This window comes from Microcystis sp. CS-574, from assembly GCF_028329095.1.
In the GTDB taxonomy this organism is placed as follows: domain Bacteria; phylum Cyanobacteriota; class Cyanobacteriia; order Cyanobacteriales; family Microcystaceae; genus Microcystis; species Microcystis ichthyoblabe_A.
This window is the reverse complement of record NZ_JAQMSY010000257.1, coordinates 1-54,613: the sequence shown is the minus strand read 5'-3', so window position 1 is coordinate 54,613 and position 54,613 is coordinate 1. Positions and strand designations below refer to the sequence as shown.

Below are 54,613 nucleotides of genomic sequence, written 5' to 3'. Positions count from 1 at the left end.
GTGCTTGGCCGGTAATCGGTATCTGGTTTACGGCAATGGGTGTTAGCACCATGGCGTTTAACCTCAACGGTTTCAACTTCAACCAGTCGATTCTCGATTCTCAAGGTCGTGTAATCGGTACTTGGGCCGATGTGCTGAACCGCGCTGGTATCGGTATGGAAGTAATGCACGAGCGCAATGCTCACAACTTCCCCTTAGACTTAGCTAGTGGTGAACAGGCTCCTGTAGCTCTGACTGCTCCTGCTATCAATGGTTAAGTTCTAGTCTGAACGAAAAGGCACTCCCGCGAGGGGGTGCTTTTTTGTTGTTAGAATTATGATATAGCTCAATGTTAAATGGAGTTAATTTTATGATATCCCCTCAAATTATTGAACTGGAACAAAAGTTACGAGACTGTTCTCTTGAAGATAAAAAATGGTTATTAGAACAGTTACATCAACAATTAGGATTGAATGATCAAAAAACAACTAAACAACGATTAATAGATAGTTGGAATGAAGCTTATAGTGATGGGTTGGACGAATCAGAAACTTTGATGTTAGAGGGAATACGCCATCATCAACGCCAATTATCTGAGTAAATATGACGATTTTTCAAGGTGATATTTATTGGATTGATTTAGGAGAACCACAAGGAAAAAAATCAAATTAATTATTCAGGGAATTAAGTTGGTTATTGAACCTCAAGAACTCGAATAATAGGGATTATAAAAGGATTTAAAGAATCCATTAACATAAAAAAAGCATACAGCATCGCCGCTCACGTTTACTTCGGATGTTTAATACTAAATCCGTTGAGTATAGGCTACATATCAGGATAGCCGAACAGCAAAATGGGAATAGATAATCAGTCTTTAATAACCGAATTTAGTACCAGACGCTTAACTAATTAGAAGTAAAAAAATTGTAGGGTTAATTCATGAATTAACCCTACACATCGTTTCCATTCAGACGCTTCACGAATTTGCTAGAGTCATAAACTCTAGTTAACAAAAGTCCAGCGTCCTTCCACTTGACCGTCAAGAAGTTGATGAGTACTTAAATATTCTTCAAGAACACCTTGGCTTGAAGTAGTAACAACTTTAGCGTTAGCTATTTCTTCAGGCGTGAGATTCAAACTCTTCAGTGAATTTTGATAATGATAATCTTGCACGCAGATTACATATAAACGATCAGCCTCTACAGGTTGTTCATTAATACTGAAAGATTCAATTGCTTTCTTAGTATTGTTATAAACTACTCGAACACCTTTGCTGATTTGATAACATTGACTTTCCCCAGGCTTTCTGTTTTCTGGGCGCAGAAAATGGGTAAATACCTTTGTCAGTTGCGCTCCGGTAACTTTAATTTTATAAAGAGAACCATCATAGGGATAAACCTTCTTAAGATCTTCAAGAGTGACCACAGGCCCTAATTCTTTACCTCGTATGGAACCACTACCGACAAGCACGACATCAATCGTATCTATTTCTAAGAAGATATCAGCGATTAAATTACCTAACTCAGTTTCTTGTTCGCGCACGGGATGAGTCAATTTACGATTTAAACGGCTAACAATACGATTGTACTTGCGATCTACTTGTTCTTTGTAGGTATTGATAAAATTTTGCAAATCTACGTCAGGACTAGCTACCTGATCATTAATAGGAATAAGTTCCCATTTCCATTCGACAATGCTGTTCGTATCGTCGTCTACTGTAATATCGAAACGTCCGATCTGATCAGTCCCAACGGCGGCCTGGGTGATTAAAATGTTGTTTACTTGGGCAGGCTGTTCTAAAAGTGTATGAGAATGTCCACCAATGATCATGTCCACCCCCCACTCAGGGTCTAACATAGCCGCTAACTTTTGATCCTCTTCAAAACCAATGTGAGTTAGGAGTATTGTCAAATCAATATCTTCATTTTTGTAGGTATTACAGATCTTACCAACTTCAGCCGCCGCATCTTCTAGTCCAACAAATGTACCAATGCTTTTGTCCAGCTTTAAGGCACTAAGAACCTCTTCGGTGACAATACCAATGAACATAACATCAAATCCATCTACATTGAGGATGATATAGGGGTTCATCAACCTTTTACCGTACTTTTTAATGTACAAGTTGGCATTAACAATAGGAAAGTTTGCCATTTTTTCTAAGAAGAGCAAATGAGGAAAGCCATAGTCTAATTCGTGGTTTCCTAAAGTCACTACATTAGGTGCTAGGTAATTCATAATTTCCATGGTTGATAAGCCTTTAAATTCGGTATCAATCATCGAACCTTGAAGCATATCACCTGAAATAACATAAAGTGTATTTTTTTCCGTTTGACGCACTTGATTGATATAACCAGAAAGCAATGATAACCCGCCGATCAAACCACCTTGTCCAGTTTTAGCCTCCGCTAAAAAGTCGCCGTGCATATCATTGGAATGTAAAATCGTAAACTTTTTGAGTTTTGTTGTAGTTTCAACCATGAGCCTCTCCAGTAGTTTGAGTTGATTAAATGAAAGAGATAGTTTGATTTGGGTACTGCGAACGGTTTAAAGCTTGGCTTTCTGAATACCGTCAGAAGCTTGGTCTGTGATTTCTTCTAGCCGATCCAGAAAAAGTTCAGCTTTTAGCAGTTTAGGCTCTTCGGTTTGTGTTATGCAATGGAGGGGGGTTATAAAGGATAAAACCCTTACACAGAAAGACATTGCTTCGATTTATGCCCCCTGATCGAATCATGCCAAGTAACGAAAAGCCTAAGCTTATAGTATAGCATAACTCGCGCCAATCAGGATGAGAGCATCTCAAAAGCTATTGACAATTGGCCAATTTTGTGATCCTCATGGGCATTTCAGGTGATACAAGTCAATCAAAATAGTTACGAAATCTTAACATTTGGTCGATTTTTGCTTAACAATTGAGATGGCCAATTCTCCTCAAATATGCCTAAATCGCCGACTGGGTAAGCAACTCAGACAAAGTTGATTTTGTCAAAAATTGTTAAGATGCGCCACCTTGTCCTGTACTTAGATTGTGTCTAGCTACTTACAATCGGAAACAATACTTAAACAAAATGGCAATGCTTCAACAGAGCGCTTTTCAATAGGAGATGATATTCTTTTTCGGGGATAGTATAGGACCCAAATCTAGCCAGATGGGGATTTTGCATTTGGGCATCAAATAGACAGAAATCCCGTTCTCTGAGGTGTTCAACTAACTTGACCATGGCTACCTTAGAACCATCGGGAATTTTATAAAACATCGATTCTCCGATAAAAACCCCGCGAATTGCTAAACCTAAAATCCCCCCCGCTAATTGATCCCCTTGCCAAGTCTCGAAACTGTAGGCCCAACCGGCTTGGTGTAATTGCTGATAGATTTGGATTAACTCCGGGGAAATCCAAGTCAGCGAGCGATCGGCACAACCGGCACAAACCCCAGCAAAATCGCGGTTAATAGCCACGGTAAAGCGATTTTGATTCAAAACTCGTTTTAGGGACTTGGGATAGCTAAAACGCTGATCTAGAGGAATAAGAGCGCGATTTTTACTAGAATACCAATCCAATCGCCCCCCCTCATCGGCCATGAGAAAGTAACCGCGTGCGTATCCTTGTATAATAGAGGCGGTATCCACAACTCCCCCCAAGAATTCAGTCTCGTAGCCTGATCATTCTCTAATTATGCCCGATCATCCCGCACCAATTCCGCCTATTACTTTACCACCGATCGAAAATCCCCAACAGGAACAAACTTGGCTGCGCACCGCTTTGCATCGTTGGTTAGATGCGGAATTTATTCCCGAAGCTATTAACGATACTATCGCTGAACGTGCTAGTCAAATTTTTCTGCGTCAGCGTTTGGAAGGGGAAAACGATCTCGGTAACTTGGTGATTGCGATCGTTACCGAGATGCAAGCTTTTGATTTCCGCGAAAGTTTTTATAGTGAATTTGCCATCGCTAACGCCGTTAGTGATTTAATTTTAGATAGTTTAGGGATCGATCGCTGTTGTGGGCAAAGTTAGACAGTTTTTCTCTGCTATTGGAGTTTAATTTCTATTAGCTGCTCTGCTAATTTTTTTGTACGAATGGGGTAAGCTGCACTGCCTATTAGAAATTTTAGGACAAATGATCAAACCCTCTCTTCTCGATCATAGACGGTCTTAACCAGTAATTTAGATAGTCAACAGCTTATTGCTTATTTAAGAAGTTAACAAAATCTTTAATCGACAAGAATTAATTGATAGTTGTTGGGAAGGTTTAATTAATTTCCAACCCAGCGATCTCAGCGATTGTATAGGCTGGTCTGCCTTTAACTTCTTCGTAAATTCGCCCGACGTATTCCCCTAATATGCCAATACTGATCAATTGTACCGAACCCAAGAAAAACACAGCGATCAAGATAGTAGCTAAACCAGTAACAGGAGAGTCGGGTTGCTGTAAGCGCCAGTAGAGAACCAGTAAAGCCATCAACAGGGCAATTAAAGCAGAAAATAAGCCTAAATAAGTGGAAATACGCAGGGGAATCTTAGAAAAAGACACCAAGCTATTAACCGCTAAAGCTAGGGATTTTTTAAAAGTGTATTTGACTTCGCCAGCAAACCGGGGATCCCGCTCAAATTTAACAGCAGTTTGTCGGAAACCAATCCAAGCGCGCAAACCGCGAATATAACGATTCCGTTCTGGCATAGAATTTAATACGTCCACTACCTGACGATCCATCAGACAAAAATCCCCCGTGTCCGCAGGGATATCCACGTCGGCTAATTGTCGCAGCAATCTATAGAAAACGTAGGCAGTTAGGCGTTTAAACCAACTTTCTTTTTTCCGTTTTGTTCTCTGGGCGTAAACCACATGATAACCTGCTTGCCAAGACTCAATCATTTTGGGAATCAATTCCGGTGGATCTTGCAAGTCGGCATCGAGGACAACAATAACTTGACCCCTAGCAAAATTAAGTCCTGCTGTTACTGCTGCCTGATGACCAAAGTTACGAGCAAAGCTAATGTAACAGACCCTAGCATCTCTTTCCTGTAGTTCCCGCATTAATTTTAAGGAACGGTCGCGACTGCCATCATTAATCAGAATCAGTTCCACAGAATCATCTAAACTATCCATGACATCACTGACACGGCGATAGAGTTCTGGAATGGTTTCTTCCTCGTTATAAATCGGGATAATTAGCGAATATTTCGGCATTTTCGAGAGGTTGAACGGACAAAAGCCGTGTTTTTATGGCGGCCGCTACGCTCTAAATATTCTGCTAAAGTATCCCTTTTGTCAACTTAATAGATTACTACTAGACAGTGCCTTTAAATTGCCAAGGAATGATCGAGCGTTGCTTGCCGACGTAAACAATTCCAGTAGGCTGCATAGAGATCCGTCTGTTGACCGCGCAGGGAAGCGATCGCAGGTGCGGCAGGAAAAGGCCAGAGACGATCAAAAACCACTTCCCGATGAGCCAAACGAAACTGTAGCAAATAAACAGAAGCAGGAGCCTGTAAATTATCCAGTAATTGCGCTGCCAGCCGATATAAAGACTTAAGACTCTCTCTTTCTAGACTAATCGGCTGACTGTAGGCGTTAGGGATCATACCCTCCCCGATTACCTCACCGTATTCTAAACCCTTAGATGTCACCGTGATCGGCAACCAAAGATCCCCAAAAGAAGAATCTCCCTGACTGGTTTTATAGTGCAGGGTATGGGCAACCCAAGCGCGTCTTTCCTCGATATCTCGACAAGCTTGATAAACTTTTTTACCCGGAAAATTCACCCAATTGGGTAATTGAATTGTTAAGGGACACCAGATTAAATTATTTTGGCCGGTTTTACCCGACTCCATTTTTGACCACAAGGAAGCCGTCCCCGTCACCTCCACCGCCAAGGATTTAGGAACCGCATTTTTTAAGGCAATCACCATTTTTTCGGTAACGGGCGATAGCCGAGACATCTGACCACTGGCTTGAGCTTCGGCATTAACGAGAATGATAACTTTGTCCATTTCTTCTTGTGGGTTGGGTAAACTTGAACGATCAGCGGTGAGGTTGGTTAAGAATGCGAACTGACTGGGGTTCAATGCTTCTGTAGTCGCCATGGCAAAAGCTATTTCTCTGGATTTTAGCGAATTATACAAGAGCGCAACTATTTTTTACGGATTTTTTCAACAGCAACCAGATTCAAGGCGTGATTTTGCTGCTCCCCCTCATAGAATACCTTAAGTAATCAGTGATCACTAATCAGTGATCAGTGAACTGAAAACTCAACTCTGAATAACTGGTAACTGATCACTGAAATTACTCGTCTTCGGCGAAAATAAAGCGAGTTAGTTCACTAGGATCGGGTTCGGGGCTAGATTCGGCAAATTTAACCGCTGCCTCGATTTCAGCTTGAATTTTCTCCTCGATTTCTTTTAATTCTTCTCTCGTGGCCAGATCTCGCTCGTAGAGGTAGGCGGCAAAGCGAGTGATCGGATCTCTTTCGCCCCAGAATTGTTTCTCGTCAGCACTGCGTAACTCGTCGGGATCTGCTAGAGAGTGACCCCGGAAACGATAGGTTAAGGCCTCAATCAAAGTCGGCCCCTCACCGGCGCGGGCGCGGGCCACGGCTTCTCTGGCGGCGGCATGAACGGCGACCACATCCATACCGTCCACTTCCACACCGACCATACTAAAAACACTGGCTTTTTTATAGATTTCTGGTTGAGAAGTGGCTCGATCGTGGGCCATTCCGATCGCCCACTTATTATTTTCCACCACATAGATAATCGGCAACTTCCAGAGGGCGGCCATATTCAGACACTCAAAAAACTGGCCATTATTACTCGCCCCATCCCCAAAGAAACAGACCGTTACCTGATCGGCACTGGCATCACCCATGGCTTCCCGACGGTATTTACTTTGAAAAGCCGCCCCGGTAGCGACGGGAATCCCCTCGGCCACAAAAGCATAACCCCCTAAAAGCTTATGTTCGGCGGAGAACATATGCATGGAGCCGCCCCGTCCTTTACTACAACCAGTAGCTTTGCCGAATAACTCCGCCATTACCTCTTGAGCGGGAACTCCGGCACTGAGGGCGTGGACGTGATCGCGATAGGTGCTAGAAACGTAATCTTCTCCCTGACGCAAGGCTTTAATAATACCGCTAGATATCGCTTCTTGACCGTTGTAGAGATGGACAAAACCGAACATTTTGCCCCGATAATACATTTCGGCGCATTTATCTTCAAACATCCGCCCCAAAACCATATCCTCGTATAGGCGAAGACCTTCAGCTTTGGTGATAATGATGGAAGCAGGATTAAAGGTTGGTAAAGTACGTTCGGAAATCATAGGGTCTGTAGTATCATTTAGACAACAAAAAGGCAAGGGGAGAGGAAGCGGTAGATTTTTCGAGAATTCTGGCAGTGAATTTTTTGGTCTTAAACCAAGGGGTTCTTGGTATTTTCTCTCTCAAATCTAATCTTAGTCAGTCAGAGATTGGCTAGGATAAGATGGTATCTTGTTATTTTACTCGCTCCGCTCTCACTTACATCATTTAATTCACTAAGGACTCTCCAGAGTTGAGGTACAGCTAACCGTGCGAATTCCTCTTGACTACTACAGGATATTGGGAATCCCTTTTCAGGTGAATGCCGAGCAGATTGATTTGGCCCACGCCGATCGGGGACGGCAATTGCCACGTCAAGAATACAGTCAAACAGCGATCGTTGCCCGTCAGCACTTGTTAGATGAAGCTTACCAAGTGTTAAGTGATCCGGATCGCCGTCGTGATTACGATGCCCAATTTTTCGCTCCCAATCCCCTGCTTCTCAACCCAGATAGCAGCGCCGAAAACCTCGATTCTCAGGGTGGGGAGGTGGCCGCCGCTTCCTCAGAATATCCCACTCCCCAGATTACCATTGCCCCCGCCGATCTGGTGGGAGCTTTGCTCATCCTGCAAGAGTTGGGAGAATACGAGTTAGTGATTCGTTTGGCTGAAACTTATCTAGATTTGGAGCCAACTACTCGCCCAGATATGATCTTAACCTTGGCTTTGGCCTACGGGGAATTAAGTCGGGAATATTGGCAGGATAAAAATTATGAACAGGCGGCCAGCACCGCAGCCAAAGCCTTGATCTGCTTGGAACAAGAACAAATGTTCCCGCAAGTGGCTGGCGAGATTCGTCATGATTGCGATCGCTTGCGTCCCTACCAGGTTCTGGAATTGTTATCCCAAGAAAAAAACCCCGGTCTTGCCCGTCAGCGGGGCTTAAATCTCTTGGAGGATATGTTGGCCGCTCGCGGTGGCATCGATGGCCAGGGCGACGATCGCTCTGGGTTGGGGGTGGATAATTTTTTACGCTTTATTCAACAGTTACGGGTTTATTTGACTCAGGCCGAACAGGAGAAAATCTGGGCAAAAGAGGCAGAACGCCCCTCGGCGGTGGGTAATTATCTGCTGGTTTATGCCTTGATTGCCCGCGGTTTCGCCCAAAAACAACCCGCCGCTATTGTGGCAGCCAGCGATCGCCTGCAGCAATTACAAAAACATCAGGATGTCTCCATCGAGCGCTCGATCTGCGCCCTGCTGCTCGGTCAAACCGAACAAGCAAGCACAATTTTAGAAACAAGTCAAGAGCAAGAAATATTAAATTATATTAAGGAACAATCTGGGCAATCTCCCGATCTTCTACCTGGGTTATGTCGTTACGGTGAGCGTTGGTTACAAACAGAAGTTTTCTGCCATTTTAGGGATTTAGTCGAGCGGAAAGCCTCACTCAAAGAGTATTTTGCCGAGGAAGAGGTACAAAATTATTTGGAAGAATTGTCAGGTTTTCCTGACGAAAAAGTTCCCGTGTCAGTTCAAGAAAAGGTTGGGGAACCTTTAGAATCGGAAGTAAATGTTCTCAAAACCCACACCCCCCCCACCCATTTAAACCCAGTGCCAGGAGCGACACCGATGAGGGAATCTGCTTATTCTTCCCATTCTCGTCCCCAAAAACCGTCTTTAGCTAGAGCTAACGGTGAGCGGACAGGCACTGCTGTACCTGCCCTGAGAGCCACCCCTCAGCAGGAAACTTTCACCCCCTATACTCAGGGCAGTGTGGTGGTGACAGCAGCCGATCGTCAACCGGCACTTAATCCCCCCCGTCGTCGTCCTAGTCGCTCGCGCCACCCAGCAGCGGGCAACTCCGGGCCAGCAGCCGTAGAAACGGTAAAAACTGCCCTAGTCGCACCGAAACGGAGACGACCAGTCCGCAGAAAACTACGACTCGATCGAGTGGCGATATTGGGAGTAGGATTAGTGGGAACGCTCGTGGTTTTGTCCTTGGGGGTAAAGGCAATTGTCGATAGTCAATCTCCTTTGGCAGCCTTGCAAGGGGAACAGTTACCGATTTCTTTAAATACTCCCATACTAGAAATTCCCTCGGCTAACGCGGAGGTGATGGAAAGGACTCCCTTAGACAAGGAAAAGGCCAAGGAGACGATTCAAGCTTGGTTAGCAGCAAAATCGGCGGCTTTTGGCAGTGAACACCAAAAAGAGCCATTGAAAGAGGTTTTAACGGGTTCAGCTTTGGAAATTTGGCAAAAACGGGCGGCGGCTTTACAGGGAAATAACTATTGGCGCTACGATCATCAAGTGGATGTGCGATCGGTCACTAATAATGCCAAAAATCCTAATTTAGCGACGGTGGAAGCGACAGTCAACGAAAAGGCCATGTATTTCGATAATGGCAAGGAAATTGTCAATCGTTCCTATAATGAGTCCTTGAAGGTGCGCTATGATTTGGTACGGCAAGGAGATAAATGGTTGATCGAAAAAACCCAAGTCTTACCCTAATTTTTTCCGATTAAATCCCCAAAAAACCTCGGAATTATGAATTGGGAAGTGGGGAGATGGGAGATGGGAGCAGGGGGAAAAAAACTGATAACTGAGGACTGACTCCCCTAAACGAAAACTTTGTACCTCACTATTAAGATAACTTCTATATCTTTAGACTGATAAATGCTCGATTCTCTTAATATTTTTTAACATAAAATCTGCTCTTTGATTGCTGTAATTGGTTCCCTAGAAGTCAAGCTAATGAGTTATAATCGTAGGTAGGGATCCATAGTTCTTAGAGGAAAAAAGCGGGGCAATCTCAATGTTTTGCTCACCCACAAGACCATGATTTTGATCTTTTAAAAATCTCGCATAAGTCTTTAAGAACTTTTAAAATCAGCATTCACACAGGAGGGATATTATGACAGGTAAGAGTAAACGCGGTTTTGCCTCTATGGATCAAGCTAAACAAAGGGAAATCGCTAGTAAAGGTGGTAAAGCTGCTCATCAAAAAGGGACAGCCCACGAATTTACCTCCGAAGAAGCTCGCGAAGCGGGACGAAAAGGTGGTGAAGCGGTTAGCCGAGATCGGTCCCACATGGCAGCTATTGGACGGGAAGGGGGCAAAAATTCTCACAAAGGCAGTCGCAAAAACTTAAACTCCGGGGAAAATTCCCCAGTCAACGAGTCTATAGGTGAAAATTCCTCAGATTTTGGCAACTCGGAAGCAAATAGTTGACTTTGGTTGACTTTTTCTGGGACTGAGAGGGTTTTGGCAGCAATTCTCATTTTAAGGTTTCATGACATAAAAAGCCTTATAACAAGAGGGTTGTACAATTCTTAACAATTTTAGTGATCGCTGAAACGGCGCAAAATCGTTCTGAATTTATTTTTGCTAGGGTTTTGGGGTGTTGGGGTTTTTAGTTAAATTCCCCATTCCCCCATTTCCCCATCCCCAATAAATACTTTAAGGTTCGATACTGACAATCCAAGTACCGACGTAGAGACGGACGGGAATATTGCCAGAGGCAGTCACATCACAGGTAAAGTAATAAGTGCCTAATTCGGGATTTCTGACATTAGACATGACGATTTCAACTTTGCTGGTGGGATCGATCGCTTGTTCGGGGACAATTTGAATAACGCGACTATCCTTATCCCAAACCACTTCCTTTAAAGGTAAAGATTTGCCGTTGATGCGTACCTCGATTTTATTGGTGTCAAACTGGCCGTTAAAATAATCGGGATAGGAAATAAAAAAAGCTGAAGCCCCTTGGGAGAGTTTTTTCGCGGGAATATAGAGTTTATAACGATCCATTTGCTTGGGACGACCGCCAAATTGCAAAAAATAATCTAAGATATCCTTGCGATCGACTCCACTAAAAATTGTTAGGCCGGGGTTGCCATTGGCTAAAGTTATTTTTGGTAAAATAATTCCCGCACCCACCCCTAAGGATAGAGCGATCAAAGCGGGTGTCCTAGCATATTTAATTACTTTTGTCAAGAGTTTTAACATAAATTTCAATCCAAGGTGAGGGGGATGGTGATGGCTGCAAGGAGCCGAATACAGTTCAACTCTAACAAAACTCGCTCGTTTCTTACCTAGACCTTTGCCAGTCCGATAAGTGTCTTGGTTAACGCTTCATCGCTCGTGCCATATCCCGTTGATCCTGACGACGTTTTAAATCTTCGCGTTTATCGTGTAATTTCTTGCCTCTACCGAGGCCAATGCTGATTTTTACCCAACTACCTTTAAAATACATCTTCAAAGGCACAAGAGTTAAGCCTTTCTGTTCCACTTGACCGATGAGTTTGCTGATTTCCTTTTTGTGCATCAACAATTTTCTCGTCCGGCGCGGATCGTGATTAAAATATTCGCTACTCTGTTCGTAGGGGGAAATATGAACATTAATTAACACCGCTTCACCATTGCGGACTAAAACGTAACCATCCCGCAGGTTTACCTTACCAGCGCGCACAGATTTAACCTCGGTCCCCAGCAACTGCACCCCCGCTTCAAAAGTCTCTAAAATCTCGTAGAGATGGCGTGCTTGCCGGTTATCAGTGATAATTTTGATTTTGTCGTCTTGATTGGCCATATAGTCAAGTGAAAAGTGAAAAGTAAAAAAGCGATTGGTAGAGGCAGTATCGGCTAATTATCTCGATTTTTCCATGTCCTTATCTTTATATCTTACTCGTTCTTTTGCTCTCTGGGGACTGACTGCTGGTGGCTCTTTGGTGATCACCGGCCTTGTCAGGGGGAACGAGAAGGGGGAAAATGAGAGCAGTGTTAAATTTTTATGAAGTTTGGTTCTGTGGACAAAATTCGTACTGTTTCCGATAGTAAGCGTGATTTTTATACTCGCCACACCCGCCCCATCAATTCGGTGTATCGGCGCGTGGTTGAGGAATTATTAGTCGAGATGCACCTGCTCTCTGTTAATGTAGATTTCCATTATGATCCAATTTATGCCCTTGGTGTGGTTACTTCTTTCGAGAAGTTCATGGAAGGCTATCGTCCGGGGGAAGATAAACCGAATATTTTTAATGCTTTGTGCCAAGCGGTTAACGGTAATCCCGAAGTCTATCGTCATGATGCCGAAAATATGATCGCTATTGCCAAAGAAACTAATATTGATTCCTTGCTTTCCCAACTGCAAAACCCTGCCCTAGGTGGTAACAATCAGTTGTCTGATAGTTTAGTTTCGGTGATTAATGCGCCCAAGTTTAAGTATAGTCGCCTGTTTGCCATCGGTCTTTATACTATTTTAGCCGAAGCACAACCAGACATAATCAAGGAAAAAGAAAAACGCGAACCAATTTTGCAAAAATTCTCAGAAATTCTGCATCTCTCCAGCGAAAAACTGCAAAAAGACCTCGATGTTTATCGCGGTAATCTCGATAAAATGGATCAGCTGCTCAAGGTTATCGAAGATGCTCTAGAAGCGGAAAAGAAAAAACGTCAACAAAAAGAACAGGAAAAACAAACCACCCTGCAATAAAGGCTCTCAACCGGAAATTACCGCGTGCAGACAAGGGAATAGGGAACAGAAAAAGGATTAAATCGGCTCTCTTTCTTTACTGTTCCTTCTGACCTCGTTCTACAATTAGGATCGGCAACCCTCAATATTTATTTCCCGTGACTAACTCCTCCATCACCGCACCCGTAACCGATATTTTGGCAAAAGCGCGGTCAGGGGCAAATTTATCGGCAAAAGAAGCGATTATCTTGCTAGAAACTACCGATAACCGTTTAATTGCCCGGATTCGGGAAACGGCCGACTTTTTGCGTCGTCAACAGGTGGGAGATACCGTCACCTACGTGATCAATCGCAACATTAATTTTAGTAACATTTGTGAGCAGCATTGCAGTTTTTGTGCATTCAGACGCGATGAAAATGAAGAAGGGGCCTTCTGGCTTAATTTAGAGGAAATTATCGCTAAAGCGGCGGATGCTGTCCATCGTGGGGCGACGGAAATTTGTATGCAGGGAGGATTAAACCCAAAAGCCAAGATTAAGGGCAATTCCTTAGACTATTACCTCGAAATTGTTAAAAACCTGAAACAAGCCTTTCCCAACCTGCATTTACACGCTTTTTCGCCTCAAGAAGTCCAATTTATCGCTAGGGAAGACGGTTTAAGTTACGAAAAAGTTATCGCTTCCCTGCAAGAAGCAGGAGTGAATTCTCTACCGGGGACGGCTGCCGAGGTGTTAGTCGATGAGGTAAGACGGGTAATTTGTCCAGAAAAAATCGATGCCGCCACTTGGTTAGAAATAGTCGGTATTGCCCATCGCTTGGGGTTACATACCACCAGTACCATGCTCTGCGGTCATATTGAAACCCCTAGTCAACAGTTGCAGCACCTTGAAAAAATTAGAAAACAGCAAGAAATCGCCCTAGCAAATAATTATCCGGCTAAAATCACCGAATTTATTTTATTGCCTTTTGTGGGACAATCGGCCCCCAAACCCCTGAGAAATCGAGTCGGACGGGATCAACCAATTTTAGCCGATACATTAAAATTAACAGCAGTGGCGCGGATTTATCTGGGCAATAGCATTAAAAATCATCAACCCAGTTGGGTAAAATTGGGCTTACAGGGGGCGACAGAAGCCTTAAACTGGGGTTGCAACGATCTCGGTGGTACTCTCATGGAAGAACATATTACCACTATGGCCGGGGCCCTGGGCGGTACCTGTTTGACCGTCGAGGAGTTAGAAACGGCGATTAAATCCCTCGATCGCCCCGCCCGTCAACGGGATACAATCTATTAGAGTCTATTTAACCCGAATCCTGGATTAGCTGAAAGCTTGATCCTGTCCCGGGTTAAAACTTTCCTTCTCCCGTCCGAGTCCTGAGAAAATTCCCCTAACCCGAACTGACGTTATTGAGAGGAACTATTTCTTTTCAAGGCAATTGCCAATTGTCTCAGTCGTTCACTAACTTCTAAATTAAATTCTTGAGATTTCAAATTAGCGGGTAATTCTGCTACAAGCTGAGGATTCTCCTTATACCATTCGTTTTGGGCGACACCTGCCCATGTTCCTTCTTTTTCTCGAAAAATATCCACTAATCCTCTTAATTCTTGAATACAGTAGGACTCAAATCCTGCGGCTTCAAAAATACCATGGCGTAGATATTCTTCAAAAGCGTTAATATCATTAGTTACTTCAAAGGTAACAACCTCTCTGGGTGGGGTTAATTGGTCGGCTAAATCGATCCAATTAACCCCAACTGTATCTACCGTCATTCCGATAACGTTTTTGGCAATTTCTGTTACACCTAACACCTGTTGACGAAGATTAGGATCAAAGAGTAAATCAGAACCATACTTAACGTATTTTTTTAAGACTCTAAAAGCAGGTTCATCTCCTTGATAATAGTTATCAATCAGTTCCACATCAGCCCCTAAGGATTTGACAATTTGGCTGCGGGTATCACTGTTAACAGGACCGCGAATTAATGCTTCAGCAACGGGACGAGCAAATCTTAAAAATAACACTGATAAGCTATTTTCTAAGCGAGTTAAAAACTCCTGTTCTGAATAACAAATTAATCGTTCTTTTACTTGAGAACTTCCCCATAATAAGGAGGACATATAATCGACTAATTTTAAAGCTTCATCTTTTAATTCTGCCGCTAATTGTCGAGCAAGGGCATCCAAAAATTTTCTAACATCCCCATACAAGTTATCCCGCCAAGCATAATTAGCTTTTGCCTTGTCGAAGTCTGGAAAAGAATTTGCATCAAAAATAATTTCTTTTTTTCTTAAAGTTTCTTGTCTTAATTTTGCCATTTCACTGGCTAACAGTTGCCCATAGCGTTCTTTAAACTTTTCGATACTACTAGAAGATTCGTTATTAACTTTTTCTAAGGGTTTGTTAATGGCAGATGTTTCATAAAAGTTTTGTAAATCAGCTTTTATCTGTTCCCATTTTCTATGCCACCATAATGTCATGGGTTTTATGATCTACATTTTTTTTTAAATTATCAATCTGTTCTAATAGCCATTCAAACATTGAACATAACATTTCAGGTTCGCCCTGTTGCTGGAATTGATGAATCCAATTCTGTAAAAGAGTTTCAGTGCTTGGAATTTCTGCAATCATGCTTTCCTTTTTTTTCATCCATAGCCAGTGTTTAAAACTTCTGTAAGTACCAGAACTGATTTCAATATCAGACTCCAAATTAAAATCAAATTCCAGTTTTCTAGTAAATGTATTAAGTTCAGATTGTGGAAATTTTATAACAAAATTTGGTGCTTTTTCTTCAGCACCCTTTTCTATATGTTTAATATGAAATCTAAACAATTCAGATACAGATTCCTCTATTCTGTTAATCTCCTGAGCAGACACTCTCTTTAATATTTGCGATAATATGATAGTTAGATTAATTGATAAATTATTTAACTCTTTTTTAATTATTTGAAGACTTAATTTCTCTTTATCCCTTTTTTCTGTGATTAATAAACCATTTCTTGCATCTGAACCTGTATAGCCCAATTGAATCAGGATATCCAAGTTGTTTTTTAGCATATTAACCTGATTAACATTGGCCTTTTTAAAGTTGATATTGTCCAAATCAACTCTGCCATTATCTAAAGATTTAACTACTGCTTCTAAGACGTTTCTAATAACAGTCTTTAGTGCCTCTCTCCACTCAACTAAGGGAACTAATTTCTCTTGAATTTGGTCATAAGGGGGAGTAAATTGAAGTTCATTGATAGCCTCTCTTAAACTAGCTACTAAATTATCGGCTGTTTTGGTATCAATATCTAATTTTTCAAAAACGGCTAGGGGCTGTCTTAATTTGGCATTACTAGCTTGGAGAAAAGAATCAAGATTTTCTTTTGTTTGTGATAACAATTCAGATTCTTGCTGATAATTTTCTTCCGAACTGTTAAGAATTGCCGTAGTAGTTTGTACTGCCCATTGTGCAATACTATTTCCCGCCGCTACATTAAATTTTTCTATAGCTTGGGGAATAACTAATTTAGGAAAATGTTCTGCTATGTGCTTGCTTAGTTTCTTTTCAAATTCTTCTGCATAGGATTGTTTGAATAACTCTTTGGCAATTTGTTCTTGTTGAGAGATAGTCCATTGTTTAGCATCAAGACTTAAGTTTCCTCGCTTCATGATTTCCTTAATTAAAACTTGAAAGTTATCTATGGCTTGCTCATAGGGTTTTAATACTTTCTCAAGTCTAGTTTGATCATGCTCTGACCAATTTTCCTCTCTTGTAGGTAATTCCTCTAACAGATCCTGAAGCAATTTCTTATTATCCTGAATTTGTAAAGCCAATAAAGCTGGCCATGTACTCAGTTTTACAATTCTCAAATTTTCAATATCTTTTGTATATTCTCTTAAATTCTCGATCAGTTTTTCCTTAATGTTTTCAGTCGTTTCTTCAACAAACTCACTTTCACTTTCTTGCCAATCATCATCTGATCTGAATATATCAATCCGATTTAAAATAAATAGCATTCGTGCAGGAGAGCCGCCTAAATCTTTAACTTGATCAACAACTTCTGATAACAGATTATCAACTTTATAAGGGTCTGTTTCTGCGCTGTTATATGTTACTAAACATAAAGCTTCACGACATTGTTTGATAATCCCAATATTTCCCTCATCTCCTACATAAGATAACCCGGGTAAATCTAATAATTTAACTCTAACCCCTTTAGGCAATTCTAAGAAACTTTCATCTTTAACCAGTCTAAAAGGATAATAAATAATAGATCGAGGATAAGCTAAATCAGGTTGTTTTTTTCTGGCTTTAATATAAGCCTTCATTAACTGTTTTAAGCGACTATAAATATCTTCGTCGCTAATCTTTTCCCATTTCCCGCATTCCCACAACGCCCCCGGTGTTTTTTCAATAATTAAAGTCTTTTCTTCGCTATACTCAATGGTAACTGTTCCTGCACTCATTTCTCGCTGTGCCATCGGCACAATATCAGCACCACAGAGGAAATTAACTAGGGTACTCTTCCCACTGCTCGTCGTGCCAGTCGTCGCTAAAATCAGGGTAGGATGGCGCAATTCATTGATTAAAACTTCTAAAGCTTTCTCTAGATTACTAGAAAGTTCGTGGATTTCACCATGATAGGATTCAGGCAAATGCTGAATAATCTCCGTTTTGAAGTCACCCCAATAACCCGCTAGAAGGTTAGCTTTATTTTCCACTGCTTGGAAAACTTCGTAAGATTTTTGACCCATAATACTCTATCGTTGACAGAATAAGCCACAACTTCATTATAACGATAATTTTCTTTCTTGCCTTTAATTCTCCTATTCTAAACTGGTAAAAAATCAAAATCTATAATTTCTGCAAAGGTATAAGGACAAACTTGCGGAAACGTATCAACAGATAAACCAGTTTTTTTGATCACCGATCGCTTGGCTTTATCATAAATTATATCTAGCCTAGAATCCCCATAATTGTAGAGGGTTTTTGACTGGAATAAAATTTCTAGTTCTAGACGGAAATTATCGATTTCATCGGCCCATCCCCAGCCACAATTACCTTTTTCAGTCAGCCAATACTGATACATTAATAAATGTTTAACGGTTTGAATTAGATAGCTTTCCACTTTGTTTCTTTGTTCTCGCCCCAAATCTTCTATCTCCGTTAAAAGATGTTCCCAATCTAAATTTTTAATCTCCCCGCGTCGAATTTGTTCGGTGGTTCGCTCAATCCACAAAACAAAGTCCTGATCATAAAGTTGTTTTAATTCTTCCCACTGCATAGATTTTTGAGATTGAGCCGCGCTTTTATGATCAATCATAAACAAAACCCCCCACCAATGGGCGGGGGGTTTTTTAGTCACCTAATTCAAGGTTTAGCCGAACTTGCCAGCAGTGGAAGCGATCAAGAAGGCGGCGTAGGTGAAGATATAGCCAACGGTGAAGTGAGCTAAACCAACCAAACGAGCCTGAACGATCGAGAGAGCCACGGGTTTGTCTTTCCAACGAACGAGGTTCGCCAGAGGAGTGCGTTCGTGGGCCCAAACGATAGTTTCGATCAACTCTTGCCAGTAACCACGCCAAGAGATCAGGAACATGAAACCGGTTGCCCAAACGAGGTGTCCAAAGAGGAACATCCAGGCCCAGACAGAAAGGTTATTAACACCGTAGGGGTTGTAACCGTTGATTAACTGAGCCGAGTTAGCCCAGAGGTAATCGCGGAACCAGCCCATCAGGTAGGTGGAGTTTTCGTTAAACTGAGCCACGTTACCCGACCAGACACCGAGGTGTTTCCAGTGCCAGTAGAAGGTTAACCAACCCAAGGTGTTCAACATCCAGAACATGGCTAGGTAGAAGGAATCCCAAGCAGAGATGTCGCAAGTACCGCCACGGCCAGGACCGTCGCAAGGGAAGGAATACCCGAAGTCTTTTTTATCGGGCATTAATTTGGAACCACGAGCGTCTAAAGCACCTTTAACCAGGATTAGAACGGTGGTGTGTAAACCAAGAGCGATCGCATGGTGAACGAGGAAGTCGCCAGGACCGATGGTTAAGAATAAGGAGTTAGTGCCGCTATTGATTGCGTCTAACCAACCGGGTAACCAAACATCACCGTAGTTGGGATAGGCGGTGTAAGCGATACTATCGGGGTTAGACAACAGTACGTTCATGCCGTACAGGGTTTTACCCGAAGCTGCTTGCACGAATTGAGCAAACACAGGTTCGATCAGGATTTGTTTTTCGGGAGTACCGAAAGCGACGACCACATCGTTATGAACGTAGAGGCCGAGGGTGTGGAAACCTAAGAAAAGGGAAACCCAGCTTAGGTGAGAGATGATCGCTTCTTTATGCTCCAGCATCCGCGCCAGCACGTTATCTTTGTTCGCTTCGGGATCATAGTCACGCACGAAGAAGATAGCACCGTGAGCGAAAGCACCCACCGCTAGGAAACCAGCGATGTATTGGTGGTGCGTATAAAGAGCCGCTTGGGTGGTGTAGTCCTTAGCGATAAAGGCATAAGGGGGTAGCGCGTACATATGCTGCGCCACCAGAGAGGTGATCACGCCTAAAGAAGCGAGAGCCAAACCGAGTTGGAAGTGGAGAGAGTTGTTAACCGTGTCATAAAGATTTTTGTGACCGGCTCCTAACTTACCACTGGGGGGTCTGTGTGCATTGAGGATGTCCTTGATGCTGTGACCGATGCCCCAGTTGGTGCGGTACATATGACCAGCCACAATGAAGATCACAGCGATCGCCAAGTGGTGATGAGCCATATCGGTTAACCAGAGGGACTCGGTTTGGGGATGGAAACCACCTAAGAAGGTGAGGATCGCAGTTCCCGCGCCTTGGGCAGTACCGAAAATGTGGTTAGCAGTATCGGGGTTTTCCGCATACACACTCCAGTCACCGGTGAAGAAGGGTAGTAAACCCGCCGGGTGGGGGGGAGTGGAGAGGAAGTTGTCCCAACCAACGTGCTGACCGCGGGATTCGGGGATAGCAACGTGAACGAGGTGTCCGGTCCAAGCCAGAGAGCTAACACCGAACAGAGCGGCGAGGTGGTGGTTCAGGCGAGATTCAGCGTTTTTGAACCAAGCGAGGCTAGGACGGAACTTAGGTTGTAAGTGTAACCAGCCAGCAAAGAGGAAAATCGCCGAGAGAATCAGCAGGAACACCGCACCTTGGTATAGGTCTTGGTTGGAGGTCATACCGATGGTGTAGAACCAGTGGTAAACCCCGGAATAGGCGATGTTAACAGGGTTAGAAGCGCCAGCTTGGGTGAAGGCATCTACAGCGCCTTTACCGAACTGGGGATCCCAAATCGCGTGGGCGATGGGACGGATATTTAAGGGATCTTTGATCCACTGCTCGAAGTTACCTTGCCAAGCGACGTGGAATATAGTGCCGGAAGTCCACAGGAAAATGATTGCAATGTGGCCGAAGTGCGACGCGAAAATCTTTTGGTAGAGATTCTCTTCCGTCATGCCATCATGACTTTCAAAATCGTGGGCTGTGGCGATCCCGTACCAAATCCGACGGGTGGTCGGATCTTGGGCTAGATCTTGGCTAAATTTAGGGAATTTAGTTGCCATAGCTGTTTAGGAAATTCTCCTCTCTAAATAACTGAGGCTCTTACACGAGTGCTGGTTATTTCCTTTTTTCAATTCACCCACTGTAATAGGAAACGCTTACAGAGGTATCGGTCAATCGACGCTGGTTCAGCCTAGTCTTGCCAATCCCCGGGGGACTGGCAAGCCCTTATAGGCAAGTTTAGCCAATCGAGAGACTTCTGGCCAAGAAGAATGCCCAAGTGGTGACAATACCGCCTAAGAGGTAGTGAGCCACACCAACGGCACGACCTTGAATGATGCTCAGGGCGCGAGGTTGGATAGCGGGGGCAACTCTTAACTTGTTGTGCGCCCAGACGATCGACTCGATTAATTCTTGCCAGTAGCCGCGACCACTGAACAGGAACATCAAGCTAAACGCGAAGACGAAGTGACCGGCTAGGAACATGATTCCGTAGGCAGACAGGGCGGAGCCATAGGAATTAATGACTTGCGCCGCTTGCGCCCAGAGGAAATCCCGTAACCAACCGTTGATGGTGATGGCACTTTGGGCGAAGTTACCGAGGGTAACGTGGGTGACAGTGCCATCGGGGGCGACGGTTCCCCAGACATCGGACTGCATTTTCCAGCTAAAGTGGAAGATTACGACCGAGATGGAGTTGTACATCCAGAACAGGCCGAGGAAGACGTGATCCCAACCCGAAACTTGGCAGGTACCGCCGCGACCGGGACCATCGCAGGGGAAACGGAAACCGAGATTCGCTTTATCGGGAATCAGACGGGAACCACGAGCGTAGAGAACCCCTTTGAGGAGAATCAACACGGTGACATGGATGGTGAAGGCGTGGATGTGATGCACGAGGAAATCGGCAGTACCGAGAGTGATCGGCATCATGGCCACTTTGCCACCCACTGCTACCACGTCGCCACCGAAAGCATAACTAGCGGTAGTGAGAGCGTTAGGAGCGGTGTTGCCGGGGGCTAGGGTGTGGAGACTTTGTACCCATTGGGCAAAGATGGGTTGTAGTTGAATTCCCGTATCCGAGAACATATCTTGGGGACGACCAAAAGCCCGCATGGTGTCGTTGTGAATGTATAAACCGAAGCTATGGAAGCCGAGGAAAATACATACCCAGTTCAGGTGGGAGATAATTGCGTCGCGATGACGGATCACCCGATCGAGCAGGTTATCCACGTTTTTGGCTGGATCGTAGTCGCGCACCATGAAGATCGCTCCGTGCGCTCCCGCACCGACGATTAAGAAGCCACCGATCCAAGTGTGGTGAGTGAACAAGGATAGTTGGGTGGCGTAGTCAGTCGCCTGATAGGGATAGGGCGGCATGGCGTACATATGGTGGGCCACGATGATGGTTAGCGAACCTAAGAGAGCCAGGTTAATCGCTAACTGGGCGTGCCAAGAGGTGGTCAGGATTTCGTACAGTCCTTTGTGACCTTGACCGGTGAAGGGACCTTTGTGGTTTTCGAGGATTTCCTTCATGCTGTGACCGATACCCCAGTTGGTACGGTACATATGACCAGCAATGATGAACAATACAGCGATCGCCAAGTGATGGTGAGCGGTATCGGAAAGCCAGAGACCACCGGTCACGGGGTTCAAGCCACCTTTGAAGGTGAGGAAATCCGAGTAAGCACCCCAGTTAAGGGTAAAGAAGGGGGTCAAACCCTGGGCGAAACTGGGATATAAATCCGCCATCTTGCTCGGTTCGAGAATGAACTCGTGGGGCAAGGGGATGTCTTGGGGAGCGACTCCCGCATCGAGGAGTTTGTTCACCGGTAAAGAAACGTGAATCTGATGACCAGCCCAACCTAGGGAACCTAAGCCGAGTAAACCCGCCAAGTGGTGGTTCATCATCGATTCCACGTTTTGGAACCATTCCAGTTTCGGTGCGCTTTTGTGGTAATGGAACCAACCAGCAAACAGCATCAGGCCCGCCATCACTAAACCACCGATAGCGGTGCAGTATAGCTGATAGCTGTTGGTGAACCCGGAGGCGCGCCAGAGGTAGAACAGACCAGAGGTGATCTGAATACCGTGGAAACCGCCGCCCACATCGCCGTTGAGGATGCCTTGACCGACGATCGGCCAGACCACTTGGGCGCTGGGTTTGATGGCGAGCGGGTTGGTTAACCAAGCTTCATAGTTAGAAAATTTCGCGCCGTGGAAGTACATTCCACTTAGCCAAACGAAGACAACGGCGAGATGTCCGAAGTGGGCGCTGAAGATTTTCCGAGAAATATCTTCTAGATCGCTGGTTTGACTATCAAAATCGTGGACGTTGGCGTGTAGGTTCCAAATCCAGGTAGTGGTTTTGGGTCCTTTGGCTAAAGTGCGATCAAAATGCCCCGGTTGACCCCACTTCTCAAAGGAAGTAGGTACTGGGTCTTTATCTACAATCACTTTAGCTACCGCCTCTTTGGGGGGGAGTGCCATGAGGATTCTCCTCTCTCGACAATAGACTTAGCGTTTTATTTGAGGATAGATTTTTTAACCTAAAAAAGGCAAGTTGAAATCTGACCCACCTTTTGTTAATGTCGCTTGACTTTCCTCTTGGGTGAGATTCCAGTCGAAAGCATCAATAGTAGATGATAAGTCTTTGTTCTCTCCTCTGTTCGTTGTGCTTAACAATAATTAAAATTCTCTCAATCCTTGATAGGAGAGACATTTTCTGCTATGGACGGTCTTAGTCAGGGTCAGACCGGTAATTTTTCTTTACAAAAGTTTATTAATTGTCGCCCCAGAAGCCGATTTCACCTTTTTCTCCCTCACCAGACCATATAGAAAATTCAATAGATAGATTCTCAAAAAACAATCAAACAATTCTGTAAAATTGAGGCCATAACCTGATCTTCTCGCGCTTTTGCTGACACCAGAGCATTCAATGACTCTAGCAAAAATCAATGGTTTGTATAGATTTTGGCCTTGGCTCTAGGAGGAACGTGCTATCCCTACTACATAAATTAATCCCAGTCAAAACCCTTCGTATATGTCTTGTGATCGGTTTACTGACCATTCTGTTAACCGCCTGTGGCGATCGCTTGACAACCACCAATCTCCCCACTTCCGAAACCTCTAATCTTCCCGTCGTCCAAGGCCGCATTTCTGAGGTTGCTCCCCCGGCCCTAATTCAGGAACTGCGCCCCAGTTTAGAGCGTTACGCCCCCCAAGTAACGATTCTCAGCCCTCTGGCCGAACAGGTTTTCGATGACACCCAGGTGATAGTTAAACTACAAGTGTCAGATCTGCCAATTTTCCAAGACGATACCCTGAAATTAGGACCCCACTTGAGTCTAATTGTCGATAATGAACCAGCAGCAGCTATTTACGACCTCAAGCAACCGATTATCCTAGAAAATCTTGCCCCAGGTACTCATACCCTGCGCGTCTTGGCCCTGCGTCCTTGGCAGGAAAGTTTTAAAAATGATGGGGCATTTGCTGAAACAACCTTTCATATTCTGACAAAAACAGGCAAAAATGCCCCTGATCATAACTTACCCCTGTTAACCTACAGTAGTCCGCAAGGAATCTACGGTGCGGAACCGATCCTGCTCGATTTTTATCTGAGTAATGCTCCTCTACGTCTGTCCAATACTGCCAACGAAGATAATAATCTTCAAGATTGGCGCATTCGTGTCACTGTCAACGGTGAAAGTTTTCTGCTTGATACTTGGGAACCAATCTATCTCAAGGGTTTTGCCAAGGGCAATAACTGGGTACAACTAGAATTCATCGATGGTAAGGGAAATAAAATCGAAAACGAGTTTAATACCAGCGTGCGCGTGATTAGTTTTGATCCCTCTTACCAAGACGGTCTTAGTCAATTAGTCCGCGGCGATTTATCCCCTATAATTGCCCGTAGCATTGTTGATCCCAACTATAAAACCATTCCCAGTCCAGAGGAAGAAACCCCTGTTATCGAACCAGAAACCCCTGTTATTGAGGAGGAAAAAACTCCCATAGTTGAGGAAAACCCTGTTATTGAGGAAGAAACACCCGTTATTGAGCCAGAAAGCCCTGTAGTTGAGGAAAGCCCCGTAGTTGAGGAAAACCCTGTTATTGAGCAGGAAAAACCCGTTATTGAGCCAGAAAGCCCAATCGTGGAAGAAAACCCTGTTATTGAGCCAGAAAGCCCAATCGTGGAAGAAAAACCAGTAGAGACAGAAACAATCGAAAAGGTAGAGGAAACCCCTGAAGCGATCGAATCTCCCCTAACCACCATACCAGAGACAAAGGAGATTAACGAACCGGCCTCTGGGATTCAGCCTCCGCTAGAAGTGGAACCTATTCCCGAACCCCAGAACAATAGCGAGCAAAAAATCACCATTTTTGATCGCGTTCAACAAACCTTAAACCGCTTCCAGTTGGCCTCTTCCCCAGCAGAAAAAGATATCGAACTACCCACCCTCGATCCTGAATTATTCAGCAATGTCGAGCGGTCTTAGAGCCTAGCTTAATCCAGTTTTCAGGGGAAGTGGGGGGGTGGGGGTTTTTCAGTGAGCAGTAAACAGTAATCAGTAATCAGTGAAAAGAAAGCTCCCAAGTTTGGTTATATTGGAGTTAAAGTGATAAGCTTATCTTATCGAAAAAACGGCATAAGCCTTATGTCCCTACCATTAACATCGTGCCGGCTGTAGGGGCGCAAGGTGGTCAGTGAGTTTATCGAACTGCTTGCGCCCATTATGTGACATAGTGAACATTTTTCACCTGATGTCCAGAAGACACCGAAGTTTTCACCCAACACTGTCTGCTTAAAACTGCAATCTGATAACTGATAACTGAAACCTCCAACCGCTTGATCGAGAAATTATTAAACTAATATTTCGCAATATAGACAAAATTGGGAACTAGGTTATAATCTAAAACGTCTATAGACAATTTACTAACTTTTTGCTTGAGGTAATTGTGTTTAACAAAATTTCCCTTGTCGCTGGTTTTGCCGGTTTAGTTGCCCTAACTACCGTTGGTGCTGTACCCGTACAAGCAGGACCACAAAATAACGAAATCCTGATCAGTCAACTGCGCGGCCATAACACCTACAGAGGTGAGCCACAACTCAACCCCGGTGACTATGTACTAGGTCGCGTCCGGGGAACCGTGGGTGGCATTATGTCCATCCAATTGATCAGACCTGTAACAGTGGATGGCAAAGAAATTTTCAGTGGTGACTTTGCCGACGGAACCACCGCTCGTATTGTTGGGGATGCCACTGGTGGTGATGACGTGATTTTGCAAGTGGTAGATGGCAAATTAGTTTATGTGGGTAAAGCTCGTCCCTATTGGGTTTCCCGCTTGAAACTAAAATCAGAAATCGCCGTCAGTAGCACTCGCTCGCAACTTTTAAGAGAAATCAACGAAAAACAACCCGCTTGGGGACTTCCCGCTTTACCCCCGGAAACCAGAACCTTTACTGAAGTTGCTCCCCAACCTGCTCCCGAGCCTAGTGTATCTCCTATCCGCGGACTTTGGTAGTGGGAAGACATCAGCAGAAAATCTCTTGTCTTGAGACTGAGAAGGGTGAAAACTTTCCTCACAATCTAACCAATTTGGACTAAATAAATCCCTCTTTTTCAGATAAAAGGGGGATTATTATTGCTCTCTTAGGTTTGGTGGGTAAAATGTATTCTAAGATACAGTCCTGCTGGCGAGGGAGTGGAAGGAACCACTCCAGACACAGAGGACACAAAGATTGATCGCTTCTATAGTAAGTTAAACTGGTCGCAACGCGCTCGCTACGCGAGATCACGCAAAGAATTAAGAGAGCCATGACCGAATCCAGATAGGGAAATTTCCCGATATTCACTCCAGTTCAAAAGACTGATTATTAAATTTCAAAGTCCGACAATTCTCCGTCACCGTCCGCACCACATCATCGGGCGCACCATCGGGAATTTCGGCCTCGATCTCCAGTGTTACCTTAACCCTGGCCCCACTGAGTCGGGTGAGATGCTGGATTACCTCGTTAGTGATCGCTGGAGCGTCTCGATTGATCCGCAGGGGATCGATCGAGACAATGCCGTAAAACCTCCGCAGAACCGGCTTTTTCTCAACCAGATCATCGGGGGACTCTTTCGCAGTTAATCTAACACCAGAGGTTAAGTATAGCGGCCTATCGGGGTCACTAGAGATAACGGAATCAGTCTCGGCAGTGGTCGGGGGGTTAGCTGGTTTCTCGGCCTCTAGCTGCCCCATGGCTACATCAGGCTTAACCAGAAGGATGTGACTGCTGATACTCGGGTTAATATCCCGAAGGATGACAAGACCAGTATATCTTTGCTTCGCCTCATCCCAGCCCTCTGCATAACCGAAGTTTTCCTCTACGAGCGTAGAACGAACCCCCTCCCGCACAGCCTGAAGTAGAACATCCGGGTTCTTGAGACGGGGCAAGTAAAGATACTGCGCTAGGTACTCCCACAGACGTTTCAGATCGATGTGGTTAGTTGAACGCCACAGGTATTTGTCGAGGGCTTCCCTCCGCAGGTTGTCACCAGAGTAATGGGTAATCAGTTGCTCCTCATGAACCAGTTTGCGGCTGGCTCGATCGATAGGCGAATCGTCCCCCTGAGCGTTGGTATCAGTCCAGTGGATGCCTTTCTGGGGATCGGGTTGCTCTGGAACCAGCAGCCACTTATAGGTTTGGTTGAGGATCAGGCTTACCTCCTTGTCGGCTTGATCGCGCTTAGTGATCGCCTGTTTATTCTGAGAAACATCGAGATTGAGGGTTTCCTTATCCGCCACAATTGAATTCCAGGCAAGATATCCGGCGACGTTCTTCTCTAAGTTTTCCAAGTTCGACTTGTCAGGGGCAACAAATACAAGCGTATTCTTGTAATAGCGGGGGCTACCCCCTCTCTGATTGAGAATTTCCGCCACTAAACGCCGAGCGGGGCTATCTTCGGCGGATTTGCTGTGGGGTTGCCCAGGACCGAGAACTACAAGCCGCACCCCCAGATGAGGATCATCGGGAATATCAGCAGTAGATTCTGGGGCAATATGAATCGCTCCAAACTCTCCCCGCTGCTGGTCGGCCTTCAAGCGCCGGACGATTTCTTCTGTCACTTTATACCGCTCCTCAAAGAGCAGGTTTGCCCGATCTTGGGCGGTGCGGGTAACGTTGGGCTGGTTAGAAATCCAGTAACGGTTGCCATCGATGTAGAGGTAGGTGGCCCGATCTGTTAGCCGCCGTAGGGCATCACCAAAAGTGGCTACAGTCTCCCCCGGCTGCACGCAACCGAGTTTTATCCTCTTATCTTCTAGTCCTCGGTTAGCAGCCCGAATCGTGGGGGCCGAGCCAAGGTAAATAGTGCGCGTAACCCGACGGCAAGCAGAATAGCGTCCCAGGTTGGAATTTTGGCGATCGATGTCGAGGGGCAGAGAATTGGGGCCATCCACATCCTTTTCGATGATCGGAACCCAATTATCATCTAAGTAGCGGGTTAACTCTGATTGAACCTGAGCATCATCCATCGGGACGTGGGCCGGCATGATCAGGAGGCTCTTATCGTCCCGCTCCCAAAGGGAATGGATAACTTTCGCCATCAGGCGCAGCACGCCCCTGGTGCGTTGGAATTTATCGAGGGTTGACCAGTCGGAGTAGAGGCGATCAAAAAATTCCGGGTGAATGGGATAGGCTTCCCGCAGGCGGCGCCCGTAGTCAGCCTCCCGGCATTCGCTAGGAAACTCCTGGGCCTGGGTGCGATACATCTCGGAGAAGGCTTTGATAACCGCATCCCGTGCGACAAATAGTTGCGGGTCAGTAGTGGTCTGAAAGAGACGGCGGCGGACGATCTCGAAACTCTCCTCGGCACTAGCGGGTCGCCAAGGGGATTGGATGCGCCCGATCGCATTTTTAAGGCGGTCTAGGGACTCTGTGCCTCTCTCCCCGCCAATTTCGATGTCAGAGGAGGGGATGCTCACGACTAAAAGGGTGCGATCGGCATTCTTCGCTGATTCACTCAAGGTCTGCGCGAAGGTAAAGTGGGTATCAAAACTTCCTCCAGGCAAGTCTGCCCGTTCGTGAAGCTGGCGGGCGTAGGCAACCCACTCATCGATGAGAATCAAGCAAGGGGCATAGCGGTTAAAAAGTTCTTTGAGGACATCTCCGGGGTTGGTGGCTGTTTCATCAGCCTCTCGCACCATCTCATAGCCTTCTTTACCCCCCAACTGCCAGGCAATCTCTCCCCAAAGGGTATGAACCCGGACTCCATCTCGTTTTTTTTCCACCCTACCTGGAGATAGCTTATTGCCGACGATGACGACGGTGTTAACGTTTTTCGGTGGTTCGTTGACGGCTGCTGCTTGCAAGACTGGCTCCATACCGGGGAGGTCTTTCGTTTCCACGCCGAAGAAGAGGTGATACAGCGCCAGTATGGCGTGGGTCTTCCCACCACCGAAGTTGGTCTGGAGTTCGATAACCGGATCTCCTCCTGCTCCTGTAAGGCGAATGAGGGCATTGGTGAGGAGTTGCTTGAGTCCTTCGGTGAGGTAGGTACGCCCGAAAAATTCGTTCGGTAGGCGATACTCATCCGAACCTTGATCAAGATACACCTGCCAGAGGTCGGCGGCGAACTCGGCTTCCTGGTAGCGGCCCGAGGCTACATCGGGGTGGGGGGTGGCGATTTCCCGCCAGGGTTTCAATCCCGACATCGGTTGTCCCTCCGTCGGTGCGATCGCTTGGCGCCTTGTCTCTCGCCGGGCCTGTTCTTCAAAGCGAAGTCTGAGGATTTCTTGCTTCTGCTTCTCCACCTCTTGGGTGTCGGCGGAAACCGAACTCAGTAGGCGAGAGATGCTATCAAAAGCCCGGTAAGCATCGTCGAGGCTGAAAGCATCGTTATGGGCCCAGGCGTTGCGGACATCTCTTAGTTCACTGGCCAGAGAGCGATCGCTTCTGCCTAGGGTTTTCTTAAAAACTTCATTCCACTGCTCCCAGAGGACAATTAGCAGGGCCGAAACGTCTTCTTTGAGGACGGCATCACCTGTCCTGCGGATCGTGTAGTTCTCAGGGAGGCAACTTAAGGCCACGGCGACCCACTTCTGGCCGTAGCTTGCTTTCATTTCTCGTTCTATGAAGGGGTAGAGTCCCTCTCTGAGGAAATCTAGGGCGCGTCCGACTCGTTCACGATTGCTGATTGCCATGGGATTTGATGAGGAGTTATTTTTATAATGCCTCAATTTGGGAGAGATAACCACAAAGGCACAAAGGTCACAAAGTTTGGGGAACCACAAAGGCACAAAGGTCACGAAGGGGGATTTACCACAAAGGCACGGAGGTCACGGAGGGTTAGGTACTTGTGCTTGAGTGGTCTGTGGGGAGACGATTTCACCACAAAGAAACTCTATGCTGATTCCGTAGATGGTTAGGGCTTCGTAAAACTCGGCCCAGTCTGAATCCACAGCGTTGATAATGGGAGGGCAATCTTGTGCGGCGAGGGCAACAGCGACAAATTTTCGGTCTGATGGGTCGAATTTTTTTAATTGAGGATCATCAGGAAATTCTTGAAAGCTATTATCTTCTGAAGGATGAATCTTGACTTGTTGACAACGTTGAGAGTTTGTCTGATTAGTCAATACCCATTTGAGAAATGCGTCTCCTATTCCTGGTTGTCCTGTTTGATTTACTTTGTTTCTATATTCTTTTAAGATTAGCCATTGATTGTCTATCACAATGATTCCATTTTCTTTTATGTCTCTTAAATATTGTCCTGTCCTTAACTGACATTTAGGAGTAACTTGAGGACAATCTCTACCGTTAGCGGCGATTAAGACGTTTGTATCAATAATGGCTTTCATGGGTTTATTCACTAACTATCTGACGTTTCATAGCAGCTTCGGTCATGGCAAATAAATCTCCTATTTCATCACCAAAGAAATTTTCTGGCCAGTTGGCAATATTTCCAAAGTCGTCGATTTCTAAGGTGGTTAAACTAGAGCTTCCATCTTGCTTGGAATTACAGAAGTAAAGTTTAATGTCTTGAGGGCTTAATCCGTCTTTTTCTTCAGCAATACGACGCTGAAGACGACGCAGTAAATGTTCGCTATGACTCTCGACAATGATTTGAATTTTGCGAGTTTTAATAGCATCAATAAATACATCGGCAAGTCCAGCCTGTACGGAAGGATGCAGATGAATTTCTGGCTGTTCTAAAATGATTGTTGAGCCTTCTGGCGCATAATAACACAGAACCAAAACAGGTAAAACCTGAGAAACACCAAAGCCGACATCTGTTATTAAAACTTTTGCTGTATCGGGAAATCTTTGTACCAAAACTTCATAGTCTTTGCGATCTTTTGCAATTGCTTGCACCTGAAAACTATGAATTAGAGCTAATTCTTTTAGCCAGTAAGCAATGGTCTCTTGAATGGTTGATTGTTGAGAAGCTAGTAAGGCCGGAATAGCTAATTCTCCCCTACGACCAACATCTCGCGGTTTTTCTCCGGCCCAAGAGTAAATTCTTTTGGGGTATTCTCTCAGGGGACCAAGATAATAGATACTCTCAAATGCTTTTTCATAGGCTAGGGAAAAATCCGATAAAAAGCCTGTATTTTGAAAATAACTAATTGCTTGGTCAGGAAAACCATAGTTTTTTATTGGAACTGGGAGAGGCCAAGCTCTCCCCCTACTTCTTTTCGGTTGATATCCTTCTGATTGTAGTTCATATTCACAGGAGTCTTTTTCGGCATTTTTCTTGAATTTAAAGCTTATATTTTCTGAATTATAGTTAAAATTATAGCAAAAGTTTTCTAAAAATATTTGATTATCATTTAGCTTTATTTCTGAATAAAATTCCAGAGAGTTTAAGGAAAAAAGTACATCTTCTTGAGAGCTTTCGGGATTAAAAATATTTAATTCTTCTGATAAATCCCATTCTAATTTAAAAGAGATTACACTGGGGATAATGTGATTATAAGCAATATCATACAATGTCCCTAACTCAACATAACTTCTTTCATCCCCTGTGTTTAAGACTCTTTGGCGATCGCTAGACTCCACAGTTTGCTTGAGAAGTAAAAAGAATTGAATAATGCTGGATTTTCCAGAGCTATTATTACCAAAAAATCCTGTAAGAGAAGCTAAGGAAATGTCTCCTGTATCTTGCCATGATTTAAAGTTTTTAAACTTGATTGTTTTAAACATAATTACAATTTGAGATTAGAAACTTGTGGGGATTTGGGAGAGGGGGGATTTTGAACCACAAAGGCACAAAGGTCACAAAGTTTGGGGAACCACAAAGGCACAAAGGTCACAAAGTTTGGGGAACCACAAAGGCACGGAGGTCACAAAGATTAGGTAGATGGTGTCCATAGCTCAATGTTTTTAAACCAAGTTAAGTCTCTGTAATCGAGAGTCCAGATTAGGGCGTTAAATTTTTGAGCAATGACTACCACTGAAGCATCTTCTAGACTACCCTGCCAATTGGTCATTTGTATGACTAAATCAAATGTAGTCTGCATGGTTTCCATTTCAAGCGGCACGATTGTGGTCTCTTCTTTAATTATAGTTAATGCCTTTTGCGCTACTTGTGGACATTGTTCCCTAGCTACGAATTTATAAACCTCGAACAAGATGGGTAAAGGGGTTAAAACTGCGCCAAATTCCTGCGGTAGTTGTGCAAACCCCTTTATCGCTTCCTTGTGGTAATTATCTTGGCTCGATAACAGGGCAATAAGTGGCCCAGCATCAAGGACTAATCGTCTCATGTCAAATAATCTTCGTTAACGGAGGCATCTGGTGGGGCATTCTCGACAATTCCCGCTAGTTCTAGAAGTCTAGAGGTATCTTTGGGAATTAGTTTGATTTCTAGGGCTTCTTGAACTACACTTAACGGGGTTTCTTCGGGATGCTCTTTTAAGTAGTTATTGAGACGTTTTGCTAAGTTATCGGGAACTTCAATGGTTAGTTTCATGGGGGTTACTACTTGATTTTAAAACTCTGTGTTCTCTGTGTCTCTGTGGTTTAAATTCACCACAAAGGCACAAAGGTCACAAAGAAAAGGATAGTTGTTCGGGAGAGGGTTTATATTCGTTGGCTAGACGGGTGATTTCTGGCCAAGAGGTGACTAGGCTATTGTAAGCTATGGCTTCTTGGGTCCAACCTTTTCTGTCGCAGAGGCTATAAAGTCTATAGGCGAGTTCTTTGGCTAAATCGGCTTTGTTTCCTAGTTTAGCCAAGAGTTCTGCGGCTCCGGTTTCGCCGTTTTTATCGAGGGTATGGATGAGGTGTTGGGTGATTTCCCAGATGGGTGTCCGCTCATCTTTTTCTGGCTTCCAATCGGTTTTAAGATCTTCACGTTTGAGTAGTCGCACTTTACCTGCTTTTGCTTCTAGTATGCCAGCTTCAACCATGCCCTGAATACTGGTGTTTTTGGCTTTGGAGAGGGTTTCTGCATCGCCATATAGTGCTTCGTTGAATTGGTACTGCTCGAACCAAGTGAGCGCCCAACGGGTATCACTATCAAATTCTCCTTCTTGTTCGGTGAGAAATTCGTCGAGAATCTGGTTAATCAGTTGCAGGGCCGTACGAACACCCATGGAAGTGCCGTTAGATTCGAGGATAGCGGCGTATTTGGAGTAGATTGCCATCCCGGGCCCAATACTGGCTTGGGCGAGGTCAACGGGGGCAATATTGCCCTGTTGCAGCAGTTTTAGGGCTTGGGGAAGGTCACGCTTCAGTTCGTTGAGGAATTGCCGGCGGCTGGCTTTGGGTGCGTCGGCGGGACGGGGACGACACACGAGGACTATAGATGAGGCGAGGGCGTTAGAGTTGATATTACGGGTTCTAGCTTCTCTTTCTGTTCGGAGAGGCCATGTTCCGTCAATACTAAAATTAGCTTGTATTAAACCTTCTAAAATTGTTTCCCAACCTGTAGAAGAGACGTTCTGCTGATCATCAGTTTCAGTTTGCTTGAGCGCATAGTAGATTGTGACGGGATAATCTTGATAGTTGATTTGATTGACTCGTTTAAAAACTTGAATAAGACTATCTTCAAAAAATTGTTTTGCCTTCTCCTTGCTTCCATGTCGAAAGTGATCGGCAACCATTTCTTGAGTTTTAGGAACTAATAACGTATTAAAAATCTCTGGATAAATTGAACCTATAGACCGACGCATCCAAACATAAAAGAAATCAGATAAGTCTGCATAGGGTATAGCATCATAATAAGGGGGGTCTGAGGAAATCAATTTAGCTATTGAATCATTTTTATGATTTTTAGTAGCATCGAGTTGAATAACTTGTCCTGGAGCGGAACAAGAGGATTTTTTAATAACTTCAACTATCCAATCAATTGCACCATTAAAATTGCCCGTCGAGTCACTCATGGGATTTGCTTCGGCAAAATCCCATGACATTGGTATAGCTTGACGAGCAAACGTATTACGCAGACCATCCCTGCTTATATTCCACGAACAAATAGTTGAGCAAACATCTGATACGCGGTCCACCGCAAAAGCCAAATAAGTCGCCACTGCATCCGCATAAGCCGTCGCACCTATTCCCCCATCATTAAGAGATAAATCATCATCAGGGATTCCTGCGGCTACTGCATCAGCTTTAATCTTTTCTCTGGCTTCACTAACTAAATCGCTAAAAGTAGTGAGGGCGACGAGTTGACGGGGAGTGAATAAATCGGCGTGTTTCGTCATGCCATAGAGGGGAACATTGACTGCGGCTTTGCCAATTAATTCAGTATCAGGTTTCCATTCAGGTTGTGCTTTTTTAGCGATATATTCCTGTTCCTCATCAGGAGAAAGATAAACCCTTCCCCCTTGTCCTTCAGCGACAATGGCCATTAACTGAGAATCCATCCGGCCTGCCTTACCTTCCCTACGGATATGATCAAAAGGAACAGGAGTATTACAAGCGATACAAACTGCACCCTTGCGGTTCACCGTCCCATCTGGGGCCGTACCCTTACCCGTTTTGACCTCAAAGCGGATTTTGGGTGACACCCCAGAGACACCAAAATCATCCCCCTTTGTGTCCTCTGTGCCTTTGTGGTTAAAATCCCCCTCTGTGCCTTTGTGGTTAAAATCCCCCACAAAAGGCTCAACCCAAGCCTCCTTACCCTTCTTCGTCGAAAGCGAGAACTTATTAACCAAAGGCATCTGACAGCCACAGGCCGGATTAGGACACTTCACCGTCCTGGCCCAAAGCCAAGCAATCACCTTAGTGTCCTTTGTGCCTTTGTGGTTGGTTTCCACCATCGGATAAAGAAACCCAATCCTTTTAAAAGCCTCATCCCGCATCCACTGACCGTAATAGCGCACATCTGCGGCCAATCCCTGGGCCCCTTCCCAGGAAGAAATCTTTTGTTTTTGGCGAGAATCGGGATTAACCGGCGGTTTATCCTTAAACTTGGGCGGAATCTCGATCAAAGCCTTAGTAATCAACACCGCCACCGGATTGAGGTCACTACCGTGGGCCTGCAACCCCAAGCGCTGGGCCTCCAAAGGAATGGAACCACCACCACAAAACGGGTCATAGGCGGGGGGGGCATATTTAGCGATATAGTCCTGTATAGCATCAGGTTTAGTGGGGGGTTCTTCCCCACGTTCCCAAGCCAAACAGCGAGCAATTTCTCGTTGTGCTTCTAGCAATACTGCTGAGTTAGGCTGGTTAATCTCATCCCAAGATACCAACCCTCTAACCACCTGCTTAGTGTTGCCTTTTTTGTCCTTTTCAAGCTCAATCCTACCCAAAATATCAAACAATCGCTGCCGTTCCCGATTCTGTGCTTCTTCCGTGGGAAATTTCTCTGGCCAACTGGAAGGATCATCCACCAAAGAAGCCCATAAAACCGCCCTAGTTGTAGCTAAAGGTTTCCGGGACCACCAAAGATGTAGAGTAGAGGGATGACCATGGCGAATCGATTTTTCCCGTGCCGATTCGACGTTAATGGCTTCTAGGGGTAGGGCCACTTCAATGAGTTTTTTACGGTAGGTCATGGGAGATAAAAGAACCACAAAGGCACAAAGGACACGAAGGTTTAGTTGAGCTTAAGTAATTGTTTGAGAGCTTTCTCTACAATACTTCGATCGGTCATAAATCACTGTAGGCACATTCATCAGCCTCTGACTCCCATTCACTCAACATAGATGAAATTCCCTTGAGATATTCCCTATCCGCAGGCTCAAGAGGTTCGTCGTATCGAGAGGGTTCTTTTTCGCGTAACGGATATAAATTAGACGCTGATTTATTAGTAATAATTTTATCTTGCTGAGTTTTGGGATGCGATCGTAGCTGACTAACCTGATGCTCTAAAATTAATTGTTCTAGCCGTGCTGTGAGACGTGAGCTACTGTCAACCCACCAGAGCCAAATATGAGTGTCCAAAATAATCATTTTAGAACTTCCCAGTCTTCTGGTGGAATAGCTGGTTCAAAGGGATCATCATAACGAAGGACAGAACCTTTCAAGGAATGTATTAGTTTTTCCTGACTAGATGATGACGATGTTTTAGATTGCTCTAAAATAATAATTTCCACCGCATCTCCAGCCTGAAAAGGTAATTCTTTCAATAATACCGTCCCATCTTCAGTTAAAACTGTTTGTATTTTGTAAGTATTCATAATTGAGACTCTTGGGATAAAGAACCACAAAGGCACAAAGGACACAAAGATTAATTATTGACAAGGCGTTTGATGCCTTGTTTGAGAACGGGAACGTTAAAATTAATCAGTAATCCTAGCCAAAGCCGGCGTAATTTGAGATAGGTTAACAACTGGGCCTCGTGAATGGGGGTAAGTTGTTCAACAGTTTTCAGTTCGACAATAACCAGATTTTCCACCAATAGATCGAGACGATAACCACAATCAAGTTTAACACCGCGATAAATCACTGATTGAGGAACTTGACGCTCCACCGCTATCCCCCTATCCAATAACTCGTACTCTAAACAGGCCTCATAGGCTCACTCCAATAGTCCTGGACCCAACTCCCGATGAACAGCGATCGCCGCCCCAATAATCTCCTTAGATAAATCATTAGCCCTCTCATCCATAACCTTAGTGTCCTTTGTGCCTTTGTGGTTAATTCCCTTAGTGTCCTTCGTGCCTTTGTGGTTCTTCTATCTTCGTGTCCTTCGTGCCTTTGTGGTTAATTCCCTTAGTGTCCTTCGTGCCTTTGTGGTTAATTCCCTTCGTGTCCTTCGTGCCTTTGTGGTTCAATCATATCCCCCCTCTCCCATAACTCTCCCCAATCATAATTAACACTACACGCCCCAAAATCCGGTTCTCTCTGGAATGGCCGGCGCACATATCTGACCCGAACCTCCTCTGAGGGAGAAACCGAAACCAAGGCCAGCAGAAAATCCTCTGGCTTGTTAAAGGATGCAAGGATCTCGTTCTTGGTGACAGTCACCGTCTCTGCTCCTTCTACTCTACCCTTGACTTCGATAAACCGTAAGCGGCCTGTTCCGGTCCTGCGCGATTCGATGTCATAGCCGCACTTCTCGGCGCTCACATCCCGCGGTTCATACCCCAAAGCTTTTTCGGCCGCCATGACTGCCGCCATTGCCAGCTGCTCGACGCGCTTTGTCTCCCGGGCAAACATTGGCTTGCCTAAAAGTCGCCCTAACAGTCCCCCCGGTACGATGAGGGCTGCTCCCACCACCACCGGCGGCGATGGGGATAAATGACGCTCCTGCTCCAATTCAGACAAGCGCTTTTGCAACCGCGTTTGTAGTTCATCGGCCCGCATCTGGGCTTTGTTGGAATTGATCCGCGCATTTGTCTTCCCCGCTTCTTCCTGTAGGCGCAACTGGGCCGCCCGATGGTCCCAGTAGTTGATCTCCTTGGTCAGGCGGTCTTTAACTGCTATAAGGGTCTTTTCAATTAACTCTTCCTTGCGCTGCCGTACCTCCTGAAGATGGGAAGAGACAAGGTTAGCGATCGCATAATTGCGGGCCTGGCTCTCAATCTCATTACCGATAGGGAGAGAATCAAGGATCGGCCCTAGGATCGCCCGCTCCTCCTCCTGCAAAGGACGATAATCTAGATAAGGGGCATACCCAGCATCCCTCTCTCCCTGTCTCTGTGGTGCAAACAGAGGAATTTCCACATACTGCATTCGCCGCGACACCACCCGCCGTCTGCCATCGGGATTTAGCCGAGCGTCTTGAATGGCGTGTTCTAAGTACACCAGCGCCCGAATTTCCTCGCTTGGATCACTGTCATCAACTAGGATAGCCCCCCGTCTGAGTAATTCCCGATGCCGTTCCAAGACAAGATCGATAGTGGCATCTAACAGGGGATGGCCGGGACAGACAAAGGTAGCAACGGGTTTCCCCGGAACACTAATCAGGTCTTTATCAAAACAGATGCGCTCATAGCGTTTGAGAATTGGCTCTCCTATCCCTAAAGAGCGGTCTCTGTTACGGATAACGGCGGGGACGTTGGTAATTTCGTATCGCTTTGGCTCTCGCTGGCGTAGGGTGCCGCCTAAGCGTTGGAAGGCTTCGAGGAAAAATGCGGCGATGAAGTGCGGCTGTAACCGTCTGGCTTCGGCTCGCTCCATATCTTCTCGAATTTTCTGAACCTTGGAAGCATCCATCGAATCCCGTGCTAGGGCGCGTTCTTCCAGCAATTCCCTTAGTCTCTCTTGATCGAGCTTTTCAGAGATGACCTGGTTTGAGCTTGCTTTTATATCTGGGTGATCGCCGTAACGGATGGCTTGGATGAGAAGTTCGCGCAATTCTTTTCCCGCAATCGCTTTACCTAATACGTCGAACACCCGTCCGCCTAAAGCTTTTTGTTCGGCTTCGAGTTTTTCGAGGAGCGTCCGATACACATCTCCCTCGCGGGTTTCGTGAGCCACCAAATTCCAGAGATGACAAACCTCGGTCTGTCCAATCCGGTGAATACGACCGAATCGCTGTTCTAGGCGGTTTGGGTTCCAGGGTAGGTCATAATTGACCATGAGATGCGCTCGTTGCAGGTTGATCCCTTCTCCGGCGGCATCGGTGGCCAGAAGTACCTGTACTCCTACGTCTTGCTTGAAGCCTTCTTCGGCTTTTTTGCGGTCTTCCCGACCCATGCCACCGTGAATGGTGACAACAGCTTCTGGGTTGCCAAGGAGTGTACTGATCCGCTCTTTCAAGTAGTTGAGGGTGTCTCTGTGTTCGGTGAAGACGACTATTTTGCGGCGGTATCCTCCTGCATCGAACATCTCCGCTTCATCCTGCAGAAGATGGGAAAACTCTTCCCACTTACGGTCTTTTCCGCTCCGTCGAACGGTATTGGCTAGGTCTTCAAGCTTTTTCAGCAGGGCGATTTCAATCTGTAGTTCGGCAATGGTACGCGATGCTGTGGCCTGATCGACCACCTCCTCGACCGTGGCCTCCCGCTCGCTGCTATCGGTATCCTCAAAGTCGTTATCGATGTCGTCTTGGTCAAGGACGGTAGCAAATTCTATCTCCAGCGACTGGCCTCGCTTGAGCAGTTCTTCTTCTCGGAGTCGCTTTTGTAACCGCTCTCGTCGTCGTTTCAAGGATTGATAGATGGCTTCCGGAGAGGAGGCGAGGCGGCGTTGCAAAATGGTGAGGGCAAAGCCGACTGTCCCCTTGCGCCCGTCGTTGGCCAGGGCTTCGGCTCGGTCAAATTCTTCGCGTACATACTCGGTGACTCGACTGTAGAGGATCGCTTCTTGGTCGGAGAGGGGGTAACTGACCGTGTGAGCGATTCTTTCGGGGAAAAGTGGCTTGCCGTCAAACTTGAGCAGTTCCTCTTTGACCAGACGGCGCATCAGGTCGGAAGTATCTGATACATGAACTCCGTCCCGGAATCGCCCCTCAAAGCGATCGCCATCGAGTAGAGCTAGGAATAACTGAAAGTCTTCTTCTTTGCCGTTGTGGGGAGTCGCGGTCATCAGCAGGAAGTGGCGGGTAACACTAGAGAGGAGTTTGCCCAATTTGTAACGCTTTGTTTCCCTAATTTCCCCACCAAAGAAAGAAGCGGACATCTTGTGGGCCTCATCGCAGATGACCAGATCCCAATCAGTCTGCTGGAGTTTCTTCTGGAGGTCGTCATTACGGCTGAGTTTATCAAGTCTGGCAATGACCAGACCCATTTCGGCGAGGGCGTTGCCGGTGCGGGCCGTTTCGATGCGGTCGTTGGTGAGGATATCGAAGGGAAGGTGAAATTTGTTATGTAGTTCATCTTGCCACTGGACTGCGAGGCTGCCTGGACAGACGATTAAGCAGCGCGCTAAGTCACCTCGAATCAGGAGTTCTCGAATTAACAATCCCGCCATGATGGTTTTCCCGGCCCCGGGGTCATCGGCCAACAAAAAGCGTAGGGGTTGGCGATCGAGCATCTCACCGTAAACAGCAGTGATTTGATGAGGGAGTGGTTCTACCAGAGAGGTATGGACGGCTAGAAGCGGGTCAAACAGGTAGGCCAACCGGATGCGATGGGCTTCGGAAACTAGGCGCAGCAAAGCTCCGTCGCCATCGAAACCCCACGGTCTTCCTTCGGTGAGAATCTCTAGGGTTGGCTCTCGGTATCGAAAGAGCAGTTCTGTGTAGGGTTGTCCGTTGGTATCTTTGTAGGTCAGTTCTACCGCGTCGCTGCCATGCCACTTGGCCTCAATGACGGTAATGCTTTGATTGGGCAGAATGCCGTTAACAATAGAGCCGCTCGTTAGTTCCTCAAGTTTAGTCATGATCGCCTAAAGACCGATGTCTAGGAATAATTGCATTTCAGCCCATATCCTCGTCATCACATCGTTAAGGGCATGATCGCTATCTAATTCGATTAACTGTACCCAAGGACGAGAAAAAGCATAATAGCGACTATTTTCTAGGGGAATCACCTCATCGGCACGACCATGAATAATTAGGGTGGGGAGCTGCCTGATTAACTTTTCTTGGGGATAATTGGCTAAATCCTCGATAAACTTGTAATAGATTGGCAGATAACGACGATAACCGTAGTGATAAACCGATAAACTCCCAGATTTTTGCCAATTGGCTAGGGTTTCTGCTCCCAATTGTCCCAACCAAATCGGCCCGAAATTAAAAGCGGGAGCTAATAAAACGAGCCTTTGCACCTGAGAATAAGTTTCTGCCAGCCAAGCTGCCGTTAAACCGCCAAAACTGGAACCAATCAGTGTAACGGGAAACTGAGATTGTTCAATCAATTGGCCGACTTGAACAATCTGACGAGTGAGAGTTAAGCTAGAAAAGTCATCACCGTTAAGATCGGGAATTTCCATTGCTAAACCCCTCTTTTGCCAACAATGTCTCAAAAATTGCGCTTTTGTTGATTGGGGGCCAGAAGCAAAACCGTGTAGATAAATATGTCTGTTTTCAAGAACCGCCATTCTAAAACCAATCAGATTTCCTCATCTTGCTCTTTGGTGGCACTGGGAGAAGAATTATAAATGGCATCCAACTGTTGACGAGCATCTTCGACAGTGAGAGAACGAATCACTAACAGAGGTTCATTAATCGGTTGTCCGGCCTCGTCCAAAAGTTCCGGATGGGAAGTCATGGGATAACCGTAGGGATTATAGGAATTAGCCGATTTAGCAGGACGTTTCTGGGAATCCATGCTGACAGTAATCAGACTCCGAATTAAATTATTAATGGTCAAAAAAGCGATAACTGTGAAGGCGAGGATATAGAGCAGATGTAACATTGGCCGAGTCTCCCATGAATTATGTGTGAATATTCCTAATTGCCAAAACTTTATGCTAAAAATTCGCTCAATTCTCTAGCTTACCAAAAAAGTTTCAGGTTAAGCGTCAGTTTGAGGAGATTGATATTCTCCCCAACCCTGTAATCGACGACGACGACTGCTGACCCCCCAACACTCTGCCACCAGCTGGTGCCAAGGCAACAACATCTTGGCCTCGATACCCACCTGACCACCTGTGGTTTTAAAGAGTAAATGAGCCGTGGCCACCTCCTGTTGAGCGTTTTTGACTCTTGCTAATAAATCGTTTTGTTCCTCGAGGCTGAGAAAGGATAATCTCTCGGATTCGAGGAGAAGACGGGAACGGGAAAACCAATAGGTGAAATCCTCTAGTAGAGGTTCCAAGATGGTTTTCAGGAGTTCGTTTTCGGCGGGTTGCGAAGGGAACATTATTTTTATAATGACGATTTTGCTTACCTTAATCTTAGCGTCATTTATATTTCTTAACATTGTGACGGGAAAACTTTAAGATTTGCCCCGGCTGTAGGCGGCACTAAAGAAATCCAGTTCACAACTAAGGGCATAACGATAGGATAAAGAGATATTTTCCGTCATCAGGGCGTATTTATCCGCTAATTCCTCTAACTGGCTTGCTAAAGCTGCGAATTCATCCCCACTATAACTATCAATCCAAGCTTGATAGGGATTCTCAGAAATCGGCTCTAAGGCTAATTGTTGACCCAGATAAGCATAAAGACGCATACAGGGACTCATCGCCACGGCAATCGCACCGATGTCACCCATCCAAGCAGTAGCGAGAAGAAAATCCGTATAGCGACGGGTGGCATTAGCGGGCTGAACCTTTCTCAGGTCAACTCCCCACTGTAAAGCATAATTTTCATGTAATTCTAACTCCTTTAATACCCCCGCCGCTAACCGATGAAAGCTAGTAAATCCCTGCCAATCGGGAGCTTTAGCGGCGGCGATACTGTAAGCACGAGCGAAAGATTCCAGAAAAAAAGCATCTTGACCGACATAAAAAGCGAAACAATCCCGTTTAAGCTCTCCTGTGGCGATACCTCGCACAAAAGGGTGTTCTAGACAAGCTTGTACTAGATCTTGATGGCTGTGCCAAAGTTGCTGACTAAGCATGGGAAAATACTAATTAGGTGGACAAGGTTGGTTAACTAGAGTTCAGCATTCCTTAATCCAAACTGACGTTAAACCTGTTACAATAAAAAATATAACTGACTAAATTGGAATTAAAAACTATGCGACTTAAGCGATGGGAGTCTCCCCGCCGTCAGGGACGTAACGACAAAGGCAAGGGCGGTTCGGCCCGACAGCGACAACTGAAAAAACAATTTAAAATGTTGTCGAAAAAACTAAAAGGGGGAGAGAGTAACATCTCTCCTCTTTTTTTGTCCCCAGCAATCGCCGCTAAAAAATCTTCCTCTGGGAAACTCTCAGTCTCCTAAAACAGTCCCAGACTTGAGCCACTTTCAGATTAGGGAAAAAAATGAAGCGTACACTTGCCGTCATGACGATGACAGTAGCTTTAACCGTCACCAGTAACCATTCTAGCCTTGCGGGAGCAATCTTCGATCGCATTCAAAAAACTGGGGTAATTACTGCCGGCGCTCGTAAAGATGCTATTCCCTTTGGTTTTGTCAACTCCCAGGGCAAGTGGGTGGGTTACAGCCTTGATATGTTAGAGTTAATTCGCAAGGAAACCGAACGGAAGTTAGGAAAACCAATTAAGTTAAAAATTGTTGAGATTAATCCCCAAAATCGTTTTGAAAAGTTGAAAACAGGGGTTATCGATATCGAATGTGGCTCCACTACTTTTACTTGGAAAAGAGAAAATGAAGTGGATTTTTCCGTTAGTTACTTTGCCGGTGGTACTCAATTGCTCACCCGCAAAGGTAGTAATCTTGATGACATCGGTAGCTTGGCAGGCAGACGCATTGGAGTGATTGCCAATACTACTAATGAATCGGTAATTAAAACCCAACAACCCGCCGCTATTTTGGTCAAAGTTAAAAATCGTGGCGAGGGTTTACAAAAACTAGAAGCGGGAGAAATTGATGGTTTTGCCAGTGATGGCATTACCCTAGAAGGTTTAAGGAAAAGTGCTAAAAATCCTAATAATTTAGCCATAGTTCCCTCCTATCCCTACGCCTACGAATCCTATGCCTGTACTTTACCCGAAAATGATTCTAAATGGCGCGATACAGTGAATTACACCTTATTAAAATTCATGGAAGGGATCGTTAGCGACCAACAACAAGCGGTGACAATTTATGAACGTTGGTTTGGTGAAGATGGTGTTGTTCCCTATTCCAGAGAAACTATTAATGATTATTTTCAAGGCATTGTCAACACCTACGAATGGATTCCTTTAACTGTATTTCCCTAAAATCAAGACCTTTTTAGGAACCGATTGAAAAAGGCAAGAGTCAAGGGGCAAAAGTATTGATTAATTTGTCTCCCTAAGACTCTTGTTGACCCTAATAAATCCTGTTTAAAAGGTATAGGAAAGCGGGAAAATGGGGAGAATGGAGCGGGTTTTTAAAGTTTGATTTGTTATTAATCAAGTTAATAAAGGTAAAAAATAAACCACCTCAACTGACTGAATGAAGGGGCGATTACGAGTTTTTTATTAATGTTTTTTAGGAGACTTTTGTGGTTTCCTTTTCTGAGGGGTTGGAGGGTTTTAGTTGGCACTTTAGGGTTATCTCCATACTTTCACCCGCATTATATCAAAATGATAATCATAGCTCCAAACAGGTAGATCTAATTCGATTGAGATGATAGCAGTCAAAGCATCAACAATAGTAATAGTTTGATCAGGAAATTGTTTAGCTTTTGCTATGGCTGCGAAATACTGATCTTCTGTCGGATTGATCAGATTAGCAGATTCTAAGCAATTTTGTGTGAAATGATTGGCTTGTTCAAATCCTAATCTATATAGAAGCAAGCTGTAAGTTTCTATATATACGGGGAAAGAGATAATAACTGTTAAATCTTCCGATTCTATGCGTCTTAGCTCTGCTTGCGCTCTACTATGATATTGATCACTGGTATCTATTGCTCCGTAAAGGGGGGTTGTGTCGGCAATAATCGCTTTCAAGATTTGAGCTTAAGGTAATTTATGGGACAGAGTAATTTCGGCTAAAACAGCGTCATGATTGATGGATGTGTCAGTATAGCCACTTCCTTTGGGTGCGGGAGATAAGTGAAAAGATTTTTTCGGTTTGGATAAATAGCCTTTCGCTATTAAAAATGATTCTATAGCCGTTTGTACTGTATCAGAAGAAGATACCTTATGCTCTTGATTGTAGGCGGCTAGAGCATTAATTATGGTGGTGGGTAGCTCAATCGTCACCTGTTGCATAACCAAAATCCTCTTGATTTAATTATGTCCCTATTATACAATAAACCCCCTCAACTGACTGAATGAAGGGGCATTAATTCTACTTTGGTAAGCAATTCAGCCTACTTTTGTGGTTTCGTTTTCTGATGTTTTGGATGATTTTAGTTTGCGTTTCAGGGTTGAAGCTGCACCTAATGCACCAAAGGAGCCAATAGCTAAAACTCCAGCGGTTGAGGAGGGTTCAGGAACTAGCTTTAGGTTGCTAAGAGTAGCACACGGGGTCAAACACCCCATATAACTTTGACTAGCATCATCATAGAATGCCTGATAAGGATCAACAGTAGGAGGAGTGGTGTTCTTTTCATTAATCGTGTAAGCAAGTCCCCCTTGAGAGAAAAAGGCAGATGCTGTATTATGTCCCGGGTTTGCAACACCATTTGGATTAAATAGATTATCGTTTAGGGCAGCGAATGGACCAATCTGAGTTGTGCCTGGAGCTAATAGACCAATTATTGGACCACTCTCTGGAGCGGCAAATGGACTTGTACCTTGAGTTCCAGTTATGGATGTAACTCTATATCCAGTAAAGCCTGATTCAGTGGTCAAAAAATCCTCCGTGATCAATGTGGCATTAACTGGTGTGGGATTGGCAGCAGAGGGAAAATCTATATCGAAACGAAAATTAAATGTCAAAGCCGAAGCAGGATTTACTCCAAAGCCAATCATTGTAGTCGTTGCAGCCGCTCCAAGAGCTAAGGCTAAAGTCCAATTTTTCATTTTTTACTCCTGAGTAGTGTTTTTTGTGTGTAAGTTTGTAGTCTTAGCTTTGAGGCTATTAGCCTACTTTTGTCGTTTCTTTGCTAGGTCAGGCAACACCTTAACCAAACTACAAGGGGATACAACGGGATCATACACATTCCCCCCCCATAACTGTATCAAAATATACAATTAATAAATCTTTACATTTCTCTCCCTAGCTTAGGGATTCACAGGGGAAGGAGTCTCAGGTGTTTTCCCCTGTTTTACCCCTTCTCAAGCGACCTATTGCCTTCCGTGAGGGATTGTGGCGCGGTATGTCGGATTTGCTGCTTAATTATTGGGAATTAATGAAATCTTGAGGATGAACGATGGTAATATTGGGAATAGGGATAAAGTCATCAGGATTAAAGGTTAATAAATGGGTAATGTTAGAAGCTTTCATGACAGCAAGAAGCCTAATATCATGAGTGCGTTTTCCTTTAATGTTGTAGATGGTGACTAATTGAAACCAAAGGGGAAAAATATCCGGCGTTTCTGCAATTAATGTAAAGTTATCTAATAAATCATTGACATAATTTGTAGCTTGTGCTGGAGTCCAACCTAAACCATTAACATCAAGGGGTCGGGTTGCAACTACCCAAAATTCAATTAAAACTTGAGGAATAATAACACATTCATTAGCTGTTTCGACGATTTGAGTAATTACATTATTAGCAAGAGAATAAGTTGCTGAAGACGTATCAGCCGCCCGAAGCAAAATGTTAGTATCCAGTAAATATTGAGTCATTAGTCTTCATACATAGTGTCACGGTGTAAAGCTTCATCAGGTAAATTCGCACTTGTTTTAGGAAGTTTAGCGATTACTTTCTGCCATTTTTGAGCTTTTTCCTGGGGAGTGAGACTATAATCTGGGGAAGGGAGGGAAATTCTTGAGGTGAGAGATTCGGTGAAGGATAACACTTCTTGTTGTTTTTCTAAGGGAAGTTTTCTTAGGTTTTTAATGATAACTTGTTCAATGTTCATTTGACTTAGACTAATAGGCAACCATATCAATCATATCTCATGCCGCAATTTCTCTATATTTAATAAATCTTTACATTCCTCTCCCTAACTAGCGATTAAGATTTTGGGTCTTTTTGATTGTACCGATAGCGATCGCCACCCTCGCCGCTAGGTCAGGCAACACCCCAACCCAAGGGAAAAATGTGACGAGAACAGCTTACACAACACCTATTCTTTGGGGAATCTATCTTGAGAATGATTTGAAATATGCTAACTTGGAAGATTATCACGATCGCATCTAGTCAGTACCATGAGTGAAATTAGCATCGGGGGAAAAGTCCGTCTGATTGCCATTCCCCCTTACCTGAAAACCGCCGATCCCATGCCTATGTTACGGCCGCCGGATCTGCTCAATATTGACGATATAGGCACGGTGATTGATCGCCGGCCGGGGGGTTATTGGGGTGTAAAATTCGATCGAGGCTCATTTCTGCTCGATAGCAAATATTTAGAGGTCATTTAAACCAGTTAAGTGCATCGCAGTCAAGACAACTTTTAACCAAGGTAAAACTATCGGTCATTGGCTGCCAGAAACTGCCTGCTTAGATGATTAAATCTCTCAGACAAAAAATTATACCCAGTAAATCAGTCTAGTTATATCCAAGTGATCGGTAATCCAGAATAATAACCTAAATTTATGGAACTAGGCTCTGTTTCCCAATCTAAAACCTGTTCCACACGCTGATAAATTGCCGCCGCTTCCTCACTAGAATTGCCGATACAAGTTAACCCTAATTTACCAAATTCTGACAGCGCACCCATGAGATGAAAAACCGTTCCCGTTTTACTGCTACTATCAAAATGTAAGTGATGTTTAGCAATAATATCCATTAAATCATCGGGAAGTAAACCTTTGTATTGGGGTTTGTGGAGATTATCGGAGGCAATATAATACTTTTCTTGGTGAGGTTGACTGAAAAATAATCCAGTTTCTCGATCATATTTACCATTAGTTAAAAGTTTCAAAGTCATAAAAGGATGGGTGGTTCCTCCTTTTCGCAGATTAATTTCGATCGCCTGTAGATCCCAGACTAAAGTTTCTGGATTTTTCACAGCGACGAAATCAACTCCATAGCGTTCAATTGCTCCCTTGGCTGCCAGAATTTCCCCTATTTTTAGACCTAATTCCTGTAATTGCAGGCGATAATTTTCATCAGAGGGAAAATGGCAACCTAGATAAATTTGACCATCGGGACCCCCTAAAATTTGATCGTGAGTGGAAAGAATCTTCACTTCTCCCGTGGGTGTAATATAACCTTGCACACTCGGCGATCGCTTTTCTTCTCCTTCAATAAAAGCCTCGACAATTCCCCCTAATTCAGCAATTTTGCCAGAAAAACTGTCCCAATTTTCATCCCTTGCTTGAAAACTCATCTTGTCTAATAGTTTAGCCAAGAGATTCATTTTCTCGCTTAAATCTAGGCTGTTACTATCAACAATTTCCCCTAAAGGACGTAAATCTAAAACTGCATTTCCTTCTCCCGATAACCCCTCATTTAACTTCACTACCATGCGTTTTAGTTGCGGTTGACGGGACCACAAACTAGCAGCTTCGTATAACAAATCTTTGACCGTATTTACCTGTAAACTACCGTCAGGATGGGGAATATTGCCTTGACCAAAAATCTCGCGACTGCCACTTTTAGAACCCCAATACAATAAATCTGGACTACAGGCAAATAAAGGAATATCTAATTGTAAAGACAATTCTCGCTCTAAATTAGTAGAATTAAAACAAACCATATAGGCCCGATCTCGACGCAACGCTTGCCGGATTCTTGCTACTAAGCGCGGTCTGTCCAGAATTTTTTGGGTTAAAGGTTGAAAAGAGTTATCGTGAGTTGTCAGTAATAACAGACGATTATTAGCATGGGAAAAAGGAATCCCAGGCAACAATTGCAGGTAATAATCAATCACCATCCGCGAAAGTGGCTGCGCTGTTACATAGATTAAACGAGTTTTCGGGTGTCGCAATCGAATCAGAGAAAATAATAATCTTTCTTCGTAATGTAAAAACCCCGCCACTTTTTGACCGACTCTCTGATCGATACTAAAAGAAGGGATAACTAGGATATCATAATCGCATTCATCCGATTCGAGAACGTTTTCTCCCTGCCAAATCTCTTTTAATTTTTCTTGTAATTCTTGATACCGCAGCCGCTTTTCTAGCATCAAATCTCTATCTAACAGCATGGTTTGTCCCACCTCTGGGGTTGCAGATACCTGTATCTTATCGATTTTGAGAGCCTGTCGTCTCCAGTGTCTTTCTTTTCTTAATATTCCCCTGTGATCATTGCCATTAAAAAGGGATACAGTGGACTCTGTATCCCTTTTAATCACCTGAGATTGGCTTTAACCTAGCGGGTGGAATAAGAGATCGGGATAAAAGCGATTGAATTCGATTAAAATCCCGGCAGTGAAAGTCAGCAGCGCCATAATTAACACGGGTGCGGACGAGAGAAATTTAGTAAGTCCTTCCATCTGAGTTCTCCTAGGGAATAAAAAGTCAAGGGTTTGACACAAAAATTAACGAGGGGAAACGGTAATTTCCGAATCCTTAACGGTTAATTTACCGGAAGTGGCTTCTTGTAAAGCCGCCAAGGGCCAGAGAAAACCCGTTAACATTTTGCTGAGAGCGAGGGGAACATCGATGATGATTTCCTTCATTTCGGCATCTTTGTCGTCGCGCACGGCGATTAAATAGGCCCGACCAACCCAACCGATCCAACCGGTAATGTACAGGAATAGGATGCTAGGGATAAAGAAATCGCCCATGTGGTCCCAACGACCATCAACAATTAGGTGTGGATAGCCTTCCGGTCCACAGAGAGCTTGGGAGTAGATTTGAGCGCGTTTGGCTCCCGATTCGGGGTCGGGAGTGGTGTTGCGGAAACTCTTCGCTTTTTGTAGGAAAGCGGGATTTTCGCTACAAGGGGTCAGATTGGACAAATCAGCCGACGCTGGAGCGGCAAAGGTGAACCAGAGGGATAGCACCAGGGCCAGAGCGAACAATTTTCGCATAAATTGTTTCCTTTTGTTACGAAATATGAAGTTCTTTGTTCAAAAAGCGAACAATTTGATCGTACACGGAAAAAATCTTACTCCGATGAGGGGTACGAGTAAAGTTTCTATTACAAAACTATACGCAACGCTTCAGACCCCGATGATATGAACCACCACTTGTCTTTGGTGACGACTCTGACGATGTTCCCAGAGATAGATACCTTGCCAGATGCCTAAAACTAATTTACCCCTAGCGATCGGGATTTGTTCCGATGTTCGGGTTAGGACCGAGCGAATGTGAGCGGGCATATCGTCTGGCCCTTCGGTAGAGTGATAGTAGAGACTGCTATCTTCCGGGACTAACTTGGCGAAGAAATTGGCCAAATCGGTGAGAACATCGGGATCGGCATTTTCTTGGATCAGCAAGGAAGCGGAGGTGTGACAGACAAATATACTGCATAATCCCGTCGTTATGCCCGATTCGGCTACGATCGCTTCTATGGGGGCAGTAAGACGATGGAAATTCTTGGGACTGGTGGTAATCGTCAGGGATTTTTGATATTGACGCATGGCAACCGAATCAGGGAGAAATGGGGGTGGGGGGGATTGTCCTGGAGAGCAAAGGTTGTCCCGCTTGCAAGAGATCGTGAAGGTTCACCACTGCCCCGATAACAGCGATCGCTGGGGCTTCAAAGCCGGTGGCTTCAATCTGGTCCATAATCGTGCTGAAAGTACCGATTAACTGCTGTTGTTGCGGTGTTGTTCCCCAGCGAATCAGGGCGATCGGTGTTTCTGGACTTCTGCCGGCCTTGGTTAACTCGCCGATAATATAGGGTAAATTATGCACACCCATGTAAACGACAATTGTTTCCGCACCATGGGCGATCGCTGACCAGTTAACTTGAGGACGATATTTACCCGCCATCTCGTGGCCGGTGACGAAGGTAACGGAAGAACTATAATTGCGATGGGTGAGGGGAATACCAGCGTAGGCAGGCACGGCAATTCCTGAAGTGATCCCCGGCACGATCTCGACGCTAATTCCGGCCGCAATCAGATCAAGCATTTCTTCACCCCCGCGACCAAAAACAAAGGGATCACCTCCCTTGAGACGAACAACCACGGCATTAGTCTGGGCCTTTTGGATCAGTAAATCGGTGATTTCCTCCTGTACCAGAGAATGACGACCGCGACGCTTACCCCCATGGATTTGTTCGGCCTTGGGGTTAATCATGGCTAGAATCGAGGGGCTGACTAGGGCATCATAGAGGACAACATCGGCATTTTCTAAGAGAACTTTCGCTTTTAAGGTCAACAAACCGGGATCCCCGGGACCCGCACCGACGAGATAGACCTTACCGCAACTTTCTGATTGATTCATAGATACTGGGGAGAAAATTCTTGCTTCGATCGAATGCGCTTGATCCCTACTTTATTGTGACTGGGGCAAAATTTGGTATTTTTAGCTACAGTCACTCGGCGATCATGCGCTTTCTTCATGAAGAATTATGATCTTAACATTACTTAACCTTTAATCTAGCGATCACTCTGATCCTAAATCTTGTCTATAGAAATTCTTGGAGCTATGAGGTACAATAGAAAGCAAATAGACAAATAATAGAACTCGCCAGCTTCCTATGAGACCCTATTCCGTAGATTTTCGCCAAAAAATTATCGATGTCTGGAAGAAAGAAAAAATTTCCATTCGAGGACTAGCCCAGAGATTTGACGTGGCTAAAAGCTTTATTCAGAAGTTATTGAAGCAATATAAAGAAACAGGAGATATCCGTCCTCGTCCGCAAGGGGGAAGTCCGCCAACCAAGTTAAATAGTGAACAACTGATAATTTTAATAGAAATCATCGAAGCTAACAATGATGCAACTCTCGAAGAATTATCAGAATTACTGTATGAAAAGACACAGGTGAAAGTCAGTAGAGCCACCCTGGGGCGGCTGACGCAAAAACTCAATTACAGTTTCAAAAAAAAACACTACACGCGGCGGAAAAAGAAAGTGACAGGGTAGAGCAAAAAAGAGTAGAATACTGGTCACAAGTGCGGGAAATTGAGGCATCAAAACTAATTTTTATCGATGAATCGGGGGTAAATTTAGCCCTTTTGAGACTCTATGCTAGAGCCTTAATTGCCCAAAGAGATAGAGAAAGAAAACCACAAAAAAGAGGAAGAAATATTTCAATAATTAGTGCTATAAGCTTAGAAAAAGTTGTCGCATTAGTCAATATATAAACGAAATAATATTCAAGGCTCATTTAATAAAGATTCTAGGATTTCGGGTGTTAATCCTCTAGCTTCGGATCGATTGCTAATTTCGTCCATCAGCTTACCAAGAAAGTCGCTATCGTCTTCACCTGGCTTTCTCATCAACAGATCAATAAAAATCCGAACACGCTCTTTTTCTTCAGAGGATGCGGATTGATCGGCTGCCGCTGTTTTGGGACTGACTTCGATCAAAATTTTGCTCATATTCTTAAGGCTCATTCTTGCTATGCTTCGGGGGGTTGTTTGACTAATTCGAGTGCTTGTTCATTGCTTAAGGTTAAGTTCCGCATAGTCCATTTTTAATTTAATTATAACCAGCTAATTATGTCTTAATCAATATCAATTTAATATCCTTGCCATCACACCAGAACCTACGGAGGAGCTGATTACCCTTCCTTTTTATCATAAAGACTCCTTCGATCGAGTATCGCGGGATCAACAGGATTTCAAGATTCTTCATCCGCAACGGGATCGATCACGAGTGCTTTAAATTCTGAGGCAGAAATTATAGTTGTCGATCCTAAATTATCTACTTCTTCAAAGTCTTTATCACCTGTGATCAAAAAGTCAGCATCACTTGTCATCACACAAGCTAGAAATTTAGCATCCGATCGATCTCTAGGGAAATCAACGGTGCTGTGAACATCAATTAATCTAGGAACTGTATCGAAAATCCTATACCATTCTCTTATCAATCCTTCCGACAGCTTAAACTTAGGACGGCTGACAACATCTTTATATTCAGTTAAAATAGCTTCGGAAACAATCCATTCGATTTTATTAGACTCGATCACGAATTGTATAACCGTTCTCGGCAACCTTCCTTTTAAAATTGCCGAAACTAGAATATTCGTATCGATCACGACTTTCATTCGCCTCTCCGATAGGCTTCAATTTCTGCGGCGATATCTTCTTCGGTAATATCCTGAACGCCGGGTAAGGATTGAGTTTTATCAAAGAGTTCTTTAACTTTTTGGCTTAAAGTCTGACGGTTTTGTTTGTCCGCTAAATTTAACAAAGCGTCTTTTAATAAATCTTCAACGCTGTTATAGTTTCCTGTCGCTAATTGAGAGTTAATTAATTGTTCTAATTCGGGATTTAAGGTAATATTCATGGTAAAATACACTCTGTAAATTCGGTGGATATTATGATGGTTCGTGAACGATTTCATCGATAAATTCTTCTTTTTCTTCTTCCGTCATGGTATCCCAATCATAGCCGCGTTCTTTGGCTACGATTCGAGCTTTGTCAATGGCGTAGTTAGACAAGGATTCCCATCGGTCCGACTGACTGAGGATGAGAATTTTATAAACTTCCTGTTTCTGGTCTTCGGGGAGTTGTTTGACTAATTCGATCACTTGTTCGTTGCTTAAGGTTAAGTTCGGCATAGGTCGCTTCTAGACACCAGCATGATTAATCAGTTTAACACGAGTCTCTAGCCGGCTCGTGGGTGGGGGGACTGATCGCTAACGGGAAAAGTCATGATCTAGAAATTCTTGAATCGTTAAAATTGGGATTTCTCGAAATGGATTTAAAACTAATAGATCAGAATCGCCGCTTACAATACAGGTAGCTTGACCATCGATCGCTAGTTCTAAATACTGATTATTTTTCTCATCTCTGCAAACCTTGATTTTCTCTCGAATCACGACAATTTCCTCGGTTCTTTCTATCGCCGTTATAAATAGCCGCCTTTTTGCTGAGGAGGCATATCTATCGAATTTGGGACGATTGAAAACAGTGATCAATTCTAACAAAGTAGATTCGGGCATTAAAAGCTTGCCGATATTTTGGGCTTTGTCTAATGCCTGACGAGCTTTACCGTTTTTAGAGAGAAGCGCACTTACTAAAACGTTGGTATCGAAAACGAAATAGTATTCAAGGCTCATTTAATAAAGATTCTAGGATTTCGGGTGTTAATCCTCTAGCTTCCGCCTCATCACTAATTTCGTCCATTAGTTTTCTCAAGAAATCGATATCGCTGTTAACTGGCTTTCTAATTAGCAAATCGACAAGAACCCGGACGCGTTCTTGTTCCTCCGGGGATGCGGATTGATAGACTTCTGCCGCTTCGGGACTGACTTCGATCGAAATTTTGCTCATAGTATTAAGGCTCATTCTTGCTGTGCTTTGGGGAGTTGTTTGAATAAGTCGATAACTTGTTCGTTGCTTAAGGTTAAGTTCGGCATAGGTCAATTCTAGACACCAGCATGATTAATCAGTTTAACACCAGTCCTTAATGGAGAAGGTTTTCGGTTCGCCTACACCTTCCGGGGTTCGATCGGTTAGAATCGAGAAATTATCGGCCTAGAAAGTCCTTTCATCTTCGCGCTTGCCGTAAAATTATGATTGTCTCTCTCCAAGAAGCTCAAGCCAAACTGCCCGAACTGATATACAATCTCAAACCGGGAGAAGAATTGTTGATTACCGATAATAATCTCCCACTAGCCAAATTAATCGGGCAAACCCCCACATCTCCCCAACGTCCGGGGCCTGGCCTATGTAAAGGAATGATTACCATCGTGGCCGATGATGAAGAACACTTACAAGACTTTGCGGAGTATCTGCATTGAAATGTCTAATCGATACCCATACTCTGCTTTGGTACACACTCAACGAATCCCCACTAAGTAGCGCCGCCCATCAACTAATTATTAACCAAAATAACGAAATATTAATCAGCCCAGCATCCTATTGGGAAATCGCCATCAAAATCAGTATCGGTAAACTCATTTTACATCAATCTTACAAAGATTTTATCGAGGTATGCCTTAATCAATATCAATTTAATATCCTTGCCATCACACCAGAACATACGGATGCGCTGATCACCCTTTCTTTTTATCATAAAGACCCCTTTGATCGCCTTCTGGTAGCTCAAGCCATTGTTGAAAATATTCCGATTATTAGTGTAGATACTATTTTAGATCGGTACGGTATTCAACGTCTTTGGTAGGGCGATCGTTTTTCTCAACCTATCGGAAAACTCGACACTATAACCCGTTTCTAATCCCTCGATTTGATGTTTTTCTACCAATGTCCCCACGTCTCCTGCGGATAATCTTGCTTCGCGAATATCTTTTAATAAAATCCCATTGAGTAAAGTTCATAATTCATGGTTATTATTTCGATCTAAAAAGTCCAAAAAGTCTTTTGCTTTCACGATCTGAATATTTTGATAT

56 protein-coding genes and 3 pseudogenes are annotated in these 54,613 nt (G+C 44.5%); 16 read left to right on the top strand and 43 right to left on the bottom strand.

Features of this window, described 5'->3' with window-relative positions; all coding sequences use genetic code 11:
* Together PN470_RS21295 and PN470_RS21290 are read left to right on the top strand one after the other, a co-directional pair.
* Positions 1 to 257: hypothetical protein (locus PN470_RS21295; RefSeq protein ID WP_272105047.1), on the top strand; the 257-nt coding region annotated here is incomplete at its 5' end.
* Between the two features lie 92 nt (positions 258 to 349).
* Positions 350 to 580, top strand: a complete 231-nt coding sequence (locus tag PN470_RS21290; RefSeq protein WP_043997424.1) for a hypothetical protein — start codon at positions 350 to 352, stop codon at positions 578 to 580.
* A 401-nt stretch (positions 581 to 981) separates the two neighbouring features.
* On the opposite strand, the gene PN470_RS21285 is transcribed toward PN470_RS21290, so the two are convergent.
* Positions 982 to 2,457 carry a bifunctional metallophosphatase/5'-nucleotidase gene (locus PN470_RS21285; protein ID WP_002786872.1) on the bottom strand — a complete coding sequence of 492 codons (1,476 nt, stop codon included), beginning with the start codon at positions 2,455 to 2,457 and terminating at the stop codon, positions 982 to 984.
* 578 nt (positions 2,458 to 3,035) lie between these two features.
* Positions 3,036 to 3,617, bottom strand: a complete 582-nt coding sequence (aat, locus tag PN470_RS21280; protein WP_271935699.1) for a leucyl/phenylalanyl-tRNA--protein transferase — start codon at positions 3,615 to 3,617, stop codon at positions 3,036 to 3,038.
* Between the two features lie 34 nt (positions 3,618 to 3,651).
* On the opposite strand from aat, the gene PN470_RS21275 reads away from it, so the two are divergent.
* Positions 3,652 to 3,993: a hypothetical protein gene (locus PN470_RS21275; RefSeq protein ID WP_002731952.1), complete on the top strand. Its 342-nt coding sequence runs from the start codon at positions 3,652 to 3,654 to the stop codon at positions 3,991 to 3,993.
* A gap of 235 nt (positions 3,994 to 4,228) precedes the next feature.
* On the opposite strand, the gene PN470_RS21270 is transcribed toward PN470_RS21275, so the two are convergent.
* The 3 genes from PN470_RS21270 to pdhA form a co-directional block, all read right to left on the bottom strand.
* Complete coding sequence (locus tag PN470_RS21270; RefSeq protein ID WP_103113086.1) at positions 4,229 to 5,167, bottom strand: glycosyltransferase family 2 protein; 939 nt, start codon at positions 5,165 to 5,167, stop codon at positions 4,229 to 4,231.
* Between the two features lie 113 nt (positions 5,168 to 5,280).
* A complete protein-coding gene (locus tag PN470_RS21265; protein WP_103113085.1) occupies positions 5,281 to 6,063 on the bottom strand; it encodes a hypothetical protein in 783 nt (260 codons plus the stop codon).
* A 199-nt stretch (positions 6,064 to 6,262) separates the two neighbouring features.
* A complete protein-coding gene (gene pdhA / locus PN470_RS21260; RefSeq protein WP_002733307.1) occupies positions 6,263 to 7,297 on the bottom strand; it encodes a pyruvate dehydrogenase (acetyl-transferring) E1 component subunit alpha in 1,035 nt (344 codons plus the stop codon).
* Positions 7,298 to 7,544: 247 nt separating this feature from the next.
* On the opposite strand from pdhA, the gene PN470_RS21255 reads away from it, so the two are divergent.
* The gene (locus PN470_RS21255) at positions 7,545 to 9,788 is read left to right on the top strand and encodes an IMS domain-containing protein (RefSeq protein ID WP_272105046.1); all 2,244 of its coding nucleotides are present in this window, start codon (positions 7,545 to 7,547) and stop codon (positions 9,786 to 9,788) included.
* A gap of 403 nt (positions 9,789 to 10,191) precedes the next feature.
* Entirely contained in the window at positions 10,192 to 10,509 is a 318-nt protein-coding gene (locus PN470_RS21250; protein WP_002732376.1) for a KGG domain-containing protein, read from the top strand.
* Between the two features lie 228 nt (positions 10,510 to 10,737).
* On the opposite strand, the gene PN470_RS21245 is transcribed toward PN470_RS21250, so the two are convergent.
* Complete coding sequence (locus PN470_RS21245) at positions 10,738 to 11,286, bottom strand: DUF2808 domain-containing protein (RefSeq protein WP_002754207.1); 549 nt, start codon at positions 11,284 to 11,286, stop codon at positions 10,738 to 10,740.
* Positions 11,287 to 11,404: 118 nt separating this feature from the next.
* Positions 11,405 to 11,869 carry an SsrA-binding protein SmpB gene (gene smpB, locus PN470_RS21240; RefSeq protein WP_002732921.1) on the bottom strand — a complete coding sequence of 155 codons (465 nt, stop codon included), beginning with the start codon at positions 11,867 to 11,869 and terminating at the stop codon, positions 11,405 to 11,407.
* A gap of 216 nt (positions 11,870 to 12,085) precedes the next feature.
* Between smpB and psb29 the strand changes: the two genes are divergently transcribed.
* Positions 12,086 to 12,772 carry a photosystem II biogenesis protein Psp29 gene (gene psb29, locus PN470_RS21235; protein ID WP_180995430.1) on the top strand — a complete coding sequence of 229 codons (687 nt, stop codon included), beginning with the start codon at positions 12,086 to 12,088 and terminating at the stop codon, positions 12,770 to 12,772.
* Positions 12,773 to 12,909: 137 nt separating this feature from the next.
* The gene (gene cofH / locus PN470_RS21230; RefSeq protein WP_103113082.1) at positions 12,910 to 14,046 is read left to right on the top strand and encodes a 7,8-didemethyl-8-hydroxy-5-deazariboflavin synthase subunit CofH; all 1,137 of its coding nucleotides are present in this window, start codon (positions 12,910 to 12,912) and stop codon (positions 14,044 to 14,046) included.
* 110 nt (positions 14,047 to 14,156) lie between these two features.
* On the opposite strand, the pseudogene PN470_RS21225 reads toward cofH, so the two are convergent.
* From PN470_RS21225 to psaA, 5 genes and pseudogenes are all read right to left on the bottom strand, one after another.
* A pseudogene (locus PN470_RS21225) lies at positions 14,157 to 15,221 on the bottom strand (dynamin family protein); the annotation flags it as partial.
* The gene (locus tag PN470_RS21220) at positions 15,211 to 17,493 is read right to left on the bottom strand and encodes a dynamin family protein (protein WP_272105045.1); all 2,283 of its coding nucleotides are present in this window, start codon (positions 17,491 to 17,493) and stop codon (positions 15,211 to 15,213) included. The pseudogene PN470_RS21225 and the gene PN470_RS21220, both read right to left, overlap by 11 nt.
* Before the next feature lie 77 nt (positions 17,494 to 17,570).
* Complete coding sequence (locus tag PN470_RS21215) at positions 17,571 to 18,062, bottom strand: DUF29 domain-containing protein (protein WP_272105044.1); 492 nt, start codon at positions 18,060 to 18,062, stop codon at positions 17,571 to 17,573.
* A gap of 54 nt (positions 18,063 to 18,116) precedes the next feature.
* Complete coding sequence (gene psaB / locus PN470_RS21210; protein ID WP_002732591.1) at positions 18,117 to 20,330, bottom strand: photosystem I core protein PsaB; 2,214 nt, start codon at positions 20,328 to 20,330, stop codon at positions 18,117 to 18,119.
* Between the two features lie 178 nt (positions 20,331 to 20,508).
* Positions 20,509 to 22,758, bottom strand: coding sequence for a photosystem I core protein PsaA (psaA, locus tag PN470_RS21205; protein WP_002734764.1), 2,250 nt, complete (start codon positions 22,756 to 22,758; stop codon positions 20,509 to 20,511).
* Positions 22,759 to 23,225: 467 nt separating this feature from the next.
* On the opposite strand from psaA, the gene PN470_RS21200 reads away from it, so the two are divergent.
* Both PN470_RS21200 and PN470_RS21195 read left to right on the top strand, forming a co-directional pair.
* Positions 23,226 to 24,767, top strand: coding sequence for a hypothetical protein (locus tag PN470_RS21200; protein WP_271935709.1), 1,542 nt, complete (start codon positions 23,226 to 23,228; stop codon positions 24,765 to 24,767).
* Between the two features lie 460 nt (positions 24,768 to 25,227).
* Complete coding sequence (locus PN470_RS21195; protein ID WP_002733715.1) at positions 25,228 to 25,794, top strand: hypothetical protein; 567 nt, start codon at positions 25,228 to 25,230, stop codon at positions 25,792 to 25,794.
* A gap of 327 nt (positions 25,795 to 26,121) precedes the next feature.
* On the opposite strand, the gene PN470_RS21190 is transcribed toward PN470_RS21195, so the two are convergent.
* From PN470_RS21190 to PN470_RS21125, 14 genes and pseudogenes are all read right to left on the bottom strand, one after another.
* Complete coding sequence (locus tag PN470_RS21190) at positions 26,122 to 29,457, bottom strand: Swt1 family HEPN domain-containing protein (protein ID WP_271935711.1); 3,336 nt, start codon at positions 29,455 to 29,457, stop codon at positions 26,122 to 26,124.
* A 135-nt stretch (positions 29,458 to 29,592) separates the two neighbouring features.
* Positions 29,593 to 30,111 (bottom strand): hypothetical protein, encoded by a 519-nt coding sequence (locus PN470_RS21185; RefSeq protein WP_272105043.1) that lies wholly within the window; start codon positions 30,109 to 30,111, stop codon positions 29,593 to 29,595.
* A 4-nt stretch (positions 30,112 to 30,115) separates the two neighbouring features.
* Entirely contained in the window at positions 30,116 to 31,456 is a 1,341-nt protein-coding gene (locus PN470_RS21180) for an AAA family ATPase (protein ID WP_016515480.1), read from the bottom strand.
* A 149-nt stretch (positions 31,457 to 31,605) separates the two neighbouring features.
* Positions 31,606 to 32,019: a type II toxin-antitoxin system VapC family toxin gene (locus PN470_RS21175; protein ID WP_002777130.1), complete on the bottom strand. Its 414-nt coding sequence runs from the start codon at positions 32,017 to 32,019 to the stop codon at positions 31,606 to 31,608.
* Positions 32,016 to 32,225 (bottom strand): hypothetical protein, encoded by a 210-nt coding sequence (locus tag PN470_RS21170; protein ID WP_002754183.1) that lies wholly within the window; start codon positions 32,223 to 32,225, stop codon positions 32,016 to 32,018. The genes PN470_RS21175 and PN470_RS21170 overlap by 4 nt, the downstream gene beginning before the upstream one ends.
* A gap of 76 nt (positions 32,226 to 32,301) precedes the next feature.
* A complete protein-coding gene (locus PN470_RS21165) occupies positions 32,302 to 35,265 on the bottom strand; it encodes a DUF1156 domain-containing protein (protein WP_272105042.1) in 2,964 nt (987 codons plus the stop codon).
* Positions 35,266 to 35,359: 94 nt separating this feature from the next.
* Positions 35,360 to 35,662 carry a hypothetical protein gene (locus tag PN470_RS21160; protein WP_272105041.1) on the bottom strand — a complete coding sequence of 101 codons (303 nt, stop codon included), beginning with the start codon at positions 35,660 to 35,662 and terminating at the stop codon, positions 35,360 to 35,362.
* The gene (locus PN470_RS21155) at positions 35,659 to 35,889 is read right to left on the bottom strand and encodes a hypothetical protein (protein WP_002754174.1); all 231 of its coding nucleotides are present in this window, start codon (positions 35,887 to 35,889) and stop codon (positions 35,659 to 35,661) included. Before PN470_RS21155 ends, PN470_RS21160 begins: the two co-directional genes overlap by 4 nt.
* Before the next feature lie 50 nt (positions 35,890 to 35,939).
* Positions 35,940 to 36,218 (bottom strand): annotated as a pseudogene (locus PN470_RS21150) (GxxExxY protein); the annotation flags it as partial.
* A 230-nt stretch (positions 36,219 to 36,448) separates the two neighbouring features.
* On the bottom strand, positions 36,449 to 39,979 hold the full coding sequence (locus PN470_RS21145) for a helicase-related protein (protein WP_272105040.1): 3,531 nt from the start codon (positions 39,977 to 39,979) through the stop codon (positions 36,449 to 36,451).
* Between the two features lie 6 nt (positions 39,980 to 39,985).
* Positions 39,986 to 40,639, bottom strand: a complete 654-nt coding sequence (locus tag PN470_RS21140; RefSeq protein WP_103113075.1) for a YqiA/YcfP family alpha/beta fold hydrolase — start codon at positions 40,637 to 40,639, stop codon at positions 39,986 to 39,988.
* A gap of 11 nt (positions 40,640 to 40,650) precedes the next feature.
* A complete protein-coding gene (locus tag PN470_RS21135; protein ID WP_002732775.1) occupies positions 40,651 to 40,956 on the bottom strand; it encodes a DUF2973 domain-containing protein in 306 nt (101 codons plus the stop codon).
* Between the two features lie 99 nt (positions 40,957 to 41,055).
* Positions 41,056 to 41,463 (bottom strand): DUF2605 domain-containing protein, encoded by a 408-nt coding sequence (locus PN470_RS21130; protein ID WP_002777118.1) that lies wholly within the window; start codon positions 41,461 to 41,463, stop codon positions 41,056 to 41,058.
* A 15-nt stretch (positions 41,464 to 41,478) separates the two neighbouring features.
* The gene (locus PN470_RS21125; protein ID WP_103113074.1) at positions 41,479 to 42,105 is read right to left on the bottom strand and encodes a TenA family protein; all 627 of its coding nucleotides are present in this window, start codon (positions 42,103 to 42,105) and stop codon (positions 41,479 to 41,481) included.
* A 119-nt stretch (positions 42,106 to 42,224) separates the two neighbouring features.
* On the opposite strand from PN470_RS21125, the gene PN470_RS21120 reads away from it, so the two are divergent.
* Together PN470_RS21120 and PN470_RS21115 are read left to right on the top strand one after the other, a co-directional pair.
* Positions 42,225 to 42,431: a hypothetical protein gene (locus PN470_RS21120; RefSeq protein WP_002732891.1), complete on the top strand. Its 207-nt coding sequence runs from the start codon at positions 42,225 to 42,227 to the stop codon at positions 42,429 to 42,431.
* A 41-nt stretch (positions 42,432 to 42,472) separates the two neighbouring features.
* Complete coding sequence (locus PN470_RS21115; protein ID WP_069475684.1) at positions 42,473 to 43,372, top strand: amino acid ABC transporter substrate-binding protein; 900 nt, start codon at positions 42,473 to 42,475, stop codon at positions 43,370 to 43,372.
* A gap of 315 nt (positions 43,373 to 43,687) precedes the next feature.
* Here PN470_RS21115 and PN470_RS21110 read toward each other — a convergent pair whose 3' ends face one another.
* The 5 genes from PN470_RS21110 to PN470_RS21090 form a co-directional block, all read right to left on the bottom strand.
* Positions 43,688 to 44,086 (bottom strand): type II toxin-antitoxin system VapC family toxin, encoded by a 399-nt coding sequence (locus PN470_RS21110; RefSeq protein ID WP_002750612.1) that lies wholly within the window; start codon positions 44,084 to 44,086, stop codon positions 43,688 to 43,690.
* Positions 44,087 to 44,095: 9 nt separating this feature from the next.
* Positions 44,096 to 44,350, bottom strand: coding sequence for a hypothetical protein (locus PN470_RS21105; RefSeq protein WP_002750614.1), 255 nt, complete (start codon positions 44,348 to 44,350; stop codon positions 44,096 to 44,098).
* Positions 44,351 to 44,446: 96 nt separating this feature from the next.
* Positions 44,447 to 45,106 (bottom strand): PEP-CTERM sorting domain-containing protein, encoded by a 660-nt coding sequence (locus PN470_RS21100; RefSeq protein WP_103113073.1) that lies wholly within the window; start codon positions 45,104 to 45,106, stop codon positions 44,447 to 44,449.
* A gap of 316 nt (positions 45,107 to 45,422) precedes the next feature.
* Positions 45,423 to 45,875: a type II toxin-antitoxin system VapC family toxin gene (locus PN470_RS21095; RefSeq protein ID WP_002750618.1), complete on the bottom strand. Its 453-nt coding sequence runs from the start codon at positions 45,873 to 45,875 to the stop codon at positions 45,423 to 45,425.
* Complete coding sequence (locus PN470_RS21090) at positions 45,875 to 46,111, bottom strand: hypothetical protein (RefSeq protein ID WP_008202209.1); 237 nt, start codon at positions 46,109 to 46,111, stop codon at positions 45,875 to 45,877. The genes PN470_RS21095 and PN470_RS21090 overlap by 1 nt, the downstream gene beginning before the upstream one ends.
* A 113-nt stretch (positions 46,112 to 46,224) precedes the next feature.
* On the opposite strand from PN470_RS21090, the gene PN470_RS21085 reads away from it, so the two are divergent.
* On the top strand, positions 46,225 to 46,392 hold the full coding sequence (locus tag PN470_RS21085) for a hypothetical protein (RefSeq protein WP_180995429.1): 168 nt from the start codon (positions 46,225 to 46,227) through the stop codon (positions 46,390 to 46,392).
* 8 nt (positions 46,393 to 46,400) lie between these two features.
* A complete protein-coding gene (gene sipA, locus PN470_RS21080; protein WP_002738252.1) occupies positions 46,401 to 46,613 on the top strand; it encodes a regulatory protein SipA in 213 nt (70 codons plus the stop codon).
* Positions 46,614 to 46,744: 131 nt separating this feature from the next.
* Here the strand turns inward: sipA and PN470_RS21075 are convergent, their stop codons facing one another.
* From PN470_RS21075 to cobA, 5 genes are all read right to left on the bottom strand, one after another.
* Positions 46,745 to 48,343 carry a peptide ligase PGM1-related protein gene (locus tag PN470_RS21075; RefSeq protein ID WP_103113072.1) on the bottom strand — a complete coding sequence of 533 codons (1,599 nt, stop codon included), beginning with the start codon at positions 48,341 to 48,343 and terminating at the stop codon, positions 46,745 to 46,747.
* A gap of 159 nt (positions 48,344 to 48,502) precedes the next feature.
* Positions 48,503 to 48,631, bottom strand: a complete 129-nt coding sequence (gene psaJ / locus PN470_RS21070; RefSeq protein WP_002738148.1) for a photosystem I reaction center subunit IX — start codon at positions 48,629 to 48,631, stop codon at positions 48,503 to 48,505.
* Between the two features lie 45 nt (positions 48,632 to 48,676).
* Entirely contained in the window at positions 48,677 to 49,171 is a 495-nt protein-coding gene (locus tag PN470_RS21065; RefSeq protein WP_002750624.1) for a photosystem I reaction center subunit III, read from the bottom strand.
* Between the two features lie 132 nt (positions 49,172 to 49,303).
* The gene (locus PN470_RS21060) at positions 49,304 to 49,723 is read right to left on the bottom strand and encodes a secondary thiamine-phosphate synthase enzyme YjbQ (protein ID WP_103113071.1); all 420 of its coding nucleotides are present in this window, start codon (positions 49,721 to 49,723) and stop codon (positions 49,304 to 49,306) included.
* A 10-nt stretch (positions 49,724 to 49,733) separates the two neighbouring features.
* Complete coding sequence (gene cobA, locus PN470_RS21055) at positions 49,734 to 50,534, bottom strand: uroporphyrinogen-III C-methyltransferase (protein ID WP_069475348.1); 801 nt, start codon at positions 50,532 to 50,534, stop codon at positions 49,734 to 49,736.
* Positions 50,535 to 50,790: 256 nt separating this feature from the next.
* On the opposite strand from cobA, the pseudogene PN470_RS21050 reads away from it, so the two are divergent.
* Positions 50,791 to 51,395, top strand: a pseudogene (locus PN470_RS21050) (helix-turn-helix domain-containing protein); the annotation flags it as partial.
* A 15-nt stretch (positions 51,396 to 51,410) separates the two neighbouring features.
* On the opposite strand, the gene PN470_RS21045 reads toward PN470_RS21050, so the two are convergent.
* The 6 genes from PN470_RS21045 to PN470_RS21020 all read right to left on the bottom strand — a co-directional run bounded on the left by PN470_RS21045 (position 51,411) and on the right by PN470_RS21020 (position 53,534).
* Positions 51,411 to 51,635 carry a hypothetical protein gene (locus tag PN470_RS21045; RefSeq protein ID WP_103113070.1) on the bottom strand — a complete coding sequence of 75 codons (225 nt, stop codon included), beginning with the start codon at positions 51,633 to 51,635 and terminating at the stop codon, positions 51,411 to 51,413.
* Between the two features lie 242 nt (positions 51,636 to 51,877).
* Entirely contained in the window at positions 51,878 to 52,303 is a 426-nt protein-coding gene (locus PN470_RS21040) for a putative toxin-antitoxin system toxin component, PIN family (protein ID WP_271935728.1), read from the bottom strand.
* The gene (locus PN470_RS21035; protein WP_002750632.1) at positions 52,300 to 52,545 is read right to left on the bottom strand and encodes a ribbon-helix-helix domain-containing protein; all 246 of its coding nucleotides are present in this window, start codon (positions 52,543 to 52,545) and stop codon (positions 52,300 to 52,302) included. The genes PN470_RS21040 and PN470_RS21035 overlap by 4 nt, the downstream gene beginning before the upstream one ends.
* A 31-nt stretch (positions 52,546 to 52,576) precedes the next feature.
* Positions 52,577 to 52,819 (bottom strand): hypothetical protein, encoded by a 243-nt coding sequence (locus PN470_RS21030; protein WP_002737040.1) that lies wholly within the window; start codon positions 52,817 to 52,819, stop codon positions 52,577 to 52,579.
* 78 nt (positions 52,820 to 52,897) lie between these two features.
* A complete protein-coding gene (locus PN470_RS21025) occupies positions 52,898 to 53,320 on the bottom strand; it encodes a putative toxin-antitoxin system toxin component, PIN family (protein WP_103113069.1) in 423 nt (140 codons plus the stop codon).
* Complete coding sequence (locus PN470_RS21020) at positions 53,310 to 53,534, bottom strand: hypothetical protein (RefSeq protein WP_002748889.1); 225 nt, start codon at positions 53,532 to 53,534, stop codon at positions 53,310 to 53,312. Before PN470_RS21020 ends, PN470_RS21025 begins: the two co-directional genes overlap by 11 nt.
* Positions 53,535 to 53,776: 242 nt before the next feature.
* Between PN470_RS21020 and PN470_RS21015 the strand changes: the two genes are divergently transcribed.
* A complete protein-coding gene (locus PN470_RS21015) occupies positions 53,777 to 54,004 on the top strand; it encodes a type II toxin-antitoxin system Phd/YefM family antitoxin (RefSeq protein WP_002763578.1) in 228 nt (75 codons plus the stop codon).
* Entirely contained in the window at positions 54,001 to 54,387 is a 387-nt protein-coding gene (locus tag PN470_RS21010; protein ID WP_002777104.1) for a type II toxin-antitoxin system VapC family toxin, read from the top strand. Before PN470_RS21015 ends, PN470_RS21010 begins: the two co-directional genes overlap by 4 nt.
* Here the strand turns inward: PN470_RS21010 and PN470_RS21005 are convergent.
* On the bottom strand, positions 54,355 to 54,477 hold the full coding sequence (locus PN470_RS21005) for a hypothetical protein (RefSeq protein ID WP_235194812.1): 123 nt from the start codon (positions 54,475 to 54,477) through the stop codon (positions 54,355 to 54,357). The genes PN470_RS21010 and PN470_RS21005 overlap by 33 nt on opposite strands.
* Positions 54,478 to 54,613 lie beyond the last annotated feature (136 nt).

Excerpts from the sequence above, each read along its gene's own strand:
- PN470_RS21290 (WP_043997424.1), top strand. The coding sequence starts at position 350 with ATGATATCCCCTCAAATTATTGAACTGGAACAAAAGTTACGAGACTGT.
- PN470_RS21285 (WP_002786872.1), bottom strand. The coding sequence starts at position 2,457 with ATGGTTGAAACTACAACAAAACTCAAAAAGTTTACGATTTTACATTCC.
- PN470_RS21275 (WP_002731952.1), top strand. The coding sequence starts at position 3,652 with ATGCCCGATCATCCCGCACCAATTCCGCCTATTACTTTACCACCGATC.
- PN470_RS21270 (WP_103113086.1), bottom strand. The coding sequence starts at position 5,167 with ATGCCGAAATATTCGCTAATTATCCCGATTTATAACGAGGAAGAAACC.
- PN470_RS21265 (WP_103113085.1), bottom strand. The coding sequence starts at position 6,063 with ATGGCGACTACAGAAGCATTGAACCCCAGTCAGTTCGCATTCTTAACC.
- pdhA (WP_002733307.1), bottom strand. The coding sequence starts at position 7,297 with ATGATTTCCGAACGTACTTTACCAACCTTTAATCCTGCTTCCATCATT.
- PN470_RS21250 (WP_002732376.1), top strand. The coding sequence starts at position 10,192 with ATGACAGGTAAGAGTAAACGCGGTTTTGCCTCTATGGATCAAGCTAAA.
- PN470_RS21245 (WP_002754207.1), bottom strand. The coding sequence starts at position 11,286 with ATGTTAAAACTCTTGACAAAAGTAATTAAATATGCTAGGACACCCGCT.
- smpB (WP_002732921.1), bottom strand. The coding sequence starts at position 11,869 with ATGGCCAATCAAGACGACAAAATCAAAATTATCACTGATAACCGGCAA.
- PN470_RS21220 (WP_272105045.1), bottom strand. The coding sequence starts at position 17,493 with ATGGGTCAAAAATCTTACGAAGTTTTCCAAGCAGTGGAAAATAAAGCT.
- PN470_RS21215 (WP_272105044.1), bottom strand. The coding sequence starts at position 18,062 with ATGATTGATCATAAAAGCGCGGCTCAATCTCAAAAATCTATGCAGTGG.
- psaB (WP_002732591.1), bottom strand. The coding sequence starts at position 20,330 with ATGGCAACTAAATTCCCTAAATTTAGCCAAGATCTAGCCCAAGATCCG.
- psaA (WP_002734764.1), bottom strand. The coding sequence starts at position 22,758 with ATGGCACTCCCCCCCAAAGAGGCGGTAGCTAAAGTGATTGTAGATAAA.
- PN470_RS21200 (WP_271935709.1), top strand. The coding sequence starts at position 23,226 with ATGGTTTGTATAGATTTTGGCCTTGGCTCTAGGAGGAACGTGCTATCC.
- PN470_RS21190 (WP_271935711.1), bottom strand. The coding sequence starts at position 29,457 with ATGGCAATCAGCAATCGTGAACGAGTCGGACGCGCCCTAGATTTCCTC.
- PN470_RS21185 (WP_272105043.1), bottom strand. The coding sequence starts at position 30,111 with ATGAAAGCCATTATTGATACAAACGTCTTAATCGCCGCTAACGGTAGA.
- PN470_RS21180 (WP_016515480.1), bottom strand. The coding sequence starts at position 31,456 with ATGTTTAAAACAATCAAGTTTAAAAACTTTAAATCATGGCAAGATACA.
- PN470_RS21175 (WP_002777130.1), bottom strand. The coding sequence starts at position 32,019 with ATGAGACGATTAGTCCTTGATGCTGGGCCACTTATTGCCCTGTTATCG.
- PN470_RS21170 (WP_002754183.1), bottom strand. The coding sequence starts at position 32,225 with ATGAAACTAACCATTGAAGTTCCCGATAACTTAGCAAAACGTCTCAAT.
- PN470_RS21165 (WP_272105042.1), bottom strand. The coding sequence starts at position 35,265 with ATGACCTACCGTAAAAAACTCATTGAAGTGGCCCTACCCCTAGAAGCC.
- PN470_RS21160 (WP_272105041.1), bottom strand. The coding sequence starts at position 35,662 with ATGATTATTTTGGACACTCATATTTGGCTCTGGTGGGTTGACAGTAGC.
- PN470_RS21155 (WP_002754174.1), bottom strand. The coding sequence starts at position 35,889 with ATGAATACTTACAAAATACAAACAGTTTTAACTGAAGATGGGACGGTA.
- PN470_RS21145 (WP_272105040.1), bottom strand. The coding sequence starts at position 39,979 with ATGACTAAACTTGAGGAACTAACGAGCGGCTCTATTGTTAACGGCATT.
- PN470_RS21140 (WP_103113075.1), bottom strand. The coding sequence starts at position 40,639 with ATGGCGGTTCTTGAAAACAGACATATTTATCTACACGGTTTTGCTTCT.
- PN470_RS21135 (WP_002732775.1), bottom strand. The coding sequence starts at position 40,956 with ATGTTACATCTGCTCTATATCCTCGCCTTCACAGTTATCGCTTTTTTG.
- PN470_RS21130 (WP_002777118.1), bottom strand. The coding sequence starts at position 41,463 with ATGTTAAGAAATATAAATGACGCTAAGATTAAGGTAAGCAAAATCGTC.
- PN470_RS21125 (WP_103113074.1), bottom strand. The coding sequence starts at position 42,105 with ATGCTTAGTCAGCAACTTTGGCACAGCCATCAAGATCTAGTACAAGCT.
- PN470_RS21120 (WP_002732891.1), top strand. The coding sequence starts at position 42,225 with ATGCGACTTAAGCGATGGGAGTCTCCCCGCCGTCAGGGACGTAACGAC.
- PN470_RS21115 (WP_069475684.1), top strand. The coding sequence starts at position 42,473 with ATGAAGCGTACACTTGCCGTCATGACGATGACAGTAGCTTTAACCGTC.
- PN470_RS21105 (WP_002750614.1), bottom strand. The coding sequence starts at position 44,350 with ATGCAACAGGTGACGATTGAGCTACCCACCACCATAATTAATGCTCTA.
- PN470_RS21100 (WP_103113073.1), bottom strand. The coding sequence starts at position 45,106 with ATGAAAAATTGGACTTTAGCCTTAGCTCTTGGAGCGGCTGCAACGACT.
- PN470_RS21095 (WP_002750618.1), bottom strand. The coding sequence starts at position 45,875 with ATGACTCAATATTTACTGGATACTAACATTTTGCTTCGGGCGGCTGAT.
- PN470_RS21090 (WP_008202209.1), bottom strand. The coding sequence starts at position 46,111 with ATGAACATTGAACAAGTTATCATTAAAAACCTAAGAAAACTTCCCTTA.
- sipA (WP_002738252.1), top strand. The coding sequence starts at position 46,401 with ATGAGTGAAATTAGCATCGGGGGAAAAGTCCGTCTGATTGCCATTCCC.
- PN470_RS21075 (WP_103113072.1), bottom strand. The coding sequence starts at position 48,343 with ATGCTGTTAGATAGAGATTTGATGCTAGAAAAGCGGCTGCGGTATCAA.
- psaJ (WP_002738148.1), bottom strand. The coding sequence starts at position 48,631 with ATGGAAGGACTTACTAAATTTCTCTCGTCCGCACCCGTGTTAATTATG.
- PN470_RS21065 (WP_002750624.1), bottom strand. The coding sequence starts at position 49,171 with ATGCGAAAATTGTTCGCTCTGGCCCTGGTGCTATCCCTCTGGTTCACC.
- PN470_RS21060 (WP_103113071.1), bottom strand. The coding sequence starts at position 49,723 with ATGCGTCAATATCAAAAATCCCTGACGATTACCACCAGTCCCAAGAAT.
- cobA (WP_069475348.1), bottom strand. The coding sequence starts at position 50,534 with ATGAATCAATCAGAAAGTTGCGGTAAGGTCTATCTCGTCGGTGCGGGT.
- PN470_RS21045 (WP_103113070.1), bottom strand. The coding sequence starts at position 51,635 with ATGAGCAAAATTTTGATCGAAGTCAGTCCCAAAACAGCGGCAGCCGAT.
- PN470_RS21040 (WP_271935728.1), bottom strand. The coding sequence starts at position 52,303 with ATGAAAGTCGTGATCGATACGAATATTCTAGTTTCGGCAATTTTAAAA.
- PN470_RS21035 (WP_002750632.1), bottom strand. The coding sequence starts at position 52,545 with ATGAATATTACCTTAAATCCCGAATTAGAACAATTAATTAACTCTCAA.
- PN470_RS21030 (WP_002737040.1), bottom strand. The coding sequence starts at position 52,819 with ATGCCGAACTTAACCTTAAGCAACGAACAAGTGATCGAATTAGTCAAA.
- PN470_RS21025 (WP_103113069.1), bottom strand. The coding sequence starts at position 53,320 with ATGAGCCTTGAATACTATTTCGTTTTCGATACCAACGTTTTAGTAAGT.
- PN470_RS21020 (WP_002748889.1), bottom strand. The coding sequence starts at position 53,534 with ATGAGCAAAATTTCGATCGAAGTCAGTCCCGAAGCGGCAGAAGTCTAT.
- PN470_RS21015 (WP_002763578.1), top strand. The coding sequence starts at position 53,777 with ATGATTGTCTCTCTCCAAGAAGCTCAAGCCAAACTGCCCGAACTGATA.